This is a genomic window from Nocardioides sp. zg-1228, from assembly GCF_017086465.1.
In the GTDB taxonomy this organism is placed as follows: Bacteria; Actinomycetota; Actinomycetes; order Propionibacteriales; family Nocardioidaceae; genus Nocardioides.
In genome coordinates this window covers 57,672-114,306 of the sequence record NZ_CP070961.1, presented here as the reverse complement: position 1 = coordinate 114,306, position 56,635 = coordinate 57,672, and the positions used below count along the sequence as shown (strand labels likewise).

The following is a 56,635-nucleotide window of genomic DNA, read 5'->3' as shown; positions in this document are numbered from 1 at the left end:
GGCGAGGCCCTCCCACACCGCTTGGAGGGCCGCGACCTGCTTCTCGATGTCGTTGGTCAGTGCCTCGAGGGCGTTCTCGGTCGCCTGCACATCCGAGATGACGGCGTCGAGGTCGTCGGTGTCGATGGTGAAGATGCGCCCGGCCACGGCTCAGCCCAGCCTGTCGATGATGCGCGCCGACAGCGCATCGAGGCGCTGCTGGGAGGAGTCGTCCGAGGCGATGAAGTCGCGGTGGGTCTCCTCGAGGAGCTCGCGCATCGCCGTCAGCCCGGTCAGGACCTCGCCGGCGGACTCCTTCCACTCCTCCCACGCCTCGGAGAACGACTCGGCCGCCTCACCGGACCAGCCGGCGTCCAGGAAGCCGCGCACGCGTCCGTCGATCTGGCTCCGGTCCGTGCGCAGCCGCTCGGCCGCGTCGTCCACATCGTCCTTCGCCTTCGCGAAGGCCGCGTGCATCACCTGCACCTGGTCCACGATGTGCCCCCTGCCCGAGTCGGTCACCCAGGGTTCTACCCACCCGCGAGGGGGCCGAACCCTCCAGCAGGCCGAATTCGACGGCGCTCCGCGGCAGTCTCCCGTTTCATCAGGAGGGTGGCCGGGTAGATGGAGGGACGTGAAGAGCCCGGTCGTTGTTGACGGGGGAAACAACAACGACCGGGCACCAAGGAATCTACTCCGCTCCGGAGCACGGGCACAACCGTTGAGTTCGTTGTATTCGCCACGTGGCCAGATGGTGGGGCGCGACTTACCGGATCGTCACCTGACGGTTGGCCAGCCCCGCTCGCGCGGACCGCTCGGCGGCGGTGAGCTCGCCTCCTCGCAGGGCCTCCTCCAAGTCGGCGGCGAACCGCGCGGCAGGCTCCTCGAGGACCTCGGCGCCGGTGCCGACGGGGAGGTCCCACACCGGCGCGAGCAGCCCGTGGGCGCGGAACATCCCGACCAGGCGCGACTCGTCGGCGATCGAGTCCTGTCCGGCGGCGTGGAGGCGGGCGAGGGCGTCGAGCAGGGCGTCCTCGGGGTGCGGCATCACCCAGCGCAGGTGCTCCTTGGTGCCGACGTTGGTCCAGTACGCCGCCTCGACCGAGGACAGCCGGCTGGTCGGCATCACGCCGGCGTTGGCCTGCTCGAGCGCGGCCTCCATCGCGGCGTCGCGCTCGGGGACGTCGTCGATCCAGTAGTCGAACCCGTCGTGGAGGGTGATGTCGAGGCTCGTGTCGCTGATCAGGTCCTGGAGGCGCGGGCCGTCGCCGGGGTCGGTCATCAGCCCGACGATGCCCGGCTCCTCGGTGGCCAGCGCGGCCTCGAGGACGGCTCCGAGGTCGCGCGCGGGGTTGCCGTAGGAGTGCTGGACCTGCAGGCCGAGCCAGATGTCACCGGAGTCGCGCACCATCGCGGGGGCGGCGCCGGGCAGGAGGGTGGCGAGGCGGACGTTGCGCTCGCCCTCGGCGAGGGTCAGCGGGGCCGTCGCGGCCGGGACGAGCTCGCGCAGGGCGATCACGTCGCACTCGCTCGGCATCCCCTCGAAGGGGCGCGCGACGAACGTCGGAGCGGCGCCGCCGGCCGCCCCGTGGCACGCCTTGTAGCGCTTGCCCGACCCGCAGGGGCAGGGCTGGCGGGGGCCGACCTCGCCGGGGGCGGGAGCGGACTGGGCGCGGGTGCGGGACTTCTTGGCCATGCCCGAGAACCTATCCGTCCAGCAGCTCCAGCATGTAGGCCGGCCGGTCGCTGATGACGGCCGCCACACCCAGGTCGAGGCACAGCTCGAGGTCGTCGGCGGTGTTGACGGTCCAGACGTGGATCTCGCGGCCGTCGGCGACCAGGTGCCGACCCAGGCCGGGGTGGTCGCGCAGCTCGCGGATTCCGGGCCCGATGATCCAGTCGTCGCCGGCGACCGGTCGCAGCACCGGCCAGCGGTGCGCCTTCTCGATCAGCAGGACCACGTCGAGCGCCGGCGCGAGCCGTCGGACCCGGTTGACGGCGTTGAGGGAGAAGCTCATCACCCGCGCCGGCGAGCCGGGGCCGTCCCACCCGAAGTCGCCCAGCGTGTCCAGCAGCCGCCGCTCGACCAGCCCGCCGTAGCGGGTGGGGTGCTTGGTCTCGATGGCGAGCTCGACGCGCCGGTCGTAGTCGGCCACCGTCTCCAGCAGCCGGCGCAGGGTGAGCACCTTGCCCGCCTCGGGGTCGCGGTCGGGGGCCTCGTCGTCGAGGTCGGACCACGGGTTCTTCCACGACGCGAAGTCGAGCTCGTCGAGCTCGGCCAGGTTCATCGTCGAGACGATCCCCTGGGTGGCGGCCGTCCGCCGCAGGTCGCGGTCGTGCACGCACACGAGGTGCCCGTCGGCGGTGAGCCGCACGTCGCACTCGAGCGCCTCCGCCCCCTCGTCGAGGGCCTTCACGTAGGCCGTCAGCGTGTGCTCGGGGTTCGCGTGGCTGCTGCCCCGGTGGGCCACCACCTGCGGCCGCCGTCGGGGGTCGGCCGTGCGGGTGGCGCGGGCGCGCCGCGTACGTCGCATGGATCGAGCATGCCATGGGCCAGCAGGGGCGACCCCGGGGGCATCAGCGGACGTGGTCGCGCCAGTCGTCGGGCACCCGGCCGGCGGGTCCCGGCACCGGCTGGTCCTCCGGCCGGCTCTGCGGGTCGGCCAGCCGCGGGCCCGTCACGCCGACGGAGCGGTCGAAGTCCCAGTACCAGTCCTCGCCCGGCTCGAAGCTCTGGATCACCGGATGACCGGTCGCCCGGTGGTGCGCCGTCGCGTGCTGGGACGGGCTGGAGTCGCAGCACCCCACGTGCCCGCACTGGGCGCACCGTCGCAGGTGCACCCACCAGCCGCCGGCCTCCTCACACTCCACGCACCCCGGCCCCGACGGGGGCACCTCCGGATCGATCCCAGCCGTCACGGTCCCAGCCTGCCCGTCCGCTGCGCACGGGGGAAGGCCCCCGCGAGGAACCCGGGCAGCCAGTGCGCCTCCCAGTCGGGGATCTCCTGGCGCTCGACCACGGAGCGGATCGGCGCCTGCGCGGCTGTCCGGTAGCGACCGTCCGCGCGCTGGAGGTAGTGGTAGTTCACCAGCTCGCGGCGCAGGTAGGCGACGTCCTCGTGGACACCGCGCAAGACGTCGTTGACCTCGGGCTCGGAGTAGTCGCGGCCGGGCTCGAAGCGGCTGAGCACCTCGAGCAGCACCGCCGCGCGCACCGTGCGCTTCGCCGGCACCCGCGCGAGGCGCCCGTCGCGCACGAACCGGTCGACGACGCGCCGCTGCTCGGCGAGCGCGGCGTCGTACGCCTCCTGCTCGAGCGCTGCCCGCGCGGCGGCGTAGCCCTCGCCGGTCTCCGCCATGCGCGCCCGCACGACGCGCTTGAAGTCACTGTCCCTGGTCACTGTCATCACCTTCGACTGCGCTGCGCCCCCAGTGCGCCGCTGCAGCGGGCGACGATCTGACCTGATCCGGTGGATGCGTCCGAGGATCTGCTCCCCTTCGCCGGGCTGCGCGGACTGGGGCCGACGCGACGGGCTGGGCGGTGGACGGCGCCCTCGCCGGTGAGTCTCCCAGAGACTCACCGGTCACGGCAACGACGTTGTCGGCATCGCCGCCGACTGACAGGGGTGTCGGCAGCACCCAGACTGTGCCCATGCCGTCACCGAGGCCAGGAGTCCGCGTCCACCGTCGCGCGCGCCCGCGACCGGGCGTACGACGCACCGGTGCCCTGCTGGCCGCGCTCCTGCTGGCCGTGACCCTCGCCCCGGCGGCATACGCCGAGCCGCTGCCGGTGCCGCTGCCGGTCGGCACCGACGTCGACTACCAGCTCGGCGGCGTCGCCGCGCTGCCCGACCACGTCGGGATCGTGGTGCGTGACCGGGCGGCCGAGCCCGCTCCGGGTCGCTACAACGTCTGCTACGTCAACGGCTTCCAGACCCAGCCCGGAGAGCGACGCTTCTGGCGCCGGCACGCCGATCTGCTCCTCACCCACGGCGGCCGGCCCGTGGTCGACGAGGCGTGGGGCGAGCGGCTCCTCGACATCCGCACCCCCGCCACGCGCGAGCGGCTGGCCCGCGTCGTCGGGCGCTGGACCCGTGGCTGCGCGCGCGACGGCTTCGACGCCGTGGAGTACGACAACCTCGACTCCTTCTCCCGCAGCCGCGGGCTGATCCGGGCGCGGCACGCGCGCGCGTTCGCCCGGTTGCTCGTCGCAAAGGCCCACCGGGTCGGCCTGGCCGCGGGCCAGAAGAACTGGGACGACTGGGACGGCACGCAGGCCGGCTTCGACTTCGCCGTCGCCGAGGAGTGCGGCCGATATGCGGAGTGCGACCGCTACGTCGACTCCTTCGGAGACCGGGTGCTGGTCGTGGAGTACCGGACCCGCGACTTCTCCGCGACGTGCCGCGAGCACGGCGACCGACTGGCCGTCGTGCTGCGCGACCGCGGCGTCACACCCGCTGGCGTACGTCGCTGGTGCTGAGCCGCTCGCGGCGGTTGGCCCACAGGCTCGAGGCGATGGTCGCGGCGAGGATGGCGACGATGACCACCAGGGAGGCGAGGGTGGGCACGTCGAGGACCGACGGCCACACCAGGTGGGCCCAGTGCAGCACCAGCTTGGCGCCGATGAAGCCGAGGATCGCGGCCAGGCCGTAGCTCAGGTGCCGCAGCGCGCCGAGGGCGCCCTCGAGCACGAAGTAGAGCGCGCGCAGGCCGAGCAGGGCGAAGGCGTTGGTGACGAAGACCAGGTAGGGGTCGCCGGTGATGCCGTAGACCGCGGGCACCGAGTCCACGGCGAAGACGATGTCGGTGGCGAGCACGGCGACCGTCACCAGCGCGAACGGGGTCAGCGCGCGGGCGCCGTCGCGCACGACGGTGAAGCGGGTGCCCTCGTAGCTGTCGGAGACCGGCATGATCCGGCGCATCACGCGGACCACGCGCATCTGGGCGACGTCGACCTCGTGCTCCTGCCCGCGGATCGCGTCGCGCAGCAGCTTGGCGCCGGTGGCGAGCAGGATCGCGCCGAAGACCAGGAACACCCAGTCGAAGCGCGAGAGCGCGGCCGCACCGAGGGCGATGAAGATGCCGCGCAGCACCAGGGCCCCGACGATGCCGTAGAGCAGCACCCGCTGCTTGAGCACCTCGGGCACCGCGAAGGCAGCGAGCAGCAGCATGAAGACGAAGAGGTTGTCCACGCTCAACGTCTTCTCGACCAGGTAGCCGGTGTAGTACTCCAGCCCGCGGTCGCCGCCGTGGGTGGTCCACACGTAGAGGCCGAACGCCAGCGGCAGGGCGAGGTAGAACGCCGACCACGCGATCGCCTCGCGCATCGAGACCTCGTGCGGGCGGCGGGTGGCGACGAAGTCGACCACCAGCAGCGCGAGCACGGCCGCGAGGGTGATGAACCACAGGGTGGGTGACGCGATGGACGACATGGGTCTCCTCAGGAATGAGCTCCTGAGGTCTCTCCCGCCGCGGCCCTGCCGTGGTCTCCGCCGGGGCGCCTGCGGAGGCGCCGTAGTGACCGGCGATGGTTGATGGGGTACTCCCCTCGACGGCACATGGTAGTTGAAGGTGCAAGCGCCACCCACCTGGGCGGCGGCACGCCGTATCGTCCCCGCATGGAGACAGTCGAGTACGACGTCGTGGTCATCGGGGGCGGACCCGCGGGCGAGAACGCCGCCCAGTACGCCGTGGAGGGCACCACGATGACCGCCGCCATCGTGGAGCGCGAGCTGCTCGGCGGCGAGTGCAGCTATTGGGCGTGCATCCCCAGCAAGGCCCTGCTGCGCCCGGTCGCCGCGGCCGACATCACCGGCGACCTGCCCGGCGTCTCGACCGCGCGGGTCGCTCCCAAGGCGCTCCTCGAGCGCCGCGACACGTGGGTCTCCCACTACGACGACTCCGGGCAGGCGCAGTGGGCCGGCGGTGCCGGGATCGCCGTGGTGCGCGGCGACGCCCGGTTGAGCGGTGAGCGGACCGTGCGGGTGTCCTCCGCCGACGGCGACCTGCTGCTGCGCGCACGACGGGCGGTCGTGATCGCCACGGGCAGCGATGCCCGCGTCCCCGACGCCTACGCCGACGCGCTGCCGTGGGGCTCGCGCGACGCGACGGGCGTGGTCGAGGTGCCCGACCGGCTGGCTGTCGTCGGCGGGGGCGTGGTGGCCTGCGAGGCGGCGACCTGGATGAGCGCCCTCGGCTCGTCGGTCACCCTCGTCGTCCGCGGCCCGCGGCTCCTCGACCGGACCGAGCCGTTCGCCGGCGAGGCGGTGCTGGCGAGCCTGCGCGAGCGGGGCGTGACGGTGCTGCTCGACACCTCCGTCGAGTCCGTACGCCGCGCCGACCCCGCCGCGACCGGCACCGGACGCGTCCACGGCGGCACCGTCACGCTCACCACCTCGGGCGGCGAGCTGGAGGCCGACGAGGTGCTGCTGGCGATCGGCAGGACCCCGCGCCTCGACGACCTGGGCCTGTCGTCGGTGGGACTGACCCCCGACGACGTGACGTCGGGGCGGCTGCCGGAGTGGCTGCACGCCGTCGGCGACGCCAGCGGCGGCCCGCCGCTGACCCACTGGGGCAAGCACCAGGCCCGCCTCGTCGGCGCCCGGATCGCAGCCGCCGCGGCCGGCGACGTCGCCTGGGAGCCCGACCGCGAGGCGCCGGTGCCGCAGGTCGTCTTCACCGAGCCCGAGGTCGCGAGCGTCGGGCTCACCGAGGCGGAGGCGCGCGCGGCCGGCCACGACGTCGTGGTCAGCCGGGTGCCGACGTCGTCCGCCTCCGGCACCGCGCTGCTGCGCGACCACGTGGTCGGCGACGCCCAGCTCGTCGTCGACCGGCGTACGCGCCTGCTGCTCGGCGCGACCTTCGTCGGCGTCCGCGCGGGCGAGCTGCTCCACGCCGCGACCGTGGCGATCACGGGCGGGGTGCCCGTGCACGTGCTGCGCCACGCCGTGGCGTCGTTCCCGACCGCGGCCGAGCTCTGGCTGCGGCTGCTCGAGGAGCTGCCGCGCGAGCTGCGGACGCCCCCGCCCGTCGACTGAGCGGCCTCAGCCGCGCTCGCGCAGGTAGCGCCCGAAGTGGGGGACGGTGAACGCGATGCGGCCGCGCTCCCCGGAGTAGACGAGGCCCTTCTTGAGCAGCGAGTCGCGCGCGGGCGAGAGCGACTGCGGCTTCTTGCCGAGCGCGGCGGCGACGTCGGCGCTGAGCACCGCGTCGCCCTCGGCCTCGCCGTCGGCGGCCTGCGCGATCGCGACGTCGGCCATCGCCATCAGGTAGTCGCGCTCCCCCGGCGTCGCCCGCTCGTAGCGCGAGCCGAAGAACCCCACGGCCAGCTCCGACTCGGCCTCGGGCGCCGCCACGGCGACGTCGGCGGCGGTGATCGGCGAGCGTGGCGCGAGGTCCCACACCGCCTTGCCGTAGGCCTGGATGAAGTAGGGGTAGCCGCCGGTCGCGTCGTACATCGCGGCGAGCGCGTCGGGCTCGTAGGCCGCGTCCTCGTCGGCCGCGGGGGCCTCCAGCGCCCGGTCGGCGGCCTCGCGGGAGAGCCGGTCGATGCGCTGGTAGCGGAACAGCCGCTCGCTGTAGGACTTGCTGGCACTCAGCACGGCCGGCAGGTGCGGGAGCCCGGCGCCGACGACGATGACCGGCAGCCCCGACTGGCTGAGCTCGTGGCAGGCGGCGCAGAGGGCGGACACGTCGTCGGGCCCGAGGTCCTGCATCTCGTCGACGAAGACCGCGACGCCCTTGCCGACGTCGGCGGCGAGACCGCCCAGGTCGGTGAAGAGCTCGACGAGGTCGATCTCGATGTCGCCGGAGTCGGCCCGACCGCGTACGGCGGCGGCGTCGATGCCGGGGCTCCACTGGTCCTTCAGCCTCGCGCCCACGCCGGCGTCACGGTGGGCGAACGACTTGACCACGCCCAGGACGTGGTCGACGGACTCCTCGTCGCCGTGGCCGAGCTCGCGCACGGCCTGGTGCAGCGCACTGCTCAGCGGGCGCCGCAGGGTCTGCCCCGGGCGGGCCTCGAGCTTGCCGGTGCCCCAGCCCTTGCGCACGGCCGCGCCGCGCAGCGCGTTGAGCAGCACCGTCTTGCCGACGCCGCGCAGGCCGGTCAGGACCAGGCTGCGCTCGGGGCGCGCCTTGGCCACCCGCTCGAGCACCACGTCGAACGCCGCGAGCTGCTCGTCGCGGCCGGCGAGCTCGGGCGGGCGCTGGCCCGCGCCGGGGGCGTAGGGGTTCCGGATCGGGTCCACGATCACACGCTATCGGCGCGTCTAGGCCGATCCCTAGATCGCCCGATAGTCGGCGAGTCAGCCCGCCTCGGGGCTCCGGCCGGCGCAGACGTTGTCACGCCACAGCGACAGCACCACGAGCTGCGACTCCTGGTGCCGCGTGACCCGGAGCGAGCGGTCGTCGCCGCGGCGGTCGAGGAAGACCGTCCCGGTGCGAGGCACACGCGGCTGGACCATGGGCCATGGTGACGCGCACCACCTCGATCCGAGAAGACCTGCCTAGACTCGGTGCGTGCCCGAGCTGCCCGAGGTGGAAGCCCTCGTCCAGGACCTGCGCGGTCGCCTGGTGGGCCGCGCCATCAGCCGCGTCGACCTGGCCGCCTTCAGCGCCCTCAAGACGTTCGACCCGCCGCTGCAGGCCCTGCACGGCACGCTGGTCGACTCGGTGACGCGCCACGGCAAGTTCCTCGACATCGACGCCAGCGGGGTGCACGTGGTCATCCACCTCGCCCGCGCGGGCTGGATCCGCTGGCGCGACGAGGTGCCGGTCCTGCCGGCGCGACCCAACAGCAAGAACCCGCTCGCCGCCCGGATCGTCATCGACGACCCCGACCTCGACGCGCAGCCGGGTCTCGACATCACCGAGGCCGGCACACGCAAGGGCCTGGCGATCTACGTCGTCCGCGACCCGCAGGAGATCGAGGGGGTCGCCCGGCTCGGGCCCGACCCGCTGTCCGACGACTTCACCGTCGAGGCGCTGCAGCGCATCCTCGAGGCCGAGGGGCGCAAGCAGATCAAGGGCGTGCTGCGCATGCAGTCGATCGTCGCGGGCATCGGCAACGCCTACTCCGACGAGATCCTGCACGCCGCGCGGATGTCACCGTTCAAGCCCGCCAACAGCCTCGACGAGACCGAGCTCCAGACCCTCTACGGCGCCATCCGCGACACGCTGGGCGACGCCGTCCAGCGCTCCAGCGGGCTCGCGGCGAGCGAGCTCAAGGGCGAGAAGAAGAGCAACCTCGCCGTGCACGGCCGCACCGGGCAGGCCTGCCCGGTCTGCGGCGACGTCGTGCGCGAGGTGTCGTTCGCCGACTCGAGCCTGCAGTACTGCCCGACCTGCCAGACCGGCGGGAAGCCGCTCGCCGACCGCCGGATGTCGCGGCTGCTGAAGTAGCCGCCGTCATCGTCCTGGGCCGTCCCGGGGCACGGGCGACATCTGTCGGGGCCCGTGGTGCGAAGGCGCCGGTCAGGCCCACCCCCGTGACAGCCCTACCGGCACCTCGCGCGTCAAGCCTAGCCTGACGAGAGGGATCCTCTCACGCCGTGGCGCCCTTGTCGGGCGTCCGGCGCGAGAATCGCTCCCACGCCGCCTGTCGCGAGACGCCCAGCGCACGCCCGATCTCCGCCCACGAGATGGCCCGCTCGCGGAGCAGGTCGACCCACTCCTGGGCGAACGCGACGTTCTGCTCGGCCGAGGCGAGGATCCGCGGCAGCGTCGCGAGCAGCTCGGCCTGGCCCATCCGCTCCCACGGCATCTCCGCGCGGGCGGCCCGCCAGCTGGCCTCGTCGTGGAGGAGCGCATGGAAGTCGTCGACGCACCGCTCGCACACCTGGGCGCCGAGCCCGCCGATCAGGCGCAGGTCGGTGTCCGGTCCTCCGGGCTCGCCACAGAACGAGCAGATCCTGCCCCCGCGCGCGATCGCCATCCACTTCCTCCCTCACCGGCACTGCGCGACATCGTACGGCCCGGGCCGCGGCCCCGACGCCGGCCGGCGCGGTCGTCAGCCGACGGCGTCCGGACCCTCGAGCTCGGGCATCTCGAGGTCGTCGATCGGGTCGCCGCAGGTCTCGGCCAGGTAGTCGCCGAAGGCGTCGGTCTGCGCCTGCACCTGCTCCGAGGAGTCGGCGCCGCCGCCCTCGAGCTCCCTCAGCGTCTCGAGCGAGAAGTCGGAGGCGTCCATCCCCTTGGCCTGCTCGACGACCGCCTCGAAGCCCTTGCGCGCCTCGTCGGGGATGCCGGCCGGGGTGCCGACCTCCTCCATCCGCGCGCCCCAGTCCCGCACGGCGCGCGCCATGTCCTCGTCCCTCGGCAGCTCGGAGTCGGTCGGGTCCTCCGGCAGCAGACCGGACATCAGGCTGTCGGCCGTGTCGCAGAAGCGGTCCTCGTCGGCGTCGGTGGGAGGCTCGCCCGCCCCGCACGCGGAGGTGGCTGCGAGCAGCACCGCGGCGCCCGCCAGACCGAGCCGGGCATGGATGGTCATCTCGGGTCCCCTCCGGTGGGGCACGTCCCACCAGGCAGTCGCGTCGCGCGGGCGTCCACCCTCTCGCGACCGTCCCTACTCGTCCATCCCGAAGGGCTCCGGGAGCGGGAGGTCGAGGCAGCGGCCCAGCGACTCGAGGTAGTCCTCGCGCGGGCGTCGTACGACGCCCAGCGAGGCCAGGTGGGGGGTCTGCCACTGCACGTCGAGCACCCGCCGGTCGGCGTACCGGTCGCTCATCAGCTCGACCAGCGCCAGCAGCGCCACCTTCGACGCGTCGCGCTCGCGGTGGAACATCGACTCCCCCGCGAAGAGGCCGCCGACGCTGACGCCGTAGAGCCCGCCGGCGAGCTCGCCGTCGCGCCACGCCTCGACCGAGTGGGCCCAGCCGAGGCGGTGCAGGCGCGCGTAGGCGTGGCGGAACTCGGGCGTGATCCAGCCGTCGGGGCGATCGCGGCTGCCGCACGCGGAGATGACCTCGTCGAACGCGGTGTCGATGCGGATCTCGAAGTCGCGCGCGGAGCGGCGCAGCGAGCGTGAGACGCGCAGCCCGTCGAGCGGCAGCACCCCGCGCTCGACGGGCGAGAACCAGCCCAGGTGCTCCTCGCCGTCCAGGGTCACCGGCATCGGGAAGAGGCCGAGGGCGTAGGCGGTGACCAGGGTGCCCGGCTCGAGGTCGGCGCCCAGGGCGACGAGGTCGTCGTCCGGGTCCCACGTCGAGCGTGGGGGGAAGCCCCACGGCGTCGGAGCGGGGGCGATGGGCACGTTTCGCACGGTAGCGAACGGTCCAACCGGCCCGCGCGCCGGACACCTCGGCAAGGACCGGGGACGCTGGGGCGGCCCACCCGCCTCGGGGTGACGCCGGGTGGGACGCCGGGTGGGACGCCGGCCGTACGATCGGGGCATGGGCCTGAAGCAGACCGTGGGGCGGCAGCTCGCCCCCCGCATCCAGGAGCTCGCGCCGGGGTTGACGGGCGGGTTCGTGCGCGAGGCGCTCAACCGTGCGATCGACGGGATCGGCCCGCTCGCTCCCGCCGCGGTCGCCGCCGACAAGCAGCTGCGCGAGCAGCGCGGCGACGTCGAGCGGGCGATCCACGAGGTCATCGAGAACAACGTGCGCATCGCCGGCGCCCAGGGCTTCGCCACCAACGTCGGTGGCCTGGTGACGATGGCGGTCACGATCCCCGCCAACGTGACGGGCCTGGCGATCATCCAGTGCCGGATGGTCGCCGGCATCGCCCACCTCCGCGGCCACGACCTCGCCGACCCGCGCGTACGCAACGCCGTCCTCGCGGTGCTGCTCGGCGAGGACCAGGTCGACGAGATGGTGAGGAAGCGCCGCCTGCCGAGCACCCCGATGGCGCTGGCCACCGCCCCGGTGCACGACCCCACCCTGGACGGCAGCATCTCGGCCGTCGTGGCGACCGACATCATCGCCCGGGTGGCGGGCAAGCGACTGGCCACCACGCTCGGTCGCCGGGTGCCGGTCATCGGCGGCGTGGTCGGCATGAGCGCCGACGGCTTCGCCACCTGGCGGATCGGCCGCTACGCCGACCGCGAGCTGCTCGCGCGCCGGGCCTGAGCCCCTCGGGCCCCGACCTGGTGGCCCGGTCTGACACCTGGAGGCCGTTGCAACCCCCTCCAGGTGTCGGAGTCCCCGCTCGAGCGGGGACTTCGACAACCCGACGAGGGAGAACGGCGAGCCGCGAGAACGACCAGCCCGGGTCAGCCGCGGCGGCGGAGCCGGCGGTAGACGTCGAGCGAACCCCGGCCGGCGGCGGTCTCCTCGAGCGTGGTGACCACCTTGCGCCTGGCCCGGTAGGCGGGGGTCGCGCGGGCCCGGTCGAGCTGCTCGCGGGTCTCGTGCAGCTCGCGGTGGAGCCGCTCCTCGACCGCGCGCAGGCGGGCGGCCTCCACGAGCAGGGCGCTGATCGCGTCGAGCGCCGGCGGCAGCAGCTCGTCGGCGGTGACGGCGTCGGGGTCGGCGTACGTGCCGAGGTCGGGGCCGCGCAGGTCGTCGAGCGAGCCGACCACGTCGTAGCCGCGCGCGGCGAGCACCTCGATCCAGTGCTCGGAGAGCTCCCGCGCCCACGCGTGGTCGTCGGGCGGCAGGCCGAGCCGGGCGGACGTCACGCTCCGCGACAGGGTCTGGTGCGCCAGCGTCTCGCGGACCAGCGGGCGGTAGTCGGGGGGCGCGATGATCGAGGTGACCCGCTCGTTGATGGTGCGCAGCAGCGCGGTCTCGGGGACGCCGAGGGACGGGTTCTCCCGCTCGGCGGTCAGGTCGAGGGGCAGCCCGTCGAGGCCGAACGTCCGCGAGAACCGGCGCCACAGCTCGCCGCGGTCGGCACCCGGGGGCGGGAGCGTCACGAGGTGGACGCGCTCGGGCGGGAGCGAGGAGCCCCAGCGGTCGAGGATGTCGGGGACCTCCTGCACGGCCCAGAACCACGAGCCGATCCGCGAGTCGCGGGCGGGGTCGCGGATGGTCCGCAGGAACTGCGCGTAGGTGATGTGGCTGCGGTGCTTGACGTTCTCCTGCCACTCCGCGGGCACCTGGCGCACCAGGTCGCGCGCCGACAGCACGAGGTGGACCTCGGCGTCGCCGAGCGAGGCCAGCGCCCGCTCGACCTGCGTGGGCGTGGCCCGCGCGAAGATCTCGTGGCTGATGATCGAGGTGCCGTGCCACGACCGGACCTGCTCGGCCAGCCGGTCCCACGCGCCGACGGCCTCGGTCTCGATGCCGCCCCACGGGAGCGTCATCAGGTCGAGCGCGGCCAGGAAGTGGGCGTCGAACCGGTCGGCCGGGTAGAGGATGTCGTGCTCGCGGAGGACCGCCTGGTTGCGGAAGAGGACGTCCTGGAGGTAGGACGTCCCCGTCTTGGGGCAGCCCACGTGCAGAAGCACCCGCCTGCTCACCGCTCCACCGTCCTCTCCGCCGCGCCCGTGCGCCAGCGCGGGTCGACGATCATCCGGATCGCCAGGTCGAGCACCTGTCCGTCGTCCGGGGCGTCCGCACCGGCCCGCTCGGACCCGCGGGGGGCGAGGTCGGCGAGGTCGCCCACGACAGGGTAGCCAGCGCGGGTCAGCGCGCGGGTGGTGCGGGCCGCCGACGCGACCACCCAGTCGTGCTCCGCGGCGGGTACGCCGACCGGCGCGACCCCGGTGTCGGGGATCCGCCGCTGCAGGGTGCGCATCAGCGCGGGACGCTCCGCGACCGGCACCCGCAGCCCGACGACGGCCGCGACGCGACGCGCGAGCTCGGCCTGGTCGGCGCCCGGCACCCGCACCGCCGGCAGCCGGCGCACGCCGACCTGGCGCGGCAGCTGGTCGAGGTCGGTCACCACCCGGACGAACGGCCGGCGCCCGCCCCAGCGTCGTACGGAGTCGGCGAGGTCGACCCGGGCCGGCAGCTGGTCGCGCTGGCGCCAGAAGCGCAGCCAGTCGATCCACGGACGGCTGCCGTGCTCGAAGCAGCGCTGGGTCCAGGTGTGCACGAGCAGGTCGTCGAGCGGGCCACCGACCGCCACGACGAAGGCCCGCGGGCCGCCCTCGGGCCGGCCGCGGGCGAGCAGGTGCTCGCGGGTGGCGGTGGCGACCAGTGGGTCGCCCACGAGTCGGTAGCGGCGGCGCCAGGGCCGGGACAGGCGGGGGCGGACCGGGTCGGCGCCGAGCGCGACGAGGTCGTCGGCCAGCAGCGAGGCGGCGACGCGGAGCAGCTCGTGCTCGCCGACCGTCGCCGGATCGACCGGGCGGGGACCGAACGCGGCCGGCGCGGCCCCGACGAGCGGCAGGTCGGCCTTGCCGCGCCCGGCGGCCGGCGCCGCGAGCACCCGGTCGGCCAGCTCGGGCGAGGCCTGATCGGCGCCCGCGCCCCCGGCACTCGCCCGGGCGACGTTGACGCGGCGCAGCAGCTCGAGCTGCTGGGCGCCGGGCAGGGCGCGCCCGGCAGCCGGGCGACCGGCGCCCGGGCGACCGGCGCCCGGGCCGGACACGGGGTCGAGGTCCGGGCCGGTCCACTCCAGCCAGGGCGTGGTGCCGCCGGCGCGCAGGTGGGCGATCCAGCCAGGCACGGCCCCCGCGGGGCGCGTCACCGGTCGCGCAGCCGACGCGCGGTGTCGCGCAGCCGTCCGCCGAGGGAGTCGGAGGACGCGCGGGCGGCCGCCTCCTGCGTCATCACCGTCAGGGCGTCGAGCGCGGCGCCGAGCTCGAGCTTGGCGCGCACCCGGTCGGGGTCCTTCCACTTCTCGCCCTCGGCGGGCCGGCGCGGGCGCAGGTCCTCCACGTCGCCGATGACGTCGACGCCGCTGCCCCTGATCCAGTCGATCCACAGGTCGGCCTGCTCCTCGGCGAAGCCGTAGCGGTCGGGAGGGAGCCGGACCGGGACCGCCGTGCGGGAGACGAGCACCTGCTGGGCGAGCAGCTCGCGGATCAGCGCGTCGTACGCCGGGTCGCGCCACACGCCGAGCTCGAGGCGTCGGTTGAGCTTGCGCAGCAGCGAGGTCTCGGCGATGCCCAGCGAGCGGTTGTCGCGCTCGGAGTCGAGCGGGGCCCACGCCGGGTCGATGCCGAAGGCCCGGCAGAACCGCAGCCACAGCTCGTCGCCGTTGGGGCCGCGGTCGTGGGGGACGGTGACGACGTGCACCCGCTCCGGGGGGATCTTGGCGCCCCAGCGCGCGAGCACCGTGGGGAGGTCCATCGCGTTGAAGAACCACGTCTGGCTGCGCTCGACCTTGGTCAGGAAGCGCTTGAAGGGCCACTTGCGGCCCTGCTTGATCGACTCCTGCCACGCCGCGGGCAGCTGCCGGCCGAGGTCGCGCGCGGAGTAGACGACGTGCACCTCCTGGCCGGCGAGGTCGTTCATCGCCCGGGCGACCTTGTCGGGCTTGGCGCCGGCGAGGATCTCGTGGCTGATCACGACGTTGCCGTCGGCGCGGCGCACCTTGCGCATCATCGACTCCCAGGCGCCCTGGGCGTGGCCGGGGGCACCGCCCCAGTCCTGCTCGAGGAGGTCGAGCGCGGCCCGGAAGTGGAACATGTCGGAGCGACCGCCCCGCGGGCTGGGGATCGTCACGCCGTGCCGCGCCAGCGAGGAGGCGTTGAGCAGCAGCCGGTCCTGGAGGTAGGTCGTGCCGGTCTTGGGGGCGCCGATGTGGAGGTGGACGACGCGGCTCATGCGGCTGATTGTGCCCGAGCCGGGATGGTGCCGTGCGATGCGGCCGGCCGATCGCCCCGCCGATCGCCCCGCCGACGACCGTCCGCCACCGGGCTACCCGGCCCCGCCGAGGGCGCGGACGACGGCGCTGGGGCTCGGCCGGCCGAGCTGGGCGGCCATCCAGGTGCTGGTGGCCACGACGGCGTCGAGGTCGACCCCGTGCTCGATGCCGAGGCCGGTCAGCATCCACACCAGGTCCTCGGTGGCGAGGTTGCCGGTGGCCGACTTGGCGTAGGGGCAGCCGCCGAGCCCGCCGGCACTGGCGTCGAAGGTGGTGATGCCGGCCAGCAGCGCGGCGTGGGTGTTGGCGAGCGCCTGGCCGTAGGTGTCGTGGAAGTGCATCGCCAGCCGGTCGGTGCCGACGCCCGCCTCGCCGAACGCCGCCACGAGAGCCGCGACGTGGCCGGCGGTCGCCACGCCGATGGTGTCGCCGAGGCTGAGCTGGCTCGCGCCGAGGTCGAGCAGCCGGGTGCCGGCGGTGACGACCTGCTCGATCGCCACGGCGCCCTCCCACGGGTCGCCGAAGCACATCGAGACGTAGGCCCGGACGTCCATGCCCGCCTCCCGCGCCCGCGCCACGGTCGGCTCGAACATGGCGAACTGCTCGTCGAAGGTGCGGTTGAGGTTCTTGGTCGCGAAGGTCTCGGTCGCGCTGGCGAAGACGGCGATGTGCTCCAGGCCGAGCTCGAGGGCCCGGTCGAGGCCGCGCTCGTTGGGCACGAGCACCGGGAGGTGGCGGCCCTGCTCGCCCAGCTCGGTCATCAGCTCGGCGGCGTCGGCGAGCTGCGGCACCCAGCGCGGGTGCACGAAGCTGGTCGCCTCGACGATCGGCAGGCCCGCGGCGACGAGGCGGCGTACGAACTCGGCCTTGACCGCGACCGGGACGATCGCCTGCTCGTTCTGGAGGCCGTCGCGGGGGCCGACCTCGTAGATCGTGACGCGCTCCGGCAGGCCCTGGGCCCGCACCGTCATCGGGAGATCAGTCATCGTCCGCCTCCACCGTGAAGAGCACCGCGCCGAGCCTGACCAGGTCGCCGACGGCCGCGCCGACGATGGTGACCGTGCCGGCGAAGGGTGCCCGGAGCGCGAGCTCCATCTTCATCGCCTCCATCACCCCCATCGTCTCACCCTCGGCCACGGCCTGGCCCTCGGCGACGTGGACGGCCAGGACGGTGCCCGGCATCGGGGCGAGCAGCGTCCCGTCGCCGGTCGCGGCGGCGTGGTCGCCGAACGGGTCGGGGCGCTCCCACGCCCACCGCTGCCCGCGGTGCACGACGTCGACGAGGTCGCGCTGCACGTTGAGCACGGCGTGCTCGGCCACCCCGTCCACGAGCAGGTGGACGGTGTGGTCGGCCGCCGACACCAGGCGTACGTCATGGCTGGCGCCGTCGTGGGTGACCGTGCCGCGGTGCCGGTCGACGACCACCAGGTCCTCGCCGAGCACCACCGTGTCGGGCGCGGGGTCGGCGCCCATCCGCCACCCGTCGGCTCGCCACGGCCCGGGCTCGCCCATCGTGTCGAGCAGCACCTCGGTCCACGCGCCGAAGACCCGCGCGAGGTCCGCGTCGGGCGCCGCGACCTCGTGGCGGTCGAGCCATGCCGTGTCGATGGTCGCCCCGCGGAACTCCGGGGAGTCGGCCAGGGCGCGCAGGAAGCCGGTGTTGGTGGTGATCCCGAGGATCGCGGTCTCATCGAGGGCGCCGACGAGCGCAGCGCGGGCGGCCTCGCGGTCGGCGCCCCACGCGATGACCTTGCCGAGCATCGGGTCGTACGCCGTGGAGACGTCCTGCTCGGGCTCGAGCGCGTGGTCGACGCGGATCCCGGGAGTGCTGGAGCGCTCGACTCGGTGACCTGTCAGCTCGCTGGCGCTCGCGGACAGCTCACCGCTCTCAGGCCACCGCACGATCGACGTGCGCCCGGCCTGGGGCAGGAAGCCGTGGAAGGAGTCCTCCGCGTAGACGCGGGCCTCGATCGCGTGGCCGTCGAGGGTGACCTCGTCCTGGGTGAAGCCGAGCGGCTCGCCCGCAGCCACCCGCAGCTGGAGCTCGACGAGGTCGACGCGCTCGCCGCGGATCCGGACGACCTCCTCAGTGACCGGGTGCTCGACCTGGAGGCGGGTGTTCATCTCGAGGAAGTAGAACTCGCCGGTGGCGTTGTCGAGCAGGAACTCGACCGTGCCGGCGCCGGTGTAGCCGCACTGCTCGGCGAGGGCGACGGCCGACGAGGTGATCGCGGCGCGCTGCTCGTCGGTGATCGTCGGCGCGGGCGCCTCCTCCAGCACCTTCTGGTGCCGGCGCTGGGTCGAGCAGTCACGCTCGAAGAGGTGCCGCACGGTGCCGTGGGGGTCGCCGAAGACCTGCACCTCGATGTGGCGCCCCGACTCGACGTACTTCTCGATCAGGAGCGTGTCGTCGCCGAACGAGGAGGCGGCCTCGCGGGCGGCGGCCTCCCTCGCGTCGGGCAGCTCGGCGGCGCTGCGCACCACCCGCATCCCCTTGCCGCCACCGCCGGCGGCGGCCTTGACCAGGACCGGGTAGCTGAAGGTCGCCGGGTCGTCGTCGAGGGCGTACGACGGCACCACCGGAACGCCGGCCGCGAGCGCGATGTCGCGGGCCCGGTCCTTGCGGCCCATCGCGTCCATCACCTCGGCGCTCGGACCGATCAGGGTGATGCCCGCTTCGGCCAGCGCCCGCGCGAAGGGCGCGCGCTCGGACAGGAAGCCGTAGCCGGGGTGCACGGCCCAGCAGCCGTGGCGACGCGCCTCGCGCACGACCTCGTCGACGTCGAGGTAGGACGAGACGCGGCCCACCTCGTCGCAGGCCCGCACGTGGGGGGCGTCGGCGTCGAGGTCGGTGTGGATGGCCACCGTCGGCAGGCCGAGGCGCCGACAGGTCCGCGCGACGCGCACCGCGATCTCACCCCGGTTGGCGATGAGCACGCGCATGGTCTCGGGTCGGTCCATCGTCATCACATCCTGAAGATGCCGTAGGACGGCTCGGGGATCGGGGTGTACGACGTCGCGGCGAGCGCCATGCCGAGCACGCGGCGGGTGTCGGCGGGGTCGATGACGCCGTCGTCCCAGAGCCGGGCGCTGGCGTAGTAGGACGAGCCCTGGGTCTCGTACTGCTCGCGGATCGGCGCCTTGAACTCGTCGTCGTCCTCGCGGCCCGCGACGCTCGCGAGCACCGAGGCGGCCTGCTCCCCGCCCATGACCGAGATCCGGGCGTTGGGCCACATCCAGAGGAAGCGCGGGTCGTAGGCGCGACCGCACATGCCGTAGTTGCCGGCGCCGAACGAGCCGCCGATGACGACGGTGAACTTCGGCACGACGCTGCACGCGACCGCGGTGACCAGCTTGGCGCCGTCGCGGGCGATGCCCTTGTTCTCGTACTCGCGCCCGACCATGAAGCCGGTGATGTTCTGCAGGAACACCAGCGGGATCCCGCGCTGGTTGCACAGCTCGATGAAGTGGGCGCCCTTGAGCGCCGACTCGCTGAAGAGGATCCCGTTGTTGGCGACGATGCCGACCTCGTAGCCGTCGATGCGGGCGAAGCCGCACACCAGCGTGTCGCCGTAGAGCCTCTTGAACTCGTGGAAGCGGCTCCCGTCGACGAGCCGGCGGACCACCTCGCGCACGTCGTAGGGCGTGCGGGTGTCGGTGGGCACCACGTCGTAGAGCGACTCCGGCGGCTCGTGCGGCTCCTCCACCCCGGCCCGCGGCTGCCGGACCGGCTGCGCGGCGGGGAGCGTGTCGACGATCGAGCGGACGATCGCGAGCGCGTGGGCGTCGTCCTCGGCCAGGTGGTCGACGACGCCGGAGGTGCGGGCGTGGACGTCGCCGCCGCCCAGGTCCTCGGCCGTGACGACCTCGCCCGTCGCGGCCTTCACCAGCGGCGGGCCACCGAGGAAGATCGTGCCCTGCTCGCGGACGATGACCGTCTCGTCGGACATCGCCGGGACGTACGCCCCGCCGGCGGTGCACGAGCCCATCACGCTGGCGATCTGCGGGATCCCCTTCGCCGACAGGTTGGCCTGGTTGAAGAAGATCCGGCCGAAGTGCTCGCGGTCGGGGAAGACCTCGTCCTGCATCGGCAGGAACGCCCCACCGGAGTCGACGAGGTAGATGCAGGGCAGCCCGTTCTCCGCGGCGACCGTCTGCGCGCGGAGGTGCTTCTTGACCGTCATCGGGTAGTAGGTGCCGCCCTTGACGGTCGCGTCGTTGGCCACGACGACGCACTCGCGGCCCGCCACCCGGCCGATGCCGGCGACCACGCCGGCGGACGGGACGGCGTAGTCGTCGCCCCCCGACCCGCTGCCGTACATCCCGAACGCCGCCAGCGGCGCCAGCTCGAGGAACGGGCTGCCCGGGTCGAGCAGCCGGTCGACCCGGTCGCGGACCAGCAGCTTGCCGCGGTCGGTGTGCTTGCGCCGCGCGGACTCCGACCCGCCCTGGCGCACCCGCGCCAGCCGGGCGCGGAGGTCGTCGACGAGCTCGCGCATGGTGGGGGTGGTGCTCACGGGATCGGACACCGGCTCAGGTTAGCGATCGTTAACCTCCGGTGTCCATCACTCCACCCGACGGTCCGTGGGTCGACGACCGGGGGGCGGGAACTCACCACGCAGCACCGTGCCGCGGCCCGGCGCGGTGTCGAGCGCGAGGCGCCCGCCGGCCGCCTCCACGCGGGCCTCCATCCCGAGCAGCCCGCCGACGTCGACGCTGGGGCGGTCGAAGCCCCGGCCGTCGTCGCTCACGGCGAAGGAGAGGTGCGGACGCCCGCGGACGGTGATGGCGACCTCGGTCGCGCCGGAGTGCTTCGCGGCGTTGGTCAGCGCCTCGAGGATGCAGAAGTAGGCAGCCGCCTCGACGTCGCGGCTGTGCCGCTCGACGTCGGCGACGTCGAGGGTGACCGGCACCGCGGAGCGCCGCGCGGCCGATTGGAGCGCCGCCACCAGCCCGCGCTCGCTGAGCAGCGGCGGGTAGATGCCGCGGGCGAGCTCGCGCAGCTCCTCGGCGGTCGCACGAGTGTCGCCGGCCAGCTGCTCGAGCAGCGTCGCCGCTCCGTCGACGCTCCCGGCGGCGAGGGCCTTGCGGGCCCGCTCGATCGTCACGCTGGTGGCCAGCAGCCGCTGCTGCACGCCGTCGTGCAGGTCGCGCTCGAGACTGCGACGGGCGGCGTCGGCGACCTCGACGACCCGGCGCCGCGACTCCACGAGCTCGCCGGACTGCTCCTGCAGTCGGGCGTACGCCCCGCGCACCAGCAGCACCACCACGACCACCCCGGCCGGCAGCGACGACGCCACCACCAGGGCGTTGGCCCACCAGTGCTCGCTGACCGCCTCCGGCCGCCGCCACTCACCCAGCGCGGCGACGCCGGCGCTGCCGACCACCGCGACCACGCTGAGCGCCAGGATCCACCGCCGTCCCAGGAAGGAGGAGCCGATCAGCAGCGGCACCATCGTCAGCAGGGCGGTGAGCGGGCTGAGGACGGGCGTGGCCCAGGTGCCGCCGACGGCGAAGACCAGGGCGGCGAGCGTGAGGCCGACGACCGCCGCCGGGGCGCCGTGCCGGCGCGACAGCGGCGCGGTGGCCAGCAGCAGGGCGATCGAGAGCGCCATCACCGCGAGGTCGACCTCGGCCGCCCGGGGGCGGAAGCCGAGGACGTACGCCGCCGCGAGCAGCACCGTCGCCACGCCCAGCACGGCGAGGTTGATCCGCATCAGCCGCCGGAGCGCCGGGTCGAGGCTGTCCCAGCCGCCCAGGACCGAGCTCACCCTGGCCCGCTCACCCGAGCGCGATGCCGCCGACGCCGGCCTCGCTGAGGAAGACGAGCGTCGCGGCGACGCGGCGGTGGACGGGGGCGTCGGCGGGCAGGTCGAGCTTGGTCAGGATCGAGCCGACGTGCTTCTCCACCGCCCGGTCGGTGACGGCGAGCTGGTCGGCGATCGCGGCGTTGGTCATCCCGCGGGCCACCATGCCCAGCACCTCGAGCTCGCGGGGGGTGAGCCGGTCGAGGACGGAGTCGGCGCGCCGCGCGCCGCCCGCCACCAGGGAGTCGACCACGAGCTGGTCGATGACCGATCCGCCGGCCGCGACCGTGCGCAGCGCCGTGACCAGCTCGTCGACGTCGGCCACCCGCTCCTTGAGCAGGTAGCCGCGCCCGTCGCTGCCCTCGCGCACCAGGTCGAGGGCGTACTCCACGTCGGAGTACTGGGTCAGGGCGACCACCCCGACGCCGGGATGGGTGCGGCGCAGCTCGCCGGCCGCGCGGATCCCCTCGTCGGTGAGGTCGGGCGGCATCCGGATGTCGGTGAGCACCACGTCGGGACGGTGCTCGTCCACAGCCGCGAGCAGCTCGGGCAGGCTGGTGGCGGCCGCCACGACCTCGATGTCGTCGTGTCCCTCGAGCAGCGCGAGCACCCCGGCGCGCAGCAGGTCGCCGTCCTCGGCGAGCACCACGCGGATCGGGGGCATGGGCGCATCGTAGCGACCGAGTCCACTGTCCCACCCGCACCACGGGTCACGCGGCACGCAGCCGCTTCAACGCCGGATTCCGTGGTAGGCAATGGATTCCGCGACGGTATCCTTGGCCCGATCGTGGTGCTGGCACCACTCACACCTGGGGGTGTAGCGCCTACGATCTAGCATCGGGTCAGAGTTCATCGGTCGTGGGGACCGGCTGGACCGACGTGGGGGTGGTGCCAGGGGTGGCAGCACTGCGGAGCTGGGGAGGCACGTGTGATTCCGCTGGCAGTCTGGCAGGCGTCGGAGCGTCCGATGATGCTCCCGTCGCCTCGCCAACCACACGAGCGGTTAGCAGGCACTAACCTCGTCGCCGTGACTCCGCGCCGGCAGCAGATCCTCGACATCGCTGCCGACCTCTTCGCCGCCCGGGGCTTCCACGGCGTCTCCGTGGCCGAGCTGGGCGCCGCCTGCGGCATCTCCGGCCCGGCGCTCTACAAGCACTTCGAGTCCAAGGACGCGATGCTCGCCGAGATGCTGGTGAGCATCAGCGAGACCCTGCTCGCCGAGGGCCGCAGCCGCGTCGCCGCCGCCGACGGCCCGCGTGCGGCGCTCGAGGCGCTGGTCGAGTGGCACATCGAGTTCGCCCTCGGGCACCGCGCGCTCATCGTCGTGCAGGACCGCGACTGGAGCAGCCTGCCCGACCGGGCACGCGAGCGCGTACGCGCCCTGCAGCGCGCCTACGTCGACGTCTGGGCCACGCAGATCCGCCGCCACGACCCGACCCTGAGCCCGGAGACCTCGCGCGCCCGCGCCCACGTCGTCTTCGGCCTGCTCAACTCCACCCCGCACAGCGGCCGGCTCCCCGACCCGCAGATGCACGCGGTGCTCCGCGACATGGCCCACGGCGCGCTCGGGCTCTCCTGAGCATCGCCGCTCACCAGGCCTCGAACGGGCTGTCCTGCCCGAGCAGGCGGGCCGCACGGACGGCCGCGTCCTCGGCGACCACCAGGTCGTCGACCTCGGCCTGCCCGTCGAGCCCGCCGGGCCCGGTGGCCGGGTCGTCGTCGGGCGACGCGTCGGGCCGGGGCTGGCGGACCAGCCGGTGCAGGTCGCGCAGCACCCGCTCGCGCGAGAGCCCGCGCAGGTGGGTCAGCACGAACGGGTCGGCCTGGATCAGCCACGCCAGCTGGGTCAGCACGGCCAGCGCGTGGGGGCACGGGTCGAGCCAGGCGTCGCAGGTGCACGCCGAGCCCAGCTCGCCGCCGTAGGGCAGCAGCTCGACGCCCGCCTCCTCGACCGCCTCGACCAGCGAGTGCGGCAGCTGCCCGGCCAGGAGGGCGCCGATCCGCCCGGACTCGGCGGCGACGAGCTCGATGAACGCCGACGCGTCGGCGCCGTCGAGGACCGGGACGGTGACCTCGACGGTCCAGGCGTCCTGGCCGTCGTCGACTGCCGCCACCGCGCCGCCCTCGGTGACGGTGATCGCGCCGACCGACCCGGCGCGCGCGAGCGCACGACCGCGGCGCAGGTCGGTGACGCTGAAGGCGGCCTCCTCCACCGCGCGGAGCACGGCCTTGCTCCACCAGGTGCCGGACCCACCCCCGCGGCGGGGCGGCAGGCGGGGATGGGTGGTCGCGGTGTCGTCGGGCGGGGCCATCAGGTGCCCTCGCGACGCAGCTCGACCAGGTCGCGCAGCTCGGCGTCGGAGAGCTCGGTGAGCGCCGTCTCACCTCGCGACAGCACCGAGTCGGCCAGGGAGCGCTTGCGGGCCAGCAGCTCGGCGATCCGCTCCTCGATGGTGCCCTGGGTGACGAAGCGGTGCACCTGCACCGGTCGGGTCTGGCCGATCCGGTAGGCACGGTCGGTGGCCTGGTCCTCGACGGCGGGGTTCCACCAGCGGTCGAAGTGGATGACGTGGTCGGCCCGGGTGAGGTTGAGCCCGGTGCCGCCGGCCTTGAGGGAGAGCAGGAACACCGGCGCCTCGCCGGCCTGGAACCGCGCCACCATCTCGTCGCGCTGGCGCACCGGCGTGCCGCCGTGGAGCAGCTGGTGGGGCACCCCCGCCGCGGCGAGGTGGCGCACGAGCAGCTCGGCCATCGCGACGTACTGGGTGAAGACGAGGACGGCACCCTCCTCGGCCATCACCGTGCCGACCAGCTCGTCGAGGAGCTCGACCTTCTCTGAGCGCCCGCGCAGCCTGGGGTTGGCCTGGCGCAGGAAGTGGGCGGGATGGTTGCAGATCTGCTTGAGGCCGGTGAGCAGCTTGAGCACCAGGCCGCGGCGGGTCTCCTCGTCGGCCTCCTCGATGCGCCGCATCGACTCGCGCACCAGGGTCTCGTAGAGGACGACCTGCTCGCGGGTCAGGCCGAGCAGGTGGTCGGTCTCGGTCTTGGGCGGGAGCTCGGGGGCCACGCCCGGGTCGGACTTGCGGCGACGCAGCAGGAAGGGGTCGATCAGGTCGGCGAACTGCCGTGCCTTGGTGGGCTCGAGGCCCGACTCGATCGGGCCCGCCCACACCTTGCGGAAGGCGTTGCGGCTGCCGAGCAGGCCGGGGATGGCCCAGTCGAGGATCGACCAGAGCTCGGTGAGGTCGTTCTCGACCGGCGTGCCGGTGAGGGCGACCCGGGCGGTGCTGGGGATGGTGCGCAGCGCGCGCGCCGCGGCCGAGCGGGAGTTCTTGATGTGCTGTGCCTCGTCGGCGACGACGAGGTCCCAGGGCACCTCGGCCAGCAGCGCGGCGTCGTTGCGCATCGTGCCGTAGGTGGTGAGCACGAAGCCGTCGCGCACGCCGTCGAGGTCGCGCGTGCTGCCGTGGTGGCGGCGTACGGCGACGCCGGGGGCGAAGCGGCGGATCTCGGCCTCCCAGTTGCCGAGCAGCGAGGCCGGGCACACGACCAGGGTGGGAGCGCCGCCGCGCCCTTCGCTGCGGTGCAGGTGGAGCGCGATGACCGTGATCGTCTTGCCGAGGCCCATGTCGTCGGCCAGGCAGCCGCCGAGGCCCAGCGACGTCAGCTCGGCCAGCCACGACAGTCCGCGGCGCTGGTAGTCGCGCAGCTCGGCGCGCAGTCCGGCCGGAACGTCGACGAGCTCGCCGGTGACCGCGTCACGCACCCGGTCGCGCATCGCGAGCAGGCTCGCGCCGACGACCGCCTCGTAGGGGGCGTCCTCGATGTCGACGACCCCGGTGAGGGTCGCGGCCAGCGCCTGCACGGGGGTCACGGTGCGGATCAGCCTCTTGCGGGCCCGCTTGATCACGGCGGAGTCGACGGCGACCCAGTTGTCGCGGAGCTTGATGATCGGGCTGGTCGTGCGGGCCAGCGCGTCCATCTCGTCGTCGGTCAGCTCCTCGCCGTGCAGCGACAGCTGCCACTCGAAGCCGAACAGGGCCTGCGGTCCGAACAGGCCGTCCTGCAGCGGCTCCTCCCGCCCGCCGGCCGGCGCCCGGCGGCCCAGCTCGACGCGCTGGGTCACCTCGCGGTCGAGGTACTTCGGCCACATGACCGGGTGCCCGGCCTCGGTGAGCGCCGCGGCGCCGCCGTCGAGCAGCGAGAGGATCTCGTCGGTGTCGAGGGTGATCTCGTCGGGGACGCGCAGGTCGAGCAGCCGGTCGAGCACCGGCCAGGCGTCGGCCGCCGAGCGCAGGGCGATCGCGGCGTGGGTGCGGGCCCGCTCGCCGAAGCCGTGGGCCGCCTCGGGGCCGGTCTCGGCCCACAGCTCGGAGGCGTCGGCGACATGGGCGGGGTTGTCGACGGCGTGCACCTGCATCACCAGGCGCACGGCGCCCGCGACCAGCTCCTCCTCGTCGGCCTCGACCCGGAAGGAGATCGAGACCAGCTGGGGTCGGTCGTCGCGCCCGCGAGCCCGGATCCGGGCGATCCGCTGCTGCAGCCGGTCGCTGAAGTCGTCGGGGCTCCGCTGGGCGGGCGCGCGGTCGGGTGCGCGGGCGGGGCCGCGGTGCCGCGAGCGTCCCGGGGTGGTGCGGGGCATGGTGTCGACGACCGCGTCGAGCATCCCGCGCACCATCCCCTCGGCGGACGCCTCGTCGAAGCCGTCCCACGCCCGCGAGCGCGCCAGGTCGGCGATCCGCTGCTCGTCGGCCGCGTCGAGGCCCGCGACCTGCCAGTGCCGGCCCTCGGGGTCGGGGGCGAAGCGGCCCGACGCGACCAGCTGCAGGCCCATCAGCGCGGCTCCGGCGAGCAGCGCGACCGACGGGTGCACGTCGGCCTGGTCGCGCACCTTGCCGAGCACCGGCAGCGCGCCCCTGATCGGCATCACGATGGTGCGGCGCGCGTCGGTGAACTCCACCGACCCCTCCCGGGGCGGCTCCCCCACCAGCAGCCGGGCCGGTCCCGTGACCGGCACGAGGCTCATGCCCGCCCACCCTGGCGCGACGCCGCGGCCGGCGGCGGAGGTGAGGACCACGGTGGGATGTCGGTCATCTGGCCCCTCTCCGGTCCACCGGGTGGTGGACGACGAGACGCTAACGCCTCGCACCGACACGGAGTTCCCGCCCCCGGCTCGCCCCGGGCCTCGCGCAGGTGCTCGACCGGCTACGGTCGACGACCATGGGCACCCCCGTGGACGTCTCCGCACTGCTGGCCGCACACCCGGTGATCGACGGGCACAACGACTTGCTGTGGGAGGCGCGCGCGCAGGCGGCGTACGACTTCTCCCGCCTCGACGTCGGCGCGGGCGGCACCCCCACCCACACCGACCTGCCGCGGATGCGCGCGGGCGGGATGGGCGCGCAGTTCTGGTCGGTCTACGTGCCCACGCGGCTGACCGGCGACGCCGCCGTGAGCGCCACCCTCGAGCAGGTCGACGCCGCGCGGATGCTGACCGAGCGCTACGCCGACCAGCTGGTGTGGGCGACGACGGCCGACGAGGTCGAGGAGGCGTGGGTCTCCGACCGGATCGCCTCGCTCGCGGGCGCCGAGGGCGGCCACTCGATCGACTGCTCGCTCGGCACGCTGCGCGCGCTCCACGCGCTCGGCGTGCGCTACCTGACGCTCACCCACAACGCCAACACCCCCTGGGCCGACTCGGCCACCGACCGCCCGGTGGCCGGCGGGCTCACCGACTTCGGCCGCGAGGTCGTGCGCGAGATGAACCGCACCGGGATGATGGTCGACCTCTCCCACGTCTCCGCCGACACGATGCGCGACGCGCTCGAGGTCGCCGAGGCGCCGGTCATCTTCAGCCACAGCTCCGCGCGGGCGGTGACCGACAGCCCTCGCAACGCCCCGGACGACGTGCTCGAGGCGATGGCCCGCGGCGGCGGGGTGTGCATGGTCACCTTCGTGCCGAAGTTCGTCAACGAGGCCTGCGCCGACGCCCACCGCGAGATGGTCGCGGCCGCGGCGAGCGAGGGCGTCCCCGAGGCCGACGGCGTCCGGTTCGCGGCGTTCGAGCGGGCGTGGGTGGTCGACCACCCGCAGCCCACGGCCACGCTCGGCGACGTCGTCACCCACGTGGAGCACGTGCGCGAGGTGGCCGGCATCGACCACGTGGGGCTCGGCGGCGACTACGACGGGGTCGAGACCCTGCCCGCGGGGCTGGAGGACGTGTCGGCCTACCCGCGGCTGCTCTCCGCGCTGGCCGATCGCGGCTGGTCGACCGGGGACCTGGCCCGGCTGACCTGCCGCAACACCCTGCGGGTGATGCGCGAGGTCGAGGCGGTCGCGCTCGACCTGCAGTCGGAGCGCGGACCGAGCCTGGCGCGGATCGAGGACCTCGACGGCGTACGCCCGAGCGTCCGTGGCGGTGACCCGGGCGGTGCGTAAACCGATTGCGCCGGGGTCGCCCGCACCGCCTACCGTTGGCGGGTGACCCACACCCAGACCCAGCCCGGCGAGATCCGCCCCGAGCGCTCCGACAAGCTCGACAAGAACGTCCTGATGGTGGCCGGCGTCGTCGTCCTCGGCGCGATCATGTCGATCCTCGACATCACCGTCGTGTCCGTCGCGCTCAACACCTTCCAGGAGGAGTTCGACGCGACCGCCGCCGAGGTGGCCTGGACGATGACCGGCTACACCCTCGCCCTCGCCAGCGTCATCCCGCTGACGGGCTGGGCGGCCGACCGCTTCGGCACCAAGCGGCTCTACCTCCTCGCGGTGCTGCTCTTCACCCTCGGCTCGGTGCTGTGTGCCGCGGCGACGTCGCTGGAGACGCTCGTGCTCTTCCGGGTGCTCCAGGGCCTCGGCGGGGGCATGCTGATGCCGCTCGGCATGACGATCCTGACCCGCGCCGCCGGCCCCGAGCGGGTGGGCCGCGTGATGGCCGTGCTCGGCATCCCGATGCTCCTCGGCCCGATCTTCGGCCCGATCGTCGGCGGCGCCCTGATCGAGAGCGCGTCGTGGCACTGGATCTTCCTGATCAACCTGCCCATCGGCCTCGCCGCGATCGTCTACGCCTGGATCGTGCTGCCCAAGGACGACGTCGAGCCGTCGGAGACCTTCGACTGGCTGGGCATGCTGCTGCTCTCGCCCGGCCTCGCCGCGTTCCTCTACGGCGTCAGCTCCATCCCGGAGGAGGGCACCGTCATGGCTGCCCGGGTGCTGGTGCCGATGGTCGGCGGCCTCGCCCTCATCGCGGCGTTCGTGCCGTGGGCCCTCGCGCGGCGCAACGTCCACCCGCTGGTCGAGCTGCGCCTGTTCGCCAACCGCAACCTCACCGTCGCGATCATCGCGATGACGCTCTTCGCCATCGCCTTCTTCGGGGCCTCGCTGCTGTTCCCGCTCTACTTCATCCAGGTCCGCGGCGAGGGCACCCTCTTCACCGGCTGGCTGCTGGCCCCACAGGGCGTCGGCGCGATGCTCACCATGCCCCTCGCGGGCGTCCTCGCCGACCGGATCGGTCCCGGCAAGATCGTGCTCGTCGGGATCACGGTGATCACCGTCGGCATGGCGATGTTCACCCAGATCGGCGCCGACACCTCCTACGTCTACATCCTCGGCGCGCTGTTCATCATGGGCCTCGGCATGGGCGGCACGATGATGCCCATCATGTCCGCCGCGCTGGCGACGCTCACCGCGCACAACGTCGCCCGCGGCTCGACGCTGCTCAACATCACCCAGCAGGTCGCGGCCTCGATCGGCACCGCGCTCTTCTCGGTGATCCTCACCAACGAGCTCAAGGACTCGCGCTTCGTCGCCGCCGGCACCGCTCTGGCCGAGGCCGGCGACGACCAGACCAAGGTGGCCGCGATACTCGAGCGCTTCGGGATCTCGCCCGACCAGCTCGGCAACCTCGAGCAGCTGGTCACCAGCGACATGGCCGACGCGTTCGCGACGGTGTTCGTCGTCGCCACGGTGCTCGTCGCGTGCTGCCTGATCCCCGCGGCGTTCCTGCCCCGCAGGAGGCTCGCCCCGGTCGACCCCACCGTGCTGGTGGGTCACTGACGGCCCGCGTGCGAGACATGGACGGTCTCGGGGCGGAGCTGCCGCCACGCCGCACCTTCGTGTGGGTCCTGGTCCTCGCCGCGGTGGTCTTCGCGGTGCCGGTGGTGCGCACGGTGCGCGCCGCCACCGGCGAGTCGGGCGGCACGGCGATCGGTGCCTGGGCGTCGGCCGCGGTGATGGCCCTCGTGCTCGTCGTCGCGCCCCTGCTGCTCGTGCGCAGCATCCTCACCCGCCACACCCACGTCTCGGACGACGCGGTGTCGGTGGTCACGGGCGGCGAGGTCCGCCAGCAGATCGCCTTCGACGACCTGACCGAGATCAGGGTGCGCTACACCGGTGACGGCGGCAAGGTCATGCCCAGCGAGCGGATCCTCCTCTCCGGCGAGCCCCGGGTCGGCCGGGGCACGATTGTGGTGTCCCGCTTCCACGTCGAGTCGCTGCAGCCGCTGCTGCGCCGCCTCGCGGCGGAGGTCGCCGAGCGTCCCGCGCTGCTGCAGGGAGACCTCGAGCGCGACTACTTCCAGCACGCGGTGACGACCGCGCTCTGACCGCCGTCGCTCAGCCCTGGGAGGCGAGGGCCAGCGGGAGGACGGCGCTCGCCCCCGCCGCGCGGATCGCGGTCGCGGCGACCGTGAGCGTCCAGCCGGTCGCCACCTGGTCGTCGACGAGCAGCACGGTGGCGCCGGCCGGCACGTCGGCGTCGAGGCCACCGCGACGGCGTACGGCGGCGACGCGCTGGGCCGAGTTGGACTGGCCGGCGCGGGGCGGGACGGAGGGGTCGCGGATCGCCCACGTGCCGACCACGGGGACCTGCATCACGCGGGACAGGCCGTCGGCGAGGTCGCGGGTCAGGGTGGGCCGGGTCGCCGACTCCACGACGACGATCACGTCGGGACGCGACCTCCACTCGGGGGCCCAGTCCTTCATCACGTCCATCACCGCCTGCGCCAGCCCGGGCGGGACCGGACCGTCGGGGGTGTCCTCGCGGAAGAGCGCCCGCAGCGCCTGCCCGTGGCCGAGGTCGGTGAGGCGGGCGACCGTGCGACCGGGCTCGGCGCCCTGGGTGATCTTGCCCTTGAGGTCGAGGCCGAGGTTGGCCAGCGCCGTGGGCCACATCCGACGCGGCTCGAGCACGACGCCGGGGCGGGAGAGCCGCTGGCCGGCCTCGGCCACCGCCGTGTCGCTCACCGCCGTCGACAGGCTCAGCCCGCCGCAGTTGTCGCAGCGACCGCAGTCGGCGGCGTCGGGGTCGTCGAGCTGCTCGCGGAGGTAGCGCATCCGGCACTCGGTGGTCTCGAGGTATCCCAGCATCGCCTGCTGCTCGCGCTCGCGGGCCTCGGCCACCCGGGCGTAGCGCTCGGCGTCGTAGTGCCAGGGACGCCCGGTCGCGACCCAGCCGCCCTGCACGCGCTGGACGGCGCCGTCGACGTCGAGGACCTTGAGCATCGACTCGAGCCGGTTGCGGCCGAGCTCGACGCGGGTCTCGAGGGTGGCCGTCGACATCGGGCGCTCGGACGCGCCGAGGGCGGCGAGCGTCTCGCGGACCTGCTCCTCGCGTGGGAAGCCGAGCGAGGCGAAGTAGGCCCAGATGTCGCGGTCCTCGAGCTGGGGCAGCAGCACGACCGTCGCCTCGTCGGTGCCACGGCCGGCGCGGCCGACCTGCTGGTAGTAGGCGACGGGCGACGCCGGGGCGCCGAGGTTGATCACGAAGCCGAGGGTCGCGTCGAAGCCCATGCCCAGCGCGCTGGTGGCGATGAGGGCCTTGACCCGGCCGTCCACCAGCGCCTGCTCCAGCGCGTGCCGCTCGTCGGGCTCGGTCTGGCCGGAGTAGGCCGCGACCTCGAGGCCGCGGTCGCGAAGGTAGCCCGCGACCTCCTGCGTGGCGGCGACGGTGAGGCAGTAGACGATGCCCGACCCGGGCTGCTCGGCGAGGTGGTCGGCCAGCCAGGCGAGCCGCTGCTCGGGGGTCCGGAGCCGGATGACGCCGAGCCGGAGGGACTCGCGGTCGAGCGTGCCGCGCTGCACGAGCACCTGCGAGTCGGCGGCCCCGTCGGCGTGCACCCCGAGCTGCTCGGCGACGTCGTCGGTCACCCGGGCGTTGGCGGTCGCCGTCGTGGCGAGCACCGGGATGCCGGTGGGCAGCTCGGCGAGCAGGGTGCGCAGCCGGCGGTAGTCGGGGCGGAAGTCGTGGCCCCAGTCGGAGATGCAGTGGGCCTCGTCGACCACGAGCAGGCCGCAGGTGGCGGCGAGGCGCGGGAGCACCTCGTCGCGGAAGCCGGGGTTGTTGAGCCGCTCGGGGCTGACGAGGAGGACGTCGACCTCGCCGGCGCGGATCTGCTCGTTGATCGGCTGCCACTGGTCGATGTTGGTCGAGTTGATCGTCACCGCCCGGATGCCGGCCCGCTCGGCGGCGGCGATCTGGTTGCGCATGAGCGCGAGCAGCGGGCTGACGATCACGGTGGGACCCGCACCCCCCTCGCGCAGCAGCTTGGTCGCGACGAAGTAGACCGCCGACTTGCCCCACCCGGTGCGCTGGACGACGAGGGCGCGGCGCCGGTCGACGGCGAGGGCCTCGATCGCGGCCCACTGGTCCTCGCGCAGGGCGGCGTCGTCTCGCCCGACCAGCGCCCGCAGGTGCCGCTCGGCCGCCTCGCGGGCGGCGGGGCGTACGTCGGCGGGGGTGGTGGGGACGGCGGTCATGCCACCTGTCTACCAACCGCCACCGACGCAGCGCACGGCGCCTCAGGCAGTCTGTGGATCGCGGTAGTTGTCGAGCTGGGTGGTCGACTTGATCAGCTGCTGGAGCGCGGTGAGCTCGCTCGCGTTCATCTCCGAGGCGTAGCGGGAGGCCTTGGCCAGGGCGGTCGAGGCCTTCTCCAGCGCCGGGGAGATGTCGGCGACGAGGTCGGCGAACTTGTCGAGCGACTTGGCCAGGTCGGTCATCAGCGTCCGGGTCCTCTGGATCAGCTCGCGGGCCTTGTTGGCCGCCGTGGTGATCGCGTGCGGGGCGGCGATGCCGAGGGTGGCCGCGGCCTCGCCGAGCAGCTTGATGATCTGGCCGATCGCGTCGGACATGATCTGCACGATGAACTCGCGGACACCGGCGAGCACCGTGCCGCCGAGGGCGACGCCGGCGCCGACCCCGGTGCAGACGTTGCCCATGCCGCGCACGAGCGACTCCTCGGTCTCGGCGAAGTCGCGATAGGCGTCCATCGTCATGCCCTGCAGTCCGCTGAGGTCGCCGGCGACGGCGCCGCGATAGTCGTCGGCCAGGCCGCGGAGGTGGCCGGCGCAGTTCTCCCACGTCTGGGCGAAGGACTGGATGGTGGCGGGGTCGCCCAGCAGCTCGTCGAGGGCGTCCTGCACCGGGCCGATGTGGGAGAGCAGCCAGCCGGCGAACATCGAGCCGAGGGTGCCGATCGGGTCGACGACCGCGCCGACGACGTCGACGGCGGCGCTGAGACCGTTGGCCGAGCCCTCGATCCAGTCACCGCGGCCGAAGGCCTCGGCGGAGTCGGCGGCCCCGTCGATCATCTTCAGCCCGTTGGTCATCTCGTTGAAGCCCGGGTTGCGGTCGACGACGGCGACCAGGTCGTTCACGACAGCGCCTTGTGGATCGCCTCGTTGAGCTCGGCGACCTTCTCGTCGACCAGCTCGAACAGGTCGGCCGCGGACCGCATGCCCGTGGCGGTGGCCGACAGGGAGTCGCTCGCGGCGCGGGTGGCGCCGACGCCGGCGACCTCGAGCGGCGCGATCAGCGGGTAGACCAGCGCGGCGCCGATCTTGCCGAAGGTGTTGGGGTGGAAGGAGACCGAGTCGGCGGCCTGCACGGCACTGTCGGCCCGGCCCTTGAGGTGCTCGACCTTGCCCGCGTGGCTCCGCATCGCGGCGAGACTGACGTCGATGCTCATCGTTGGTACTCCTCGTAGCCGAACGTGTTGCGGTAGGACTGCGTGATCGTGGACGCCGCGGCGACGTCGGGACCGTAGATCTCGCGGGCGGCCTGCTCGACCTCGAAGCTCAGCCGGCGCTTGGCCTGCGAGTGGGCCTCGAGCACGCTGTGCGCGAGCCGGGCGGGCTCCTGGCCGGCGAACGAGTCGTCGAAGCGCAGGTCGACCATCTGGCCGTTGCCGTCGACGACGACGGTGACGACGCGGTCGGTCGACTCGCCCTCCACCCGCATCCGCTCGGTGGTGGCGGCCAGGGCCTGGGCCTGGTCCAGTCTGGCCTCGGCGGCGTCGAACGACTCGTTCATCGCCGCCAGATAGGCATCGAGCCGTGAGCTCATCAGTCCTCCGGGGATGTCGTCGTGCCTGGGGATCCTTCCCCGCCCTACTGTGGGCAAACATGGAGAGCCCGCCCGGTGCATCGCCGCCGGCGACCGTCCTCACCCCGCGCCCGCTGGTGCTCCACCTGGCGATCGGGGTGCTGGTCGTCGGGATCCTGCTCGCCTCGGCCACGTGGGCCGGCGGCGGGGACCAGCGCGCGCTGCTCACCGTCGCAATCCTCGTGGTGACGGTGGCCCTGCCGGCGTGGGCGATCTGGTGGGCGCGGGGTCGCACGATCCTGGTCCGCCCGGACCGCGTCGTCGTACGCCGGGGGGAGCGCGAGGTGCGGACGTTCGCCTTCGACGACCTGACCGAGGTCCGCCCCGGGGTCGACGGCTCGGCGGGCGGGGCCACCCCCGAGCTCTGGAACAAGTCGGTGACCCTCCTCGGTCGGACCACCGCGGGCAGGCGACGCGGCCTCAAGGTCACCGCGCAGACCGTCGAGAGCATCGACCCCCTGCTGCTCGCCCTGGCGCCGGTGGTGGCGCGGCGCCCGGAGCTCCTGCCGCACGCGGTGCACCGCGCCCTGTTCGAGGAGTACGTCCGCGACCTCCGCTCCGGCCGCGGCCGCCAGCGCGGCTGAGGCGGGCTCAGTGGGCGCTGCGGGCGCCGCGGGCGCCGCGGGCCAGGAACCGGTCGAGGTCGACGCCGGCGCGCCGGGCGGCCCGCCGGGCCTCGGGGGTCGTCAGGTCGGGAGCGACGAACGTCTCGGGCTCGATGGTGCGGTCGGCGGCGGCGTACTGCTGCTGCAGGGCTGCCTGCGCGTCGGCGCCGGCGGCCGCGGCGGCCGCGACGTCGGCGGTGACGGCCACGGCGGCGCCGGTCAGCAGCGGGCTGACGACCGGGGTGTAGCCGGAGGTGTGTCCGGAGACCTTCGGGTGGTAGCTCTCGCTGATCGGGGTGGACAGCCCGTTGATCCACTCGGCGTCGTCGCACACGGCGTGCCCGACGAAGCGGCTGGTCGGGTCGGCGAAGGAGAAGCCGGCGGCCGACGCGGCGGTGGCGAGGCGGCTGTTGAGCAGGTCGGCGGTCTGGTTGAGCCGCGTCTCCTCCGCCGGGGAGAACCAGGTCAGTGCGTTGCAGTCCTCGCCGTTGAAGATGCGCGGGTAGCCGACGACCACGACCTTGGCCTGGGGCGCGCGGCTGCGGATGCCGGCGTAGAGGGTCGCGAGCCGCGAGGGCAGGGTGGAGGTGATGAAGGACTGCGCGCCGTTGATCGCGCGGTCGCAGCTGCTCAGCCAGCCCGGCAGGGCGCACTCGGTCAGCACGCTGGCGAACCCGGCGTCGTTGCCGCCGACCGACACCGAGACGTAGGCGGTGCTCGCGGTGAGGGCGGGGAGCTGGGTGGAGGTGACGTCGGGGATGGTCGCGCCGGAGCAGGCGCGGAAGTTGAGCGCGTACCCGCGGGCGGCCGCGATCAGGCTCGGGTAGGCCGACGTCGAGCGCTGACAGCCGGTGCCGTCGGCGAGGTAGGAGCGGGTGCCGGTGCCCGAGGAGTAGGAGTCGCCGAGGGCGACGTAGGCCGGTGCGGCGGCCTGGGCGGGCTGGGCCAGGACCGGGGTGAGCAGGCCGGCGAGCGCCGTGCCGAGCACCGCGAGGCGGGACGAGCGGTTCATCTGTGTCCTCCGAGACAGGTGCCACCCGAGTGTGGCCCTCATCACACTAGGGACGCGCGCTCCGCTCCACCAGACCGGACCGGACGGGCGGCAACGGCACGAGGTGCCCCGCCGGCGTCACCGGCCGGCGTCAGTCGCCGATGCGGCGCAGTCGGGCGCCCGGGGGAGGCGGCGCGGCCGCGGCGTCGCGGAAGGACTCGCCGACCAGCTCCGGCACGACCTCGCTGACGTCGTGCTTCGCGGCGATCTCCACGTCGGCGACGAACCCCACCTCGGTCAGCTCGCGTCCGCCCGCGCAGAGGAGCAGGTCGTGCGGCAGCACCGCCGCCTGCCAGGCGGCCATCGCCATCCGGGCCTCCGGGCTTGCCCCGGCCTCCGCCTCCTGGTCGAGGGCGGTGAGGACGGCCCCGGCGCCCCACAGGTCCTCCGCGGCCGGGCGGAGCGTGTCGTCGTACCACCGCTCCCCCGCGGGTACGACGACCACGCTGGCGCCGTCGGCGACCTTGGGCGCGAGCCACCGCGCGACCGCGCCGGCGTTGCGGAGGCAGGCGCCGACGACCTGGGCGCCGGACTCGGCGAGCGAGAAGGCGATGGTCGAGCCGTTGGGCGACGGCAGCACGAGCCGCTCGACGCCCTCGACCTCGGCGAGACCGGCCGGCGAGAGCGAGACATGGCGGGCGTCGCCGCGCGAGAGCGCCTCGAACCGGCCGACGGCGAGCGTCGCCCCGTGCCGCATCGCGTGCTCGGCGGCTCGGGAGTCCTTCCAGCGGAACGGGAAGACCTCGATGCCCCGCTCGAGCGCCACGGTCAGGGTGGTGGTGAAGGACAGCACGTCGACGACGACCGCGTAGTCGGCGGGCACGGCCTCGGCACCCGTCGGGCCCCACTCCATGCGGAGCCGATAGGTCGACTGGTCGTGCCCGGGCAGCGTCACCGCCTCATTCAACAGCCCCGGCGGCTCGCGCGCAGCACGGCCCGCCCGAGTCGGCCGCGATCAGTCGGGGACGTTGGGCACGACGAGCACCGGCACGCGCGAGGCCCGGACGACCTGCGCGGCGGTCGAGCCGAACCGCAGGCCGGCGAACCCGCCCGCGCCGCGGGTGCCGACGACCAGCATCTCCGCGTCGGCGGCCGCCGCGACCAGCCGCTCGGTGGCCTGGCCGCGCAGGGCGTAGAGCTGCACGTCGACGTCGTCGGGGATCCCGGCCGCAGCGCAGTCGTCCTCGAGGTCGGCGATGACCGCGCGCTCGAACTCCGCGAAGGGCGGGACGTAGCCGCCCACCATCGAGTCGGGGCGCGGGGCCGTGGTCACGCTCCACACGCGGATCACGTGCAGCGTGACGCCGAGGCGCCGGGCGAGGTCGGCGGCCCGCCGCACGACGGTGGTCCCGACCCGCGACCCGTCGTGTCCGACGACGATCCCGCCGGTGATATCAGCGCTCTTGCTCACCATGGCGTCATCGTAGGGACGCGGGCGGGCAGCACGTCAGGGCCGAAGGTCCTCCGGCGGGTCACCAGATGCGGACGCGGCGCTCCGGGTCGAGCCACAGCCCGTCCTCGGGCCCGGTCTCGAAGACCTCGTGGAACTCGTCGAGGTTTCGCACGATGTTGGCGCGGAACTCGGCGGGGCTGTGCGGGTCGATGGTGAGGTACTGGAGCTCCTGCTCCTTGCGGCGCTTGGTGCGCCACACGTGGGCCCAGTTGAGGAACAGGTCGCGCCGGTCCTCGAGCGACGCCTCGCCGCCCTGGCTGATCACGAACGCCTTGTGGGCGATGGTGAGCCCGCCGAGGTCGCCGATGTTCTCGCCGACGGTGAGGCTGCCGTTGACGTGCTCGCCGGGCAGGTTGCGCGGCTCGAAGGCGTCGTACTGGGCGATCAGCGACTGCGACTTGGCCTCGAACGCGGCCTTGTCGTCAGCGGTCCACCAGTCCTGGAGGTTGCCGTCGCCGTCGTACTGGGCGCCCTGGTCGTCGAAGCCGTGGCCGATCTCGTGGCCGATGACGGCACCGATGCCGCCGTAGTTCTCGGCGTCGGTGGCGTCGGGGCTGAAGAACGGCGGCTGCAAGATGGCGGCCGGGAAGCAGATCTCGTTGGTGCCGGGGTGGTAGTAGGCGTTGACCGTCTGGGGCAGCATCAGCCACTCGTCGCGGTCGACCGGCTGGCCGACCTTCTCCAGCTGGCGGTCGGTCTCGAACGCCGACGCCGACGCGACGTTGCCCATCAGGTCGTCGGCGGAGACGGTGAGGGTGGAATAGTCGCGGAACTCCGTCGGGTAGCCGATCTTGGGGTAGAAGCGGTCGAGCTTGTCGAAGGCCTTCTTCTTGGTGTCCTCGCCCATCCAGTCGAGCGCCTCGATGGAGCGGCGGTAGGCGGTGACGAGGTTGGCGACCAGCTCGTCCATCCTCTGCTTGGACCGCGGCGGGAAGTGGCGCTCGACGTAGACCTTGCCGACCGCCTCGCCGATCGCGCCCTCGACGAAGTCGACGCCGCGCTTCCAGCGGGCGCGCAGCTCGGGGGTGCCGTTGAGGGTGCGGCCGTAGAAGTCGAAGTTGGCCTCGACGAACGGGTCGGGCAGGTAGGCAGCGGAGCTGCGCACGACGCGCACGTGGAGGATGTCGCGCCAGGTCTCGATCGGCGTCTCCTCCAGCACGGTGGAGAGGTGGGAGAAGAAGTCGGGCTGCATCACGATCGAGCGGCGGAGCATCTCCTCGGTGCCACCGAGCCCGGTGATCCAGGTGACCCAGTCGAAGGCGGGGCTGAGCTCGCGCAGCTCGTCGAGGCTCTTGTGGTTGGTGGTCTTCTGCACGTCGCGGGTCTCGGCGGCCTCCCAGTGGCCCTCGGCCAGCCGGGTCTCGTAGGCCAGCACGCGCGCCGCCGCACCGGCCGGGTCGTCGTGCTCGCTCAGCTCGAGCAGCGTGGTGAGGTAGGCGAGGTACTTCTCGCGGATCTCGGCGAACTTGTCGTCGCGGTAGTAGGACTCGTCGGGCAGGCCGAGGCCGCCCTGCGCGAGGTAGACGATGTTGCGCGAGGCGTCGCCGCGGTCGGGGGTGATGTAGGAGCCGAACACGCCGGGCCCGCCGATGCGCTCGTACGCGCCGAGGAAGGCGGCGAGGTCGGTGAGGTCGGCGACGTGGTGGGCGCGGTCGAGCAGGCCGCGGATCGGGTCGAGGCCCTTCGCGGCGATCGTCTCGGTGTCCATGAAGGAGGCGTAGAGGTCGCCGATCTTGCGCTCGTCCTCGTCGAGCTGGTCGGCCGGGCGCTCGGCGAGCTCGGTGATGATGTCGCGCACCTGCTGCTCGGCGGCGTCGGCCAGCGCGATGAACGCGCCCCAGCTCGACTTGTCGGCGGGGATCTCCGTCTCGTCGAGCCACCGGCCGTTGACGTGGCCGAAGAGGTCGTCCTGCGGGCGGATGTCGAGGTTCATGCCGTCGCGGGCAGCGTCGAGGATCGTCACGTCGCGACCCTAACCCCGGCGGCCCAGTCCCGGGCGCGGCGGAGGGCCCCTGTGGACGACGCGGTCGCTCGTCGTTCGGCCGGGCTCAAGCGGTCACCGCCTCGCTCAACACGTCGGATCCGACGTGTTGAGCGGGGACCGCACCGCTTGAGCAGCCGCGTCAGCGGCGGGAAGGCGATGGGCCGGCGGGGTCAGCGCACCCGGACGACCGACTTGCCGAGGGTGCGCCGCTCGTCCATGTCGACCAGCGCCTGCCCGAAGCCGGCCAGGTCGTACGTCGCCCCGACGGGCGGCTTCACAGCACCGGACTCGATCATCGGCAGGAGGCGGTGCCACTGCTGCTGCATGTAGCCCGGTCGCACCATCGCGTAGGCACCCCAGCCGACGCCGCGGACGTCGGTGTTGCCGAGCAGCAGCCGGTTGACCTTCACCTGGGGGATGCCCTGCCCGGCGGCGAACCCGACGACGAGCACGCGTCCCTGCTCGGCGAGGCAGCGGAGCGAGTCGGTGAACGCGTCGCCGCCCACCACGTCGAGGACCACGTCGACGCCGCGGCCGCCGGTGAGCTGGCGCACCGCGTCCTTGAAGTCGGGGCCCACGACGACCTCGTCGGCGCCGGCCGCGCGGGCGAAGTCGGCCTTCTCCTGGGTGCTGACCACCGCGATCGTCCGTGCGCCGAGACCTCGCGCGACCTGCAGGGTGGCGGTGCCGACGCCGCCGGCGGCTCCGTGCACCAGCACGGTCTCGCCCTCGCGCAGCCCGCCGCGCTCCTCGAGCGCGAACAGCGCGGTGAGGTAGTTCATCGGCAGCGCCGCACCCTCGTCGTACGACATCGCGTCGGGCAGGGCGAAGGTGAAGATCGCGGGGTTGGCGACCTGCTCGGCGGCGCCGCCGTTGAGGTTGACGCCGGCGACCCGCTGGCCGACGGTGAACCCGCTCGACTCCGGGGAGCCCGGGTCGAGGACGACGCCCGCGAAGTCGACGCCGAGCGTGAACGGCGGCTCGGGCTTGAACTGGTACTCCCCGCGGCTGAGGAGCAGGTCGGGGAAGGCGACACCGACGCTGTGCACCTCCACCAGCACGTCGTCGGGCCCCGGCACCGGAGGGTCGACGTCGCGGACCTCGATGTCGGCGGGACCGGTGGGCGTGACGACCTGGACTGCGCGCATGCGCCGACCCTAGTCAGGTGCTCACCCGACCCGCTTCACCTCGGCGAGCTCGAAGTGCATCGGGTCGGTCCAGCGCCAGTCGCCACCCCAGGCGAAGCCCCACGTCTTGAGGATCGCCACCACGTCGCGGTCGATCGCGCCGACGGTCCCGCGCTGGTTGTCGCGGGTGTTGAGGTCGAGGGCGAGGCCGAAGGAGTGGTTGGACAGCGTCGTGGTGCCGGCGATGAAGCGCGGGTAGTAGCACCCGGCGTACTGGCCCGGGTCGATCTCGTCGGCGAGGCCGCGCTGCTCGACCTCGAGCAACGCCGCGCGCAGCTGGGGGAAGAGGTCCTTGTGGCAGGTGACGCTGCCGAGGATCGGCACGGACTCCGTGCGGATGCTGGCCGCGACCCAGGCGGGCTCCGGGGCGATCCGGCCCCCGCCGAGCACCTGGTAGCGGAAGGTGCCGACGACGCTGCCCAGGGTGCCGCCGGCAGGCACCGCGGTGAGCCTGGCGTCGGGGTCGAGCCCGAGGCGGGAGGCCACGTCGAGCATCTGCACCGAGGCGTCCTCGCCGACCAGCCGCTGCAACGGCTTGCGGATGCCGGCGGGGGCGACGGCGTCGGTGGAGATGAGCAGCCCGTTGTCGGTGTCCATCCCGATGTCGTCGGCCCAGGCGGTGTTGACGACCATGTCGATGGTGGGCAGCTGCGGGGTGTAGGCGCCGACGTGCAGGCTCGGCGCGTCGTCGGCGCCGAGCCGCACCATCCCCGTCTCCGGGTCGGCCACCCGCTCGGCGACCGTGCGGTCGATGGCCAGCTCGCCCCCGGCGACGCGGTCCCAGGCCTCCTGGAGGTCGGCGACCTCGGCCTGCGTGAAGTGCCGGTAGGCGCCCGGGTCCACGGCGGCGACGGTGAGGACGCGGTTCTCCAGGCTCACCTGGCCCAGGCCGATGCGCTCGGTGTGCGCGACGCCGCGCAGGTCCTCGATCCGCGCGAGCAGCGCGTCGTCGATGGGCTTGTCCCACTGCACGAGGACGTCGGCGCTCCACAGCCGTCCGTCGCGCTCGCCGGGCGGGTCGACGGCGTGGTCGGTGTCGGCGACGGGCGGCGTCGTGTCCGACGCGGTCGGCTCGGGGGCGGGCGACGCGGGGGCCGGGTCGGGACGCTCGCGCGCGGCCGGCTCGCTGCAGGCCGCCAGGCCCACCAGCCCCGCCAGCAGGGCGGCCGTCGCCGCGGCCGCCACCCGTCGTCGTCCGCGCACGCCTCGACCCTAGGCAGACGGTGTCTGGACGCGGCGGGGGATGGTGACCCAGGAGACGAGGCCGCCCAGGGCGAGCAGCGCCGCGCACGCGAGCAGCGCGGTGCCGTACGCCGCGTCCAGCCGGGCGGGGTCGCGGTAGTCGTCGCCGGCCAGGCCCACGGCCGTCGGCAGCGCGGCGACGGCCAGCAGCGACCCGGCCCGCGCGACGGCGTTGTTGATGCCGCTGGCGATGCCGGCCACCTCGTCGGGCGCGGCCGCCAGGACGGTGGCGGTCAACGGGGCGACCATCAGGGCCAGGCCGAGGCCGAAGACCGTCAGGCCGGGCGCCACGTCACGCCACCAGGTCACCCCGGGTCCGACGAGCAGCAGCCACAGCGTCCCGGCCGCCATCACCAGCGGTCCGAACGTCAACGGGATCCGCGGCCCGATCCGCTCGCCCAGCGCGCCGCCGCGGGCCGCGAGCAGCAGCATGCACAGCGTGATCGGGAGCGTGGCGAGGCCGGCCTCGAGCGCGGTGTAGCCGCCCACGGTCTGCAGCTGGAGCACCAGGAAGAACAGGACGGCACCCAGCGCGGCGTAGACGAGCAGCGTCATCAGGTTGGCGGCGCTGAAGGTGCGGTCGCCGAACAGCCCGAGCGGCACCATCGGCGCACGGGTGCGGCGCTCCACCACGACGAAGGCCGCGGCCGCGGCGATCCCGCCCACGGCCGCCCACGGCGTCGCGGCTCCGCCGGCGTCGGTCAGCGCCCACGTGACGCCCGCCAGGGCGAGGGAGGCGAGCGTCGCGCCGGTGAGGTCGAAGCGTCCGCGCGTGCGGGGGTCGCGCGTCTCGGGAACCCACCGCAGGGCGAGCCACACCGTCAGCACCGCGAGCGGCAGGTTGATGAGGAAGATCCACCGCCACGACGCGTGGTCGACCAGCAGCCCGCCGACCAGCGGCCCGATCGCGGAGGCGATGCCGCCGAGGCCCGACCAGGCACCGATCGCCCGGCCGCGGTCCTCGGACCGGAACGCGCCCTGGATCATCGCGAGGCTGCCCGGGGTGAGCAGCGCGCCGCCGACGCCCTGGAGCACGCGGGCGGCGATCAGCACCTCCGCGGTCGGGGCGAGCCCGCACAGCAGGGAGGCCAGCGCGAACCACACGGTGCCGACGACGAAGACCCGACGCCGGCCGAGGCGGTCGCCGAGGGAGCCGCCCAGCAGGATCAGCGAGGCCAGGGAGAGGAAGTAGCCGTTGGTGATCCACTGCAGCGCCGCCAGCGAGGCGTCGAGGTCGGCACCCATCGACCGCAGTGCCACGTTGACCACGGTGCCGTCGAGGAGCGTCATCCCGGAGCCGAGGGTCGCCGCGGCCACGACGCCGCGCGCGGTCGGCGTGCCCCAGGCGACTCCGCTCATCGGCTCGCCCCGGCCTCAGTCGCGCGGCACTCGGGTCGACGTCGTGGCCATGAGCCGAGTGTGGCAGGGCTCAGTCGTGCTCGGCGTGGCGTCCTTCGGGCACCTTGGTGACGAAGGTGAGCGCCACGGAGGCGAGCGCGACGACGCCGATCGTGGTGTAGGCCAGCGTGTAGGCCTTGTCCTCGCCGATGAGCGCCGAGGCGAGCACCGGCCCGATCACCCCGCCCAGGCTCCAGCCGACGAGCATCAGTCCGTAGATCGCGCCGGCGTTGCGCACGCCGAAGAAGTCACCGGCGGTCGCGGGCATCGTGCCGAACGTGCCGCCGTAGCAGAGGTAGATCACCGCGGCGAGCACGGAGAAGAGCGCCACGCTCCCAGCGTGCGGCAGCACGATCAGGCACACGCCCTGCAGCGCGAGGATCGCGGCGAACGTCCTCATCCGGCCGATCCGGTCGGAGATGCCGGCCCAGACGATGCGCCCCGCGCCGTTGAAGATCGCCAGCACGCCCACCAGCGTCGCGGCGCCGGTGACGCTGACGCCGGCGATGTCGGTGGCGCTGAGCTTGGCCTGGGAGATCAGCGAGATGCCGGCGCTCACGCTGAGGGTGAGGATGGCGGTGAGGAGGTACCACTGCGGCGTGCGCAGCGCCTCGCCCTGGGTGTAGTCGCGGCCCGCGCCGGTGGCCGCGCCGCCGGTCGTCTCCATGCCGGGCACGACGTAGTCGGCGGGCGGGTTGCGGAAGATCGAGGCGCCCACCAGCGACATCACCAGGTAGGCGATGCCGAGCGGGATGAACGCCCCGGTGGGGTCGTCGGGGTCACGGTCGATGAGCCACTGGGCGACCGGCGAGGTGAGCACGGCCCCGAAGCCGAAGCCGCCCACCGCCAGCCCGGTGATCAGCCCGGTCTTGTCGGGGAACCACTTCTGCAGCATGGCGATGGGCACGATGTAGGCGAAGCCGAGGCCGAAGCCGCTGACGACGCCGTAGCCGAGGATCAGCAGCCAGTAGTCGTCGGAGCCGTTGGTGAGCCCCGCCAGCAGGATGCCGACGCCGTAGACGACACCGCCCGCGAGCGCCACGACCCGCGGCCCCCGGGCGTCCTGGAGCCGGCCGCCGAGATAGCTGCCGATGAAGATCATGCCGATGGTGACGGTGAAGGGCAGCGAGGCGCGCACCTTGCTGAGCTGCCACGACTCGGCGTCCTCGAGCGCGCCACCGAACACCGACCAGGCGTAGACCGCCCCGATCGAGAACTGCAGGAGCAGCCCACCCCCGACCAGCAGCCAGCGGAAGCCGCCGGGTCCGGAGCGGCTCGAGGCAGCGGGATCCTGCGCTCGCGTGGGTGTCTCGTCCATCGCTGTCTCCTTCGTCCGGCCCCGGCCGTCGGTCGGCCCGAGAGGCGCCGTTCTGGCTCAGCCCTGGTGGCGCACCTGCTCGCCGCGCTCGACCCGCTCGCGCTGCGGCACCACCGTGTACTTCGGGTCGTTGGCCGAGGCCAGGCCGGCCTCGTAGACGCCCATCCGGGTGCACAGCGAGCCGGCCATCAGTGCAGTGCCCGCGACGGCCGAGAGCATGCGGCTGCGCCCGCCCGCGAGCGCGCCGGCGGCGCCCGCGACGGTGAGCACCTTGCTGGCGCGCATCCACCTGCCGGCCACGCCGGTGTGCAGCGTCTCGGCGGACAGGCCCATCGAGGCCTCCATGCGGTGGGCCATCACCAGCTCGACCGCGGCGCCGCCCACCGCGAACGCGCGGGCGGGACCGGCCTCGGCCACGGGAGCGGTGGCCATGCACCAGCCCCCCGACGCGGCCGCGGCGGAGCCGCAGAAGACGAAGGGCAGCTCCTCGTAGGCCGAGTGCCACGCCGGGGTGGCGGTGTCGGCGATCAGCACCGCCGTGTATGCCGCCACCGGCGGGGCGGTGATCGCCCCCACCAGCCCAGCGGGGCGTCCCAGGCGCAGCAGCAGCCGCACCGGTCCGCGCTGCCACCGGGTCGGGAGCATGCCGACCAGCTCGGCGGCCGTGGCGAGGCTCGCGAACGGGGCGTGCAGGGTGAGGATCCAGGTGCCGACCGACATCGGGGAGGTCAGCTTGACGACCCGCAGCATGTTGAGGAACCGGCTGGGCCTGCCGAGGTCGTGGACGAGCGCGACCATGCTGAGGAGCAGGGCGATGAGCGAGCCGATCCGGCCGGCGCGCCGCAGTCCGGGGCGGTCGGTGAGGTCTGCCCCGGCGGCGAGGAGCGAGGTCCCGGCCGCGACTCCCCCGGTGAAGAGGTAGTAGGCGATGTCGTGCTCCCACGGCGCCGCCTTGACGATCGGGCGGCCGTAGTAGGAGGTGAAGTCGGCCTCCGGCACCATCACCCGGTCGCCGCCGCCGCGGCCACGCCCGCGACCGCGAGAGCGACCCGGGCTGCCGCCGTGCCGGACCTGCGGGCCGGCCCCGTCGACCTCGCTCACGAGCGCCTCCGCACGAACGACAGCGCCGCGCCGAGCAGCAGCGCCGTGCCCGCCATCCCGGCGCGGCTGAACATCTGCGGCAGGTCCCGGGTGGTGACGACCGGGTCGGGCGGCAGGCCGTAGACCTCCGGCTCGTCGAGGAGCAGGAACATCGCCCCGGTGCCGCCCACGCCGTCCTCGGGGTCGTTGCCGTAGAGCCGGGCGTCCATCACCCCGCGCTCGTGGAGCAGCGCCACCCGGGCGTCGGCGCGCTCGCGCAGCTCCTCCACGTCGCCGTACTGGATCGACTCGGTCGGGCACGCGGCCGCGCACGCCGGTCGTTGGCCGTCGGTGAGCCGGTCGTAGCAGAGGGTGCACTTCTGGGCGATGCCCACCTTGGGGTCGCCCTCCGGACCGCGGCGGCGGTCGATCACGCCGTAGGGGCAGGCGGCGACGCAGTAGCCGCAGCCGTTGCAGATCTCGTCCTGCACCACGACCGTGCCGAACTCGCTGCGGAAGAGCGAGCCGGTCGGGCACACGTCGAGGCAGGCGGCGTGGGTGCAGTGCTTGCACACGTCGGAGGACATCAGCCACTGGAAGTCGGGCTTGGCCTCCTCGGGCACGTCGCTGGGTGGGGCGCCGACGGTCGGCATGCCGAGGTCCGCGCGCTGTGGCTGCGGTGCCTCCGTGCGGGCGGAGCGCTCGATGAAGGCCACGTGGCGCCACTGGTTGGCGTTGAGGGAGTGGCTGTTGTCGTAGGAGGTGCCGAGCATCTCGAAGAGGTTCTCCGGGACGTCGTTCCACTCCTTGCACGCCACCTCGCAGGCCTTGCACCCGATGCACACGCTGGTGTCGGTGAAGAAGCCCTTGCGCTTGGGCGGGTCGACGTAGCCGGCGTCGGGCGCCGGGTCGAGCGGTCCGAAGAGGCTGTTGCGGCCGATCACTGGCCCTCCTGGTCGTGCTGGTCGTCGTCGCTGGTGTCGGCCCCCGCCAATGACCTGGCCTGCGCCCCTTCGGACGCGGTGACGATCCGCGCAGGGACGCCGTCGTCCACCCCGGCGCGGCGCGCGTAGTCGGCGACGAGCGCGCGCAGGGCCGCACCCTGCGGCCGCCGCCCCGGGCGTACGTCGCAGGTGCCGACCTTGCTCTCCTGGATGAGCACGTTGGGGTCGAGCGAGATGCCGAACAGGTCGTTGGTCGAGTCGCCGCTGACCAGCCCGCCGCTGCCCCAGTGGTAGGGCATCCAGACCTGGTGGACCGTGCGGCCCTCGACCCGCAGCGGGCGCAGCCGCTCGGTGACGAGCACCCGGCCCTCGATCGCCGAGCGGGCGGTGATCACGTGGCACCACCCCATGTGCTCGAGGCCCCGCTCGCGTGCGAGCGCCGGCGACACCTCGACGAACATCTCGGGCTGGAGCTCGGCGAGGTGCTCGAGGTAGCGGCTCATGCCGCCGGCGGTGTGGTGCTCGGTGAGCCGGCTGGTGGTGAAGACGAAGGGGAAGACCTCGCTGTGCTCCTCGGGGGGCGAGGGGTTCATCCGGTTGTCGTCGCGGTCGTAGGCCTTGCGCGTGGGGTTGCCCTGCTGGCCGTAGAGCGGGTTGCGGAACGGCGACTCGACCGGCTCGTAGTGCGTCGGCATCGGGCCGTCGATGAGGCCCTGCGGGGCGTAGAGCGCACCCTTCCCGTCGCCCTGCATGATGAACGGGTCGATGCCCTCGATCGCCTCGACACCGTCGGACCCCTCGGGCGAGCGGTAGGACGGCGGCTTGGTCTTCTCGAAGTCGGGGACGTCGTCGCCGGTCCACTCGCCGGCCTCGCCGAGTGTCGGGTCCCACCAGACGTAGGCCTTGCGCTCGCTCCACGGCCGGCCCTCGGGGTCGGCGGAGGCGCGGTTGTAGAGGATGCGGCGGTTCATCGGCCAGGCCCAGCCCCACTCCGGCGCGACGTACGACTGGTCGTGGCGCGACGTGCGGCGGTTGGCCTGGTTGACGCCGTCGGCGAAGACGCCGGTGTAGATCCAGCACCCGCCGGCCGTCGACCCGTCGGCCTTCATCTCCAGGAAGGACGACAGCGGGCGGAGGGTGGCGACGTCGTAGCCGTTGATCTCCTTGAGCACGGCCTCCGCGCTGGGCTCGCCCCAGGCGGCGGCGCCCTCGCTGCCGAGCGCGCCCTCGTCGTGCACGGGGTAGTCCCAGGCGAGGTCGAGCAGGGGCCGGTCGCGCTCGTCGGTCGAGCCCGCCAGGCGCTCGCGGACCATGCGCCCGAGGTGGTAGAAGAACCACAGCTCCGAGCGGCAGTCGCCCGGCGGGTCGACGGCCTTCTCACGCCACTGCAGCATCCGCTGGGTCTGGGTGAAGGTGCCCTCCTTCTCGGCGTAGGACGCGGCCGGGAAGAGGAAGACCTCGGTGCGGCACTCCTCGGGCACGATCTCGCCGGTGGCGACCTCGGGCCCGTCCTTCCAGAACGACGCGCTCTCGATCTCGAACAGGTCGCGCACCACGAGCCAGTCGAGGTTGGCCATGCCGAGGCGCTGCGCGCGACCGTGGGCCGAGCCGACCGCGGGGTTCTGGCCGAGCAGGAAGTAGCCGGAGACCTTGCCGTCGATCATGTCGAGCACGGTGCGGTAGGTGCCGTGGTCGCCGGTGATCTTGGGCAGGTAGTCGAAGCAGTAGTCGTTGTCGGCAGTGGCCGCGTCGCCCCAGTAGGCCTTGAGCAGGCTCACGGTGTAGGCGTCGGCCTTGGACCAGAAGCCCTTGCTGCCGGGGTTGCGGATGCTGTCGACGTAGTCCGACAGGGTCGCGTGCTGGCCGGGGTTGGGCATCGGCAGGTAGCCGGGCAGGAGGTTGAACAGGGTGGGGATGTCGGTGGATCCCTGGATGCTCGCGTGGCCGCGCAGCGCCATCACGCCGCCTCCGGGACGACCCATGTTGCCGAGCAGCAGCTGCAGGATCGCTCCGGTGCGGATGTACTGCACGCCGACGCTGTGCTGGGTCCAGCCGACGCTGTAGACCAGCGCGGTCGTGCGCTCGCGGCCGGAGTTCTCCGTCCAGGCCCGGCACACCTCGAGGAAGTCGGCCTGGCTCACGCCGCAGGTCTGCTCGACCACCTCGGGGGTGTAGCGGGAGAAGTGGCGCTTGAGCACCTGGTAGACGCAGCGCGGGTGCTGCAGCGTCTCGTCGCGCCGCGGGTGTCCCGCCACCTGCATGCCGTGGGCCTCGTTCTGCATGCCGGCAGCGGTGTCGCTCTGCTCCTGGGTCTCCTCGGAGTCGTCGGCCTGCGCCGAGCTCTGCTCGCCCGGGCCGTCCTCGACGTCGTAGGCCCAGCTCGTCGGGTCGTAGGTGCGCCTCTCGGGGTCGAAGCCGCTGAACAGCCCGTCGAGGTCGTCGGTGTCCTCGAACGCATCGCTGACGAGCGTCGCGGCGTTGGTGTAGTTGACGACGTAGTCGCGGAAGTCGAGCTCGTTCTCCAGGACGTAGCGGACGATGCCGCCCAGGAACGCGATGTCGCTGCCGACGCGGATCGGGACGTGCTTGTCGGCCACCGCGCTGGTGCGGGTGAACCGCGGGTCGACGTGGATCACCTTCGCGCCACGCCGTTGCGCCTCCACGACCCACTGGAAGCCCACCGGGTGGGCCTCGGCCATGTTGGAGCCCTGGATGATGATGCAGTCCGCGTTGGCGAGGTCAGCCGTGAAGCCGGTGGCGCCGCCGCGTCCGAAGCTGGTCCCCAGACCGGGGACGGTGGCGGAGTGTCAAATACGCGCCTGGTTCTCGATCTGGATGGCGCCCATCGCGGTGAAGAGCTTCTTGATGAGGTAGTTCTCCTCGTTGTCGAGGGTCGCCCCTCCGAGGCTCGCGATGCCCATCGTGCGGCGCACCCGGCGGCCCTTCTCGTCGAGCTCCTGCCAGGCGTCACGGCGCGACGTCACCACGCGGTCGGCGATCATCTCCATCGCGGTGGTGAGGTCGAGGTGCTCCCACTCGGTCGCGAAGGGGCGGCGGTACTTCACCGTGGTCTCGCGCAGCTCGCTGGTCACCAGGTTCTTGCTGGCCGAGCCCTTCGGGCACAGCCGGCCGCGGTTGACCGGGCTGTCGGGGTCGCCCTCGATCTGCACGATCTGCTCGTCCTTGACGAAGATCTTCTGCCCGCAGCCGACCGCGCAGTAGGGGCACACGCTGCGCGCGACCCGGTCGGCGGTGGTGGTGCGGGGCTCGATCTCGTCGGTGGCCCGCGAGCGCACGGCCTTGCCGCGGCCGAGGAAGTCGCCGCTGACGAGCTGGCGGAGCACAGGCCACGGCAACTGGGAACGGGACTCACCCATGGCCCTCACCTCCCCGCAGTGTGCGCTGTGCCTCGACCCTACGGCGCCCCCCGGGGGCCGTCCACCACCCCGAGGGTGGTCAGCGCACGACCACCGCGCGCTCGCCCGCGGCCACGACCTCGCCCACCACCGGGTGCCCGGGAAGCTCGCCCACCACGAGGAGGCCGCCGGACGTCTGGGCGTCGGCGAGCAGCACCAGCTCGTCCTCGTCGACCGAGGCGTCGAGGTGGGGCCGCACCCAGTCGAGGTTGCGCCGGCTCCCGCCCGGGACGTACCCGTCGGCGAGCGAGGCGCGCGCCCCGTCGACGTAGGGCACGGCGGCCGCGTCGATGACGGCCGTGGTGCCGCTCGCGCGCATCATCTTCATCAGGTGGCCCAGCAGGCCGAAGCCGGTCACGTCGGTCGCCGCCCGCAGGCCGGCGTCGACGGCGGCCCGGCTGGCGTCGCGGTTGAGCTGCGTCATCACCGCGACGGCCTCCTCGAACCACTCGCCGGTCGACTTGTGCCGGTTGTTGAGCACGCCGAGGCCCAACGGCTTGGTCAGGGTCAGCGGCATGCCCGGCTGCGCCGCGTCGTTGCGCAGCAGCCGCTCGGGGTCGGCGAGACCGGTGACGGCGAGCCCGTACTTCGGCTCCGGGTCGTCGACGCTGTGCCCGCCGGCCAGGAACGCGCCCGCCTCGGTGCACGCGTCGTCACCGCCGCGCAGCACCTCCGCGGCCACGTCGAACGGGATCCGGTCGCGCGGCCAGCCGAGGAGGTTGACCGCGACCACGGGCGTGCCGCCCATCGCCCACACGTCGGACATCGCGTTGGTCGCGGCGATGCGGCCGAAGGCGTAGGGGTCGTCGACGACCGGGGTGAAGAAGTCGGCGGTCGCGATGATCGCGCGCCCGGTGCCGTCGGGAGCGGGGTCGATGCGCACGGCGGCCGCGTCGTCGCCGTGGTCGAGACCGACCAGCAGGTCGCCCGAGGCCCGGCCCCGGCCCAGCCCGCTGAGCACCCGCTCGAGCTCGCCGGGCGGGACCTTGCACGCACAGCCGCCGCCGGAGGCGTACTGGGTGAGGCGGATTGCCGGGTCGGACGTGCTCGCGCGCTGGGTCACCCGGCCAATCTAGGCACGGCCTGGTCAGGGCCGCGAGCACGTGCCCGGCGTGCGGACCGGGCGCGGCCGCGAGGACCGGACTAGGGTGGCGCGCGGAGGCGGTTCTCGTCTGGTGACGGACGCGGTCCTCAAAACCGTTGCGACCCAGCAGCTGGGTCGGGCGGGTTCGATTCCCGTCCGCCTCCGCCACACGTGAGCCGGGTCGTCGGACGAGGAGGGGCGGGTGCCGGATCCGCGGCGGGCCACGCCCCGCACCGACCAGGTGCTCGCCGACGAGCGCCTGGTCGTCGCCGCCGGGCGGCTGGGGCCCGGCCTGGTCAAGCAGGCGGTGGCCCGCGCGCAGGAGCAGTGCCGGGCGGGCGACGTCGCCCCCGAGGACGTCGCCGACGTCGCGGTGGCGTCGCTGCCCGAGTCGGCGTCGAGCCTGCGGCGGGTGCTCAACGCGACCGGGGTCGTCGTGCACACCAACCTCGGGCGCGCGCCGCTGTCGGAGGCGGCCGTCGAGGCGGTGCGCACCGCCGCCGGCGCCACCGACGTCGAGCTCGACCTCGCCACCGGGCGCCGCGGCCGCCGCGGACGCCGTGCGCTGGACGCCCTCGGCGCCGCCGTTCCCGACGCGGGCGGCGTGCACGTGGTCAACAACGGTGCGGCGGCCCTCGCCCTGGTCACCCGGGTGCTGGCGCGCGGCGACGACGGGCGCGACACCGTGGTGATCGCGCGCGGCGAGCTGGTCGAGATCGGCGACGGCTTCCGGATCCCCGAGCTGATGGAGTCGGTCGGAGCCCGGCTGCGCGAGGTCGGCACCACCAACCGCGTCCACCTGCGCGACTACACCTCGGCCGTGGACGACACGACCGCGTTCGTGCTCAAGGTGCACCCCTCCAACTTCGCGGTCACCGGGTTCGCCTCCTCGGTGCCGGCCCGCGAGCTCGCCGGGATCACCCACGCCGGACGCCGGGTCCCGCTCGTCGTCGACATCGGCTCGGGCCTGCTGGCGCACCACCCCCGGCTCCCCGACGAGCCCGACGCCGCCGGGGCGCTGCGCGCGGGCGCCGACCTCGTCACCGCGTCCGGCGACAAGCTCCTCGGCGGCCCGCAGGCCGGCCTGCTCCTCGGCGAGGCTGGCCTGGTCGAGCGGCTGCGGCGCGACCCGTTCGCCCGGGCCCTGCGCGTCGACAAGCTCACCCTGGCCGCGCTGGAGGCCACGCTCGCCGGTCCGCTGCCCCCCGTGCCGGCCGCCCTGGGCCGCTCGGCCGGCGACCTCCGGGCACGTGCGCAGGCGGTCGTCGCCGCCTGGCCCGCCGACGTGGTCGCCGCGCTCGATGCCGAGGTCGTCGACTCCGCCGGAGCCGTCGGCGGCGGCGGCGCGCCGGGCGTCGAGCTGCCGAGCGCGGCGATCTCGCTGCCCGAGCGCCTCGCGGCACCGCTGCGCGCCGGCGACCCGCCGGTGCTCGGCAGGACGGTGCGCGGGCGGCTGCTGCTCGACCTGCTCGCCCTCGACCCGGCCGACGACGCCACGCTCGCCGACGCCGTACGCCGCGTGGCGGGCGCGGACCGACCCTGATGCACGTCATCGCCACGGCGGGTCACGTCGACCACGGCAAGTCCACCCTGGTGCGCGCGCTCACCGGCACCGACCCCGACCGGCTCGCCGAGGAGCAGCGGCGCGGGCTCACCATCGAGCTCGGCTACGCGTGGACGGCGTGGCCCGGCGCGGGCGACGTCGCGTTCGTCGACGTCCCGGGGCACGAGCGGTTCCTCACCACCATGCTCGCCGGCGTCGGCCCGGTCCCGGCCGCGCTGCTGGTGGTGGCGGCCGACGACCCCTGGATGCCGCAGTCGGCCGAGCACCTCGCCGCCCTCGACGCCCTCGGCGTCGCCCACGGCGTCGTCGCGGTCACCCGCAGCGACCTGGCCGACCCCGCGCCGGCCATGGCCCGCGCCGCCGGGGAGGTCGGGCGCACCAGCCTGATCGGGGCGCCGGTCGTGGCGGTCAGCGGTCGCACCGGCAACGGCCTCGACGAGCTCCGTGCCGCGCTCGCGACGATGCTGGCGCGGCTGCCCGTCCCGGACCCGGCGGCCGACGTACGTCTCTGGGTGGACCGGCGGTTCACCGTGCGGGGCGCCGGCACCGTGGTCACCGGCACCCTGCCCGCCGGCACCGTGCGGGTGGGCGACACGCTGTCCCACGGCGAGCGCACGGTGCGAGTCCGCGGGGTGCAGGCCCTCGGCCGCGACGCCGAGGCGGTCAGCGGCACCGCCCGGGTGGCGCTCAACCTCACCGGCGACGTCGGCGGCATCGGGCGCGGGACCCCGCTGACCACCCCGGCGGCGTGGCACCACACCGAGGTGGTCGACGTACGGCTCCGGGGCGACGACCACGACGCGGGCCCGCCGCTCTCGCCGCAGCTGCACGTCGGGGCGGCCGACGTCGCCGTGCGCCACCGCCCGCTCGGCGACGCCGCCGACGGCATCGCCCGGCTGACGCTCGAGCGGCCGCTGCCGCTGCGCGTCGGCGACCGGATGGTGCTGCGCGACCCCGGACGCCGAGCGCTGTGGCGCGTGGACGTGCTCGACCCCGACCCGCCGCGGTTGCGCCGGCGCGGCGCATCGGCACGACGTGCGGCGCAGCTCGCCGGCGCCGACGGCACCCCGCAGCTCGCCGACGAGCTCGCCCGCCGCGGCCTGGCCCGCCGCGACCGGCTGCGGCGCATCGGCGTCGACCCCGCCGCCGGCGACCACCTCGAGGCCGGGCCGTGGCTGCTCAGCCGCGCGCTCGCCGCCACCCTCGCCCAACGGCTGCCCGGGCTCGTGGAGGAGCATGCCCGCGCCCATCCGCTCGACCCCGACGTGCCGCTCACCGTGCTGGCCGACCGACTCCGCCTGCCCGACCCGCAGCTCGTCGCCCCGCTCGTACGCCCGCCGCTGCAGGTCGTCGGCGGGCGGGTCCGCTCCCCCGGGTCGGGACTCCCGGCGGCGGTGGCCGCGGCCGTCGACGTCGTACGCGGCGAGCTCGCGACCGAGCCCTTCGCCGCCCCGACGGCCGACCGGCTGCGCGAGCTCGGCCTCGACGACCGCGCCCTGGGTGCGGCCGAGCGCGCCGGCCTGCTGTGGCGGGTGGCACCGGGCCTGGTGCTGCTGCCCGGGGCCGACCGCGACGCGGCCGCCCGGCTCGCGCGGCTCGAGCAGCCCTTCACCACCAGCGCTGCGCGCCAGGAGCTGGGCACGTCGCGGCGGGTGGTGCTCCCGCTGCTCGACCGGCTCGACCGGTCCGGGCTGACCCGCAGGCTCGCCGACGACCGGCGCCAGGTCGCCGTCCCCGGGGTCGAGGGATGAACCCGTCGTGCCGTCTCGCCGGTGTTGCGCCGGTCACACCCGGTCGACGCTGACGATAGGTTGGTGGCCATGGAGCATCCCTTCGGCATCGACTTCGGCGGCACCGGCATCAAGGGCGCCCCGGTCGACCTCGAGGTCGGCGACTTCGCCCACGACCGGGTGCGCATCGACACCCCGCGGCCGGCCACCCCGCAGGCGGTCGCGGCGGTCTTCGGGCAGATCATCGACAACTTCGACGTCTCCACGCGGCCCGTGGGCGTGACGGTGCCGGGCATCGTGCGCCGCGGCGTGGTCCACTCGGCCGCCAACATCGACAAGTCGTGGATCGGCCAGGACGCCGACGCGATCTTCACCGAGGCCCTCGGTCGCGAGGTGCACGTGGTCAACGACGCCGACGCCGCCGGGCTCGCCGAGTCGGAGTACGGCGCCGCGAAGGGCCGAAGCGGGCTGGTCATGGTCATCACGCTCGGCACCGGCATCGGCTCGGCCATGATCTGGGACGGTCAGCTCGTGCCCAACTCCGAGCTCGGCCACCTCGAGCTCGGCGGGGCCGTGGCCGAGTCGACGACCGCCACCAGCGCCCGCGAGCGCGAGGGGCTGAGCTGGGAGGAGTGGGGGAAGCGGCTCACCGCCTACTTCCGCCACGTCGAGCGGCTCTTCTCCCCCGACCTCTTCGTGATCGGCGGCGGCGTGAGCAAGTCGTGGGACAAGTTCGGCCACCTCATCGAGGTCGACACCGAGATGGTCCCGGCCACGCTGCAGAACCGCGCCGGCATCGTGGGCGCCGCGCTGGTCGCACACCGCCTCGCCGGCGTCGAGGACTGAACCGGGCCCGACCCGACCGCAGTCGGCTCAGGGCTCGAGCGCCCGCTCGAAGGCCTCCGTCGCGCCGCGCAGGTAGCGCTCGACGACCGCCTTCTCCTCGTCGGTGAACCGGGAGTCGTGCTCGTCGAGGGCGCGGAACATCGGCATCAGGTGCCCGATCACCTCCGTGCGCCCGGAGTCGGTGATGTGCAGCTCGGTGCGCCTGCGGTCGCCCTCGTGGGGGCGACGCTCGACGTGCCCGCGGGAGACCAGCCGGTCGACGATGCCCGTGGCCGCGGCGGTCGACACCTCGAGCCGGCGCGCGACCTCCGCGGGCCCGATCTGCTCGCGGCTGAGGTGGTCGAGCGCGACCAGCTCCGACTCGCTGAACCCGGCACGCCGCGACACGACGTGGTTGACCCGGCTGCCGACCGCGATCAGGTCGCGCAGGGCCATGAGGGTCGCGGGACGCGCGCTCTCGTTGCCCCGGCCGATCCAGCGCGGCGTCGTGGGGGGTGCCTCCGCGTCCGTCACCGAGTGTCGACCTCCCCGTCGTGTCCGTTGGCTTGCCTCTCCATGATACTACCTATAACTTGATAAGTAACCTGCTTAGCAACCATCTTTCCTAGACTTCTCGCCTGACGTCCCGTCCACACCTTGGAGACCCTCGTGACCTCCCACCGCCCTCCTGCCCTCGCGCGGGCGATCACCGGGCCCAGGCTCGCCTGGCTGTTCGCCCTCGTCCCGATCCTGATGGCGCTGGCCGCGATCGCCTTCGTCCCCGAGGGCGAGCGCGACACCACCCCCGTCGACCAGCTCCCCGTCGGGGCCGACAGCACCTACGCCGTCGAGCTCGAGGACCAGCTGCCCGACGACGAGGGCCAGGTGGCCATCGTGCTGTGGACCGCGGAGTCCGGCGAGCTCGACCGCGCCACGCAGGGCGAGCTGACCAAGCAGGCGGTGGCGCTGCTGTCGGAGGCCGGCGGTGGTGAGGACGCCCAAGGCGCGCCCGACGGTGCCCAGGGCGGCGGCCAGGGCGGCGGCCAGGGCGGCGGCCAGGGTGGTCCCGACGGGACCCAGGGCGGGACCGGCGGCGGACCGCCCGGCGGCGACGGCGAGCAGTCGCCCGTCGTGGTCGCCGAGGACGGCACCGCGGCGCTCCTCGCCCTGCCCGTGTCCGCGAGCTCCGCCACCGACAACATCGACAGCGTCGAGGAGCTGCGCGAGCAGCTGCGCGCGGACGCCCCCGACGGCGTCGAGGTCCAGGTCACCGGCCCCGCGGGCATCCAGGCCGACATCGGTCAGGTCTTCGACGGCGCCGACATCCGGCTCCTGGCCGCGACGGCGGGCGTCGTCGCGATCCTGCTGATCATCACCTACCGCAGCCCCGTGCTCTGGGTGATCCCGCTGACCGTGGTCGGCGTCGCCGACCGCTTCGCCGCGATCGCGTCCACCAACGTGCTCGAGGTGGCGGGCTTCGCGTGGGACGAGTCCACGGTCGGCATCCTCAGCGTGCTCGTCTTCGGAGCCGGCACCGACTACGCCCTGCTGCTGATATCTCGCTACCGCGACGAGCTCAAGACCACCGACTCACGCCACCTGGCGATGGCGCGCGCGCTCAGCCGGACGTTCGAGGCCGTGCTCTCGAGCGCCACCACGGTCGTGCTCGGCCTGCTGACGCTGCTGCTGTCGGCCGTCCCCACCACCCGCGGCCTCGGCCTCGCGTGTGCGGTCGGCGTCCTGATCGCGGCGACGTTCGCCTTGGTGGTGCTGCCGGCGGCGCTGGTGCTGTTCGGCCGGTGGGTGTTCTGGCCGCGCGTCCCGCACGTGGGCGACGAGGTGCTGGTCGACTCCCGCGGCTTCTGGTTCCGCGTGGGCCGGGCCGTC

Annotated in this window: 52 protein-coding genes and 1 tRNA gene (2 of these 53 only partly in view); 14 read left to right on the top strand and 39 right to left on the bottom strand. The window is 73.9% G+C overall.

What is annotated here, in order from left to right; genetic code table 11:
- The 6 genes from JX575_RS00535 to JX575_RS00510 form a co-directional block, all read right to left on the bottom strand.
- On the bottom strand, positions 1-147 hold the start of the coding sequence (locus JX575_RS00535) for a WXG100 family type VII secretion target (RefSeq protein ID WP_186339774.1). The gene continues 156 nt to the left of window position 1, outside the view; only the first 147 of its 303 coding nucleotides appear in the window; the start codon lies at positions 145-147; the stop codon falls past the left edge of the window.
- 3 nt (positions 148-150) lie between these two features.
- Positions 151-474 (bottom strand): WXG100 family type VII secretion target, encoded by a 324-nt coding sequence (locus JX575_RS00530; protein WP_186339773.1) that lies wholly within the window; start codon positions 472-474, stop codon positions 151-153.
- 271 nt (positions 475-745) lie between these two features.
- The gene (locus JX575_RS00525) at positions 746-1,675 is read right to left on the bottom strand and encodes a DUF5926 family protein (RefSeq protein WP_186339772.1); all 930 of its coding nucleotides are present in this window, start codon (positions 1,673-1,675) and stop codon (positions 746-748) included.
- A 10-nt stretch (positions 1,676-1,685) separates the two neighbouring features.
- Positions 1,686-2,513 carry a glycerophosphodiester phosphodiesterase family protein gene (locus JX575_RS00520; protein ID WP_186339771.1) on the bottom strand — a complete coding sequence of 276 codons (828 nt, stop codon included), beginning with the start codon at positions 2,511-2,513 and terminating at the stop codon, positions 1,686-1,688.
- Between the two features lie 43 nt (positions 2,514-2,556).
- Complete coding sequence (locus JX575_RS00515; protein WP_186339770.1) at positions 2,557-2,898, bottom strand: UBP-type zinc finger domain-containing protein; 342 nt, start codon at positions 2,896-2,898, stop codon at positions 2,557-2,559.
- Positions 2,895-3,380 (bottom strand): DUF2087 domain-containing protein, encoded by a 486-nt coding sequence (locus JX575_RS00510; RefSeq protein ID WP_186339769.1) that lies wholly within the window; start codon positions 3,378-3,380, stop codon positions 2,895-2,897. Before JX575_RS00510 ends, JX575_RS00515 begins: the two co-directional genes overlap by 4 nt.
- Before the next feature lie 251 nt (positions 3,381-3,631).
- Between JX575_RS00510 and JX575_RS00505 the strand changes: the two genes are divergently transcribed.
- Complete coding sequence (locus JX575_RS00505; protein WP_186339768.1) at positions 3,632-4,459, top strand: endo alpha-1,4 polygalactosaminidase; 828 nt, start codon at positions 3,632-3,634, stop codon at positions 4,457-4,459.
- Here JX575_RS00505 and JX575_RS00500 read toward each other — a convergent pair.
- The gene (locus JX575_RS00500) at positions 4,428-5,411 is read right to left on the bottom strand and encodes a TerC/Alx family metal homeostasis membrane protein (protein WP_186339767.1); all 984 of its coding nucleotides are present in this window, start codon (positions 5,409-5,411) and stop codon (positions 4,428-4,430) included. The two genes, JX575_RS00505 and JX575_RS00500, sit on opposite strands and share 32 nt — an antisense overlap.
- Positions 5,412-5,597: 186 nt before the next feature.
- Between JX575_RS00500 and JX575_RS00495 the strand changes: the two genes are divergently transcribed.
- The gene (locus tag JX575_RS00495; RefSeq protein WP_186339766.1) at positions 5,598-7,016 is read left to right on the top strand and encodes an NAD(P)/FAD-dependent oxidoreductase; all 1,419 of its coding nucleotides are present in this window, start codon (positions 5,598-5,600) and stop codon (positions 7,014-7,016) included.
- A 6-nt stretch (positions 7,017-7,022) separates the two neighbouring features.
- On the opposite strand, the gene JX575_RS00490 is transcribed toward JX575_RS00495, so the two are convergent.
- Together JX575_RS00490 and JX575_RS00485 are read right to left on the bottom strand one after the other, a co-directional pair.
- Entirely contained in the window at positions 7,023-8,228 is a 1,206-nt protein-coding gene (locus JX575_RS00490; protein ID WP_186339765.1) for an ATP-binding protein, read from the bottom strand.
- A 57-nt stretch (positions 8,229-8,285) separates the two neighbouring features.
- A complete protein-coding gene (locus JX575_RS00485; RefSeq protein WP_186340440.1) occupies positions 8,286-8,444 on the bottom strand; it encodes a hypothetical protein in 159 nt (52 codons plus the stop codon).
- A 55-nt stretch (positions 8,445-8,499) separates the two neighbouring features.
- On the opposite strand from JX575_RS00485, the gene JX575_RS00480 reads away from it, so the two are divergent.
- Entirely contained in the window at positions 8,500-9,381 is an 882-nt protein-coding gene (locus JX575_RS00480) for an Fpg/Nei family DNA glycosylase (protein WP_186339764.1), read from the top strand.
- Between the two features lie 142 nt (positions 9,382-9,523).
- Here JX575_RS00480 and JX575_RS00475 read toward each other — a convergent pair whose 3' ends face one another.
- The 3 genes from JX575_RS00475 to aat form a co-directional block, all read right to left on the bottom strand.
- Positions 9,524-9,913, bottom strand: coding sequence for a ClpX C4-type zinc finger protein (locus tag JX575_RS00475; protein ID WP_186339763.1), 390 nt, complete (start codon positions 9,911-9,913; stop codon positions 9,524-9,526).
- 75 nt (positions 9,914-9,988) lie between these two features.
- Complete coding sequence (locus JX575_RS00470) at positions 9,989-10,468, bottom strand: hypothetical protein (RefSeq protein ID WP_186339762.1); 480 nt, start codon at positions 10,466-10,468, stop codon at positions 9,989-9,991.
- 75 nt (positions 10,469-10,543) lie between these two features.
- On the bottom strand, positions 10,544-11,230 hold the full coding sequence (gene aat / locus JX575_RS00465) for a leucyl/phenylalanyl-tRNA--protein transferase (protein ID WP_313960512.1): 687 nt from the start codon (positions 11,228-11,230) through the stop codon (positions 10,544-10,546).
- A gap of 139 nt (positions 11,231-11,369) precedes the next feature.
- On the opposite strand from aat, the gene JX575_RS00460 reads away from it, so the two are divergent.
- The gene (locus JX575_RS00460) at positions 11,370-12,047 is read left to right on the top strand and encodes an EcsC family protein (RefSeq protein WP_186339760.1); all 678 of its coding nucleotides are present in this window, start codon (positions 11,370-11,372) and stop codon (positions 12,045-12,047) included.
- Between the two features lie 143 nt (positions 12,048-12,190).
- On the opposite strand, the gene JX575_RS00455 is transcribed toward JX575_RS00460, so the two are convergent.
- The 8 genes from JX575_RS00455 to JX575_RS00420 form a co-directional block, all read right to left on the bottom strand.
- The gene (locus tag JX575_RS00455; RefSeq protein ID WP_186339759.1) at positions 12,191-13,381 is read right to left on the bottom strand and encodes a hypothetical protein; all 1,191 of its coding nucleotides are present in this window, start codon (positions 13,379-13,381) and stop codon (positions 12,191-12,193) included.
- Positions 13,378-14,556 carry a hypothetical protein gene (locus tag JX575_RS00450; RefSeq protein WP_186339758.1) on the bottom strand — a complete coding sequence of 393 codons (1,179 nt, stop codon included), beginning with the start codon at positions 14,554-14,556 and terminating at the stop codon, positions 13,378-13,380. The genes JX575_RS00455 and JX575_RS00450 overlap by 4 nt, the downstream gene beginning before the upstream one ends.
- Positions 14,553-15,638: a hypothetical protein gene (locus tag JX575_RS00445; protein WP_186339757.1), complete on the bottom strand. Its 1,086-nt coding sequence runs from the start codon at positions 15,636-15,638 to the stop codon at positions 14,553-14,555. The genes JX575_RS00450 and JX575_RS00445 overlap by 4 nt, the downstream gene beginning before the upstream one ends.
- A gap of 93 nt (positions 15,639-15,731) precedes the next feature.
- Positions 15,732-16,664 (bottom strand): hydroxymethylglutaryl-CoA lyase, encoded by a 933-nt coding sequence (locus tag JX575_RS00440; RefSeq protein ID WP_186339756.1) that lies wholly within the window; start codon positions 16,662-16,664, stop codon positions 15,732-15,734.
- Entirely contained in the window at positions 16,657-18,639 is a 1,983-nt protein-coding gene (locus JX575_RS00435; protein ID WP_186339755.1) for a biotin carboxylase N-terminal domain-containing protein, read from the bottom strand. The genes JX575_RS00440 and JX575_RS00435 overlap by 8 nt, the downstream gene beginning before the upstream one ends.
- Before the next feature lie 5 nt (positions 18,640-18,644).
- On the bottom strand, positions 18,645-20,177 hold the full coding sequence (locus tag JX575_RS00430; RefSeq protein ID WP_186340370.1) for a carboxyl transferase domain-containing protein: 1,533 nt from the start codon (positions 20,175-20,177) through the stop codon (positions 18,645-18,647).
- Between the two features lie 66 nt (positions 20,178-20,243).
- Positions 20,244-21,449, bottom strand: a complete 1,206-nt coding sequence (locus JX575_RS00425; protein ID WP_186339754.1) for an ATP-binding protein — start codon at positions 21,447-21,449, stop codon at positions 20,244-20,246.
- A gap of 10 nt (positions 21,450-21,459) precedes the next feature.
- Positions 21,460-22,140 (bottom strand): response regulator transcription factor, encoded by a 681-nt coding sequence (locus tag JX575_RS00420; protein WP_206054578.1) that lies wholly within the window; start codon positions 22,138-22,140, stop codon positions 21,460-21,462.
- 372 nt (positions 22,141-22,512) lie between these two features.
- Here JX575_RS00420 and JX575_RS00415 point away from each other — a divergent pair, with 372 nt between their 5' ends.
- Positions 22,513-23,064 (top strand): TetR/AcrR family transcriptional regulator, encoded by a 552-nt coding sequence (locus JX575_RS00415; RefSeq protein ID WP_241005274.1) that lies wholly within the window; start codon positions 22,513-22,515, stop codon positions 23,062-23,064.
- 10 nt (positions 23,065-23,074) lie between these two features.
- Here the strand turns inward: JX575_RS00415 and JX575_RS00410 are convergent, their stop codons facing one another.
- Both JX575_RS00410 and JX575_RS00405 read right to left on the bottom strand, forming a co-directional pair.
- Positions 23,075-23,797: a hypothetical protein gene (locus tag JX575_RS00410; RefSeq protein WP_186339751.1), complete on the bottom strand. Its 723-nt coding sequence runs from the start codon at positions 23,795-23,797 to the stop codon at positions 23,075-23,077.
- Positions 23,797-26,511, bottom strand: a complete 2,715-nt coding sequence (locus JX575_RS00405; RefSeq protein ID WP_186339750.1) for a DEAD/DEAH box helicase — start codon at positions 26,509-26,511, stop codon at positions 23,797-23,799. The genes JX575_RS00410 and JX575_RS00405 overlap by 1 nt, the downstream gene beginning before the upstream one ends.
- 194 nt (positions 26,512-26,705) lie before the next feature.
- Between JX575_RS00405 and JX575_RS00400 the strand changes: the two genes are divergently transcribed.
- The 3 genes from JX575_RS00400 to JX575_RS00390 are packed head-to-tail and all read left to right on the top strand — an operon-like array spanning position 26,706 to position 30,088.
- Positions 26,706-27,923, top strand: coding sequence for a dipeptidase (locus JX575_RS00400; RefSeq protein WP_186339749.1), 1,218 nt, complete (start codon positions 26,706-26,708; stop codon positions 27,921-27,923).
- Between the two features lie 42 nt (positions 27,924-27,965).
- Positions 27,966-29,540 (top strand): DHA2 family efflux MFS transporter permease subunit, encoded by a 1,575-nt coding sequence (locus JX575_RS00395; protein ID WP_313960511.1) that lies wholly within the window; start codon positions 27,966-27,968, stop codon positions 29,538-29,540.
- A gap of 17 nt (positions 29,541-29,557) precedes the next feature.
- Complete coding sequence (locus tag JX575_RS00390) at positions 29,558-30,088, top strand: hypothetical protein (protein ID WP_186339748.1); 531 nt, start codon at positions 29,558-29,560, stop codon at positions 30,086-30,088.
- Between the two features lie 10 nt (positions 30,089-30,098).
- Here the strand turns inward: JX575_RS00390 and JX575_RS00385 are convergent, their stop codons facing one another.
- Genes JX575_RS00385 through JX575_RS00370 form a run of 4 tightly spaced genes read right to left on the bottom strand, consistent with a single transcriptional unit; the run spans position 30,099 to position 33,828 of the window.
- A complete protein-coding gene (locus JX575_RS00385; RefSeq protein WP_186339747.1) occupies positions 30,099-32,240 on the bottom strand; it encodes a DEAD/DEAH box helicase in 2,142 nt (713 codons plus the stop codon).
- A 42-nt stretch (positions 32,241-32,282) separates the two neighbouring features.
- Entirely contained in the window at positions 32,283-33,140 is an 858-nt protein-coding gene (locus JX575_RS00380) for a hypothetical protein (RefSeq protein ID WP_186339746.1), read from the bottom strand.
- Positions 33,137-33,451, bottom strand: a complete 315-nt coding sequence (locus JX575_RS00375; RefSeq protein WP_186339745.1) for a type VII secretion target — start codon at positions 33,449-33,451, stop codon at positions 33,137-33,139. The genes JX575_RS00380 and JX575_RS00375 overlap by 4 nt, the downstream gene beginning before the upstream one ends.
- On the bottom strand, positions 33,448-33,828 hold the full coding sequence (locus JX575_RS00370; protein ID WP_186339744.1) for a YbaB/EbfC family nucleoid-associated protein: 381 nt from the start codon (positions 33,826-33,828) through the stop codon (positions 33,448-33,450). The genes JX575_RS00375 and JX575_RS00370 overlap by 4 nt, the downstream gene beginning before the upstream one ends.
- A gap of 59 nt (positions 33,829-33,887) precedes the next feature.
- Here JX575_RS00370 and JX575_RS00365 point away from each other — a divergent pair, with 59 nt between their 5' ends.
- A complete protein-coding gene (locus JX575_RS00365; RefSeq protein ID WP_186339743.1) occupies positions 33,888-34,451 on the top strand; it encodes a hypothetical protein in 564 nt (187 codons plus the stop codon).
- A gap of 7 nt (positions 34,452-34,458) precedes the next feature.
- On the opposite strand, the gene JX575_RS00360 is transcribed toward JX575_RS00365, so the two are convergent.
- The 12 genes from JX575_RS00360 to selD all read right to left on the bottom strand — a co-directional run bounded on the left by JX575_RS00360 (position 34,459) and on the right by selD (position 50,608).
- Positions 34,459-35,484, bottom strand: coding sequence for an SGNH/GDSL hydrolase family protein (locus JX575_RS00360; protein WP_186339742.1), 1,026 nt, complete (start codon positions 35,482-35,484; stop codon positions 34,459-34,461).
- A 130-nt stretch (positions 35,485-35,614) separates the two neighbouring features.
- Positions 35,615-36,418 (bottom strand): 2-phosphosulfolactate phosphatase, encoded by an 804-nt coding sequence (locus JX575_RS00355; protein ID WP_241005273.1) that lies wholly within the window; start codon positions 36,416-36,418, stop codon positions 35,615-35,617.
- A gap of 60 nt (positions 36,419-36,478) precedes the next feature.
- Positions 36,479-36,937 carry a universal stress protein gene (locus JX575_RS00350; RefSeq protein WP_186339741.1) on the bottom strand — a complete coding sequence of 153 codons (459 nt, stop codon included), beginning with the start codon at positions 36,935-36,937 and terminating at the stop codon, positions 36,479-36,481.
- A gap of 58 nt (positions 36,938-36,995) precedes the next feature.
- The gene (locus JX575_RS00345) at positions 36,996-38,939 is read right to left on the bottom strand and encodes a M13-type metalloendopeptidase (RefSeq protein ID WP_277395307.1); all 1,944 of its coding nucleotides are present in this window, start codon (positions 38,937-38,939) and stop codon (positions 36,996-36,998) included.
- 191 nt (positions 38,940-39,130) lie between these two features.
- Positions 39,131-40,108 (bottom strand): NADPH:quinone oxidoreductase family protein, encoded by a 978-nt coding sequence (locus JX575_RS00340; protein WP_186339740.1) that lies wholly within the window; start codon positions 40,106-40,108, stop codon positions 39,131-39,133.
- 21 nt (positions 40,109-40,129) lie between these two features.
- On the bottom strand, positions 40,130-41,350 hold the full coding sequence (locus JX575_RS00335) for a M15 family metallopeptidase (protein WP_186339739.1): 1,221 nt from the start codon (positions 41,348-41,350) through the stop codon (positions 40,130-40,132).
- Between the two features lie 9 nt (positions 41,351-41,359).
- Positions 41,360-42,748, bottom strand: coding sequence for an MFS transporter (locus tag JX575_RS00330; RefSeq protein WP_186339738.1), 1,389 nt, complete (start codon positions 42,746-42,748; stop codon positions 41,360-41,362).
- A 70-nt stretch (positions 42,749-42,818) separates the two neighbouring features.
- Complete coding sequence (locus tag JX575_RS00325; protein WP_186339737.1) at positions 42,819-44,105, bottom strand: OFA family MFS transporter; 1,287 nt, start codon at positions 44,103-44,105, stop codon at positions 42,819-42,821.
- 57 nt (positions 44,106-44,162) lie between these two features.
- Positions 44,163-45,206, bottom strand: coding sequence for an NrfD/PsrC family molybdoenzyme membrane anchor subunit (nrfD, locus tag JX575_RS00320; protein WP_206054465.1), 1,044 nt, complete (start codon positions 45,204-45,206; stop codon positions 44,163-44,165).
- Positions 45,203-46,129, bottom strand: coding sequence for a 4Fe-4S dicluster domain-containing protein (locus JX575_RS00315; RefSeq protein ID WP_186339736.1), 927 nt, complete (start codon positions 46,127-46,129; stop codon positions 45,203-45,205). The genes nrfD and JX575_RS00315 overlap by 4 nt, the downstream gene beginning before the upstream one ends.
- Positions 46,126-49,506, bottom strand: coding sequence for a formate dehydrogenase (gene fdh / locus JX575_RS00310; RefSeq protein WP_260988506.1), 3,381 nt, complete (start codon positions 49,504-49,506; stop codon positions 46,126-46,128). Before fdh ends, JX575_RS00315 begins: the two co-directional genes overlap by 4 nt.
- A gap of 79 nt (positions 49,507-49,585) precedes the next feature.
- A complete protein-coding gene (gene selD, locus JX575_RS00300; RefSeq protein WP_186339733.1) occupies positions 49,586-50,608 on the bottom strand; it encodes a selenide, water dikinase SelD in 1,023 nt (340 codons plus the stop codon).
- A 94-nt stretch (positions 50,609-50,702) separates the two neighbouring features.
- On the opposite strand from selD, the gene JX575_RS00295 reads away from it, so the two are divergent.
- The 4 genes from JX575_RS00295 to ppgK all read left to right on the top strand — a co-directional run bounded on the left by JX575_RS00295 (position 50,703) and on the right by ppgK (position 54,769).
- Positions 50,703-50,797, top strand: a tRNA-Sec gene (locus JX575_RS00295).
- A 34-nt stretch (positions 50,798-50,831) separates the two neighbouring features.
- Positions 50,832-52,172, top strand: coding sequence for an L-seryl-tRNA(Sec) selenium transferase (gene selA, locus JX575_RS00290; protein ID WP_186339732.1), 1,341 nt, complete (start codon positions 50,832-50,834; stop codon positions 52,170-52,172).
- Positions 52,172-53,944: a selenocysteine-specific translation elongation factor gene (gene selB, locus JX575_RS00285; RefSeq protein ID WP_186339731.1), complete on the top strand. Its 1,773-nt coding sequence runs from the start codon at positions 52,172-52,174 to the stop codon at positions 53,942-53,944. The genes selA and selB overlap by 1 nt, the downstream gene beginning before the upstream one ends.
- A gap of 69 nt (positions 53,945-54,013) precedes the next feature.
- On the top strand, positions 54,014-54,769 hold the full coding sequence (gene ppgK, locus JX575_RS00280; RefSeq protein WP_186339730.1) for a polyphosphate--glucose phosphotransferase: 756 nt from the start codon (positions 54,014-54,016) through the stop codon (positions 54,767-54,769).
- A gap of 27 nt (positions 54,770-54,796) precedes the next feature.
- Here the strand turns inward: ppgK and JX575_RS00275 are convergent, their stop codons facing one another.
- Positions 54,797-55,282 (bottom strand): MarR family transcriptional regulator, encoded by a 486-nt coding sequence (locus tag JX575_RS00275; protein WP_241005272.1) that lies wholly within the window; start codon positions 55,280-55,282, stop codon positions 54,797-54,799.
- 135 nt (positions 55,283-55,417) lie between these two features.
- Between JX575_RS00275 and JX575_RS00270 the strand changes: the two genes are divergently transcribed.
- Positions 55,418-56,635: the 5' portion of an MMPL family transporter gene (locus JX575_RS00270; RefSeq protein ID WP_241005271.1), read on the top strand. The gene runs 954 nt beyond the window's last position; the window shows 1,218 of its 2,172 coding nt (coding positions 1-1,218); the start codon lies at positions 55,418-55,420; the stop codon falls past the right edge of the window.

What these genes read in the sequence shown, in the direction of transcription:
- JX575_RS00525 (WP_186339772.1), bottom strand. Translation starts at nt 1,675, where the DNA reads ATGGCCAAGAAGTCCCGCACCCGCGCCCAGTCCGCTCCCGCCCCCGGC.
- JX575_RS00520 (WP_186339771.1), bottom strand. Translation starts at nt 2,513, where the DNA reads ATGCGACGTACGCGGCGCGCCCGCGCCACCCGCACGGCCGACCCCCGA.
- JX575_RS00505 (WP_186339768.1), top strand. Translation starts at nt 3,632, where the DNA reads ATGCCGTCACCGAGGCCAGGAGTCCGCGTCCACCGTCGCGCGCGCCCG.
- JX575_RS00500 (WP_186339767.1), bottom strand. Translation starts at nt 5,411, where the DNA reads ATGTCGTCCATCGCGTCACCCACCCTGTGGTTCATCACCCTCGCGGCC.
- JX575_RS00495 (WP_186339766.1), top strand. Translation starts at nt 5,598, where the DNA reads ATGGAGACAGTCGAGTACGACGTCGTGGTCATCGGGGGCGGACCCGCG.
- JX575_RS00485 (WP_186340440.1), bottom strand. Translation starts at nt 8,444, where the DNA reads ATGGTCCAGCCGCGTGTGCCTCGCACCGGGACGGTCTTCCTCGACCGC.
- JX575_RS00475 (WP_186339763.1), bottom strand. Translation starts at nt 9,913, where the DNA reads ATGGCGATCGCGCGCGGGGGCAGGATCTGCTCGTTCTGTGGCGAGCCC.
- JX575_RS00470 (WP_186339762.1), bottom strand. Translation starts at nt 10,468, where the DNA reads ATGACCATCCATGCCCGGCTCGGTCTGGCGGGCGCCGCGGTGCTGCTC.
- JX575_RS00460 (WP_186339760.1), top strand. Translation starts at nt 11,370, where the DNA reads ATGGGCCTGAAGCAGACCGTGGGGCGGCAGCTCGCCCCCCGCATCCAG.
- JX575_RS00445 (WP_186339757.1), bottom strand. Translation starts at nt 15,638, where the DNA reads ATGAGCCGCGTCGTCCACCTCCACATCGGCGCCCCCAAGACCGGCACG.
- JX575_RS00440 (WP_186339756.1), bottom strand. Translation starts at nt 16,664, where the DNA reads ATGACTGATCTCCCGATGACGGTGCGGGCCCAGGGCCTGCCGGAGCGC.
- JX575_RS00435 (WP_186339755.1), bottom strand. Translation starts at nt 18,639, where the DNA reads ATGGACCGACCCGAGACCATGCGCGTGCTCATCGCCAACCGGGGTGAG.
- JX575_RS00430 (WP_186340370.1), bottom strand. Translation starts at nt 20,177, where the DNA reads ATGCGCGAGCTCGTCGACGACCTCCGCGCCCGGCTGGCGCGGGTGCGC.
- JX575_RS00410 (WP_186339751.1), bottom strand. Translation starts at nt 23,797, where the DNA reads ATGGCCCCGCCCGACGACACCGCGACCACCCATCCCCGCCTGCCGCCC.
- JX575_RS00405 (WP_186339750.1), bottom strand. Translation starts at nt 26,511, where the DNA reads ATGAGCCTCGTGCCGGTCACGGGACCGGCCCGGCTGCTGGTGGGGGAG.
- JX575_RS00400 (WP_186339749.1), top strand. Translation starts at nt 26,706, where the DNA reads ATGGGCACCCCCGTGGACGTCTCCGCACTGCTGGCCGCACACCCGGTG.
- JX575_RS00390 (WP_186339748.1), top strand. Translation starts at nt 29,558, where the DNA reads ATGGACGGTCTCGGGGCGGAGCTGCCGCCACGCCGCACCTTCGTGTGG.
- JX575_RS00385 (WP_186339747.1), bottom strand. Translation starts at nt 32,240, where the DNA reads ATGACCGCCGTCCCCACCACCCCCGCCGACGTACGCCCCGCCGCCCGC.
- JX575_RS00375 (WP_186339745.1), bottom strand. Translation starts at nt 33,451, where the DNA reads ATGAGCATCGACGTCAGTCTCGCCGCGATGCGGAGCCACGCGGGCAAG.
- JX575_RS00370 (WP_186339744.1), bottom strand. Translation starts at nt 33,828, where the DNA reads ATGAGCTCACGGCTCGATGCCTATCTGGCGGCGATGAACGAGTCGTTC.
- JX575_RS00365 (WP_186339743.1), top strand. Translation starts at nt 33,888, where the DNA reads ATGGAGAGCCCGCCCGGTGCATCGCCGCCGGCGACCGTCCTCACCCCG.
- JX575_RS00360 (WP_186339742.1), bottom strand. Translation starts at nt 35,484, where the DNA reads ATGAACCGCTCGTCCCGCCTCGCGGTGCTCGGCACGGCGCTCGCCGGC.
- JX575_RS00350 (WP_186339741.1), bottom strand. Translation starts at nt 36,937, where the DNA reads ATGGTGAGCAAGAGCGCTGATATCACCGGCGGGATCGTCGTCGGACAC.
- JX575_RS00340 (WP_186339740.1), bottom strand. Translation starts at nt 40,108, where the DNA reads ATGCGCGCAGTCCAGGTCGTCACGCCCACCGGTCCCGCCGACATCGAG.
- JX575_RS00330 (WP_186339738.1), bottom strand. Translation starts at nt 42,748, where the DNA reads ATGAGCGGAGTCGCCTGGGGCACGCCGACCGCGCGCGGCGTCGTGGCC.
- JX575_RS00325 (WP_186339737.1), bottom strand. Translation starts at nt 44,105, where the DNA reads ATGGACGAGACACCCACGCGAGCGCAGGATCCCGCTGCCTCGAGCCGC.
- selB (WP_186339731.1), top strand. Translation starts at nt 52,172, where the DNA reads ATGCACGTCATCGCCACGGCGGGTCACGTCGACCACGGCAAGTCCACC.
- ppgK (WP_186339730.1), top strand. Translation starts at nt 54,014, where the DNA reads ATGGAGCATCCCTTCGGCATCGACTTCGGCGGCACCGGCATCAAGGGC.